A 57671-nucleotide genomic window follows, 5' to 3' on the forward strand; every position below is an offset into this window, starting at 1 on the left:
GTGTTTATCCTGGCACTGGCGGTAACGTATTTAATCCTCGCTGCGCAGTTTGAAAGCTGGGTGCATCCTTTTGTGATCATGCTCACGGTGCCACTGGCGCTGGTGGGGGCTTTTATTGGTTTGTATCTGAGCGGTATGACACTCAATATTTACAGCCAGATTGGACTGGTGATGCTCATTGGTCTTGCGGCGAAAAACGGGATTCTGATTGTCGAGTTTGCCAATCAACTGCGGGATGCCGGTGTGGAATTTGAAGAAGCGCTACGTCGCGCCGCCGCCCAGCGATTGCGGCCTATCGTGATGACTGGTTTCACCACGGTATTCAGCTCGCTGCCGCTGGTTCTTGCCAGTGGCCCGGGCTCTGAAAGTCGTATGGTCATTGGTATGGTGATTTTTGCTGGGGTAATCGTATCGGCATTCATGACGTTGTACATCGTACCAACGGCTTACGCCACCTTTGCTCGCAATACCGGCTCACCAGAAACCCGAGCCAAAAGACTGGCCGAAGAAGACGCCGCCATTCCCTACCGCAAAGGGGATTTGGAGTAGCTTAAGGCCGGTGCTGTGGAAGCCTTACGCATTTAAAATTCGGAACACGCTGCTGGTCAAATTTTATGAGATGTATGTGAGGCTGGCGCGAAAGCTGTGAGGAGTTTGGATTCAAAACCGTCTGCCGCAGGGAAGCAGCAGTCGAGGCCCCAGGGATGGGTTCACGCCGTGTTTTGAATCCGAACTCCGCAAGCTTCTAAGCGCCAGCCTTTAGCAGCCACACGTTTTCTTGGGCATCTGCTTTGCCTTTCAGATTGATTTCGCTGCCGTGTAGCAAGGTAATGCTGTAATGGTCGATGTAGTGTTGTTCCACTTCATTGGCAATTACTGCAAAGGGAGGGCCGTCCATTTTTTGCTGATCATAATCGAAAGTGATCAACAGCTGTGGGGCAGTGCCTGTGAGGTCGCGCAGGTGTTTGGCGTAGCGTACCCGCATTTCAAACGGCAGGGCTACCAGTGCTGCACGGTCATAAACTGCATCGATGTTGCCCAGCATGTCGGGAGTAATATGGAAAATATCGCCGCCGAACAATGTAAAACCCGGGCCGTCGTAGCGTGTGATGTCACCCATTTTTGTGCTGTCAGGAATAATATCCAGTTGCTGACACAATTGCGCAATGGCAATGGTACTGAGTTCGGCTGCCACCACGTAGTAGCCCTGTTTGATCAGCCACGGAATATCCAGCGTTTTACCACAAAGCGGCACAAAAATTCGGCTGCCTGGTGCCAGCGATAATCGATGAATATTTTTGGTCAGGTTAGGATTGGCTTCCTGTTCATGAAAACCGGTTTCATTGTTATGCCACTTCATTAACCAGAATTCTGGATCCATCTTCCATTCCTTTTCAGTTTAGATGTTGGCAGATTAGCTTAACCAGTCCGGCAGGTAAATCACTGTTAATGTAAGAATACCTGACCATGCGACTAAAACCGCTGCTGCCTGATAGCTGATTCCTCTAACAGACGTCAGTTTGTGGGCACTGTCGTTTGGTAAAATAAAACTCGATAACCATGCCACAACCAGCGTAACGACAAAGCCAATGAGGTTCCACCAGAACCAGAAAAGAGTGCTGTCGCTGAGCCATAAAAAGACATTGGTACCCACACCGGCTAATAGCCCAATATTCATCGCAACCGGAGATATCTTGCGGCTGTGAATGCCTGCAAGGAAGGTGGCTAAAACTGGGCCGTAAAACACCGAACCAATTTTGTTGATGGCTTCAATCACCGTAGGCGCAATGTTGCCTGCGTATAGCGAAAGCACCAGTGTGATTAACCCCCACACCGTACCTGCGATGCGTGCCTGTTTCAGGTAGCTTTCATCGTCAGGTTTTGCACCAGTGATGCGGCAGATGTCTTCCGTGGTCACCGCGGCGAGGCTATTAATAGCGGAACTCAGCGAAGACATTGCCGCCGCCAGAATCGCCACCACAAGAATGCCGACAATGCCCGCAGGCAAATAATTAACGATAAAGATCGGCATCATCCAGTCGGGCTCGTCAGCGGGGATCTGCGCTTGTAACTCCGGGGTAGTCAGCACCACTGCGCCAATCACTAACCCCGCAGCGCAATACAGCACGGTGATGGGGAAACGCAGGAAAGCGACAGTGAGCAGCATCTTTTTCAAATCGCTGATACTGTGACTGGACAGCGAACGTTGCGCCTCAGACTGGTCGCAGCCATAGTAGGAAGCGTAAAGCACCAGTCCGCCAAAAATCATCGGCAGCAAACCAAAGTCGCTGCCATCAAGGCCCGCGGTTTCTGTGTTCGCAGCCTGTAAACGTTCAGAAGGAATGATGTCCATGACTTGCTGCCAGCCACCGGCGGCGTCCAGACCAGCCCACAGACATAATCCTGCACCGGCAACAATCAACACCATCTGAATCGCATCGCCGTAAACCACCGCTTTCATGCCGCCCATGGCAGAATAAATCAGCGTAATAACTCCAATGATTAAAATGGCATGAAGTTGGTTCAGCCCCATGGTGCCTTGCAGAATAAGGCTAATGGCATAAATCATAATGGCGGTGGCAAAGGAGCGACTTATCTGGAACACGAAACTGATGAGCAGACGAGTGGAGCGGGAAAACCGCTGTTCGAGATAATCGTATACACTCACCACACCGGCATTGTGTAAGGTCGGGAGTAAGCGCCACAGCATAACGATAACGGCAAGGGGCAGGGCAAGCTCGTAACTTAACCAAATTAGCCCGCCACCTTCACGAAGGCCGACAAATGCCGGGGCTGAGATAAAACTGATGGCCGAAAGTTGGGTCGCCATTACTGAAAGCGTGAGTGTGGGCCAGGCCAGAGAACGTCCACCGAGAAAGTATTCCTGCCCGCTTTCCTGATGACGGAATCGTAACCCCAGCCAGAGCAAGCCAAGTAAATAGAGTCCTACAATGAGGTAGTCGAGCCAGGTCATCCTTTTCCCCTTTTTATTATCTACGGATAAGTTCGCAAAATACCGTTTACTGCTCAGGCACTTCACCACCTTAGCACAGCAAGTCGCTGAATTGTGGTTGGGATTTATACCGATGGAGATGGGGAATTGTTCAACAAAAGGGACGGAAACAAAAAAGGCAGCCTAAGCTGCCTCTTAAATGAAATAATAAGAACGTGTTGATTAAGCGGATAGCTTAGCAACGGCTTCTTTCAATTCTGCATTCACTGTGTCATCGGTTACTTTACCGGCTTCTACGTCGAATACATCGTAGAAGTTAGGCACAGATACGCTGGCTTTTACGTTACCGGCAAAGAATTCTGCAGAGGCCACTGCTGCGCCAAGCACTGATTTCGCGCCACCTGGGCCTGGTGATGTTGACAGGTAAACAGCTGGTTTGTGCGCGTATACTTCGCGATTTGTACGGCTGGCCCAATCGAATAAGCTCTTAAAAGCCGCTGGATAATGGCCGTTGTGTTCGGCAAAAGAAATAACCAGCGCATCGGCGGAGGCGATATCTGCAAGAAACTGTTTAGCCTGCTCAGGGCTGCCCAGTTCTTCTTCGCGGTCCTGTGTATAAAGCGGCAGCTCGTAATCGTTGATATCGAGTACCTTTACTTCTGCACCGTCGATTAGGCCGGCAACATAAGTCGCTAATGCTTTGTTAATAGAGGTTTTGTGAGTACTGGCACCAAAAGCTACAACTTTCATTTATTAAAATCCTTTCTGAGTTTCTGTTCACTATACAATACGGTTTTTCACGCTTTTGGGTAATTGCTAAATACCAGACAAAACGTTCGATTTTATGAAACGAACGCTCACCTTAAATATGATCATCCGTACTTTGTATGAACTCCGCGTTGCCAAAGAGTGATGAATGGCGTGTTGTATGCATCACAATATAGCGCCAGCCTATTTTACACCCCAGAGGAATGGCGAAGGCTGCCACATTTTCCCGGCGCTAAAACTAAACCCGTTCGGACGATCATCCGCTATTAACAGCGGGCCATCGAGGTCGACAAATTCTGCGCCCTCACATAGCAAATAAGCGGGAGCCATCGCCAGTGATGTGCCCACCATACAACCTACCATTACCGTAAAACCCAGTTCTCTGGCGCGTTGAAGTAGGTCAATGGCTTCGCTCAGGCCGCCAGTTTTATCCAGCTTAATGTTAACGCTCTGGTAACGCTTACGTAGTGTTTCGAGGTTATCTGCGGTATGACAGGATTCATCGGCACAAAGCGGTATTGGGCATTCATAGCCTTCCAGCGCCGCGTCTTCTGCAGCAGGCAATGGTTGCTCTATCAATACGACATTGCAGGCTTTCAGTTGGTCGGCAACGGCTTTAAGCACATCCACCGACCAGCCTTCGTTAGCGTCTACAATTAATTGACTGTTTGGTGTGACCTGGTGAATTGCGGCAACCTTTTCCACTACCGCTTCGGGGTCAAGTTTCACCTTTATTACCGGAGCGCCAGCCAGTTTACGTGCTGACGCCTGCATGTTCTCAACCGTATCTACGCTAATGGTTTGTGCGGTAACGCACATTTCAGGCAGCGTTAACTCAGTTAGTTCTGCCACCGACTTGCCACTCATTTTGGCGCGTAAATCCCAAAATGCACAGTCCAGGGCATTACGGGCAGAGCCTGCTTTAAGTAAATCGGGCAACAGTGCATGGTCTTCCACATAACGCAGCTTTCCCTTTACCGACTCAAGTTCAGCAGTCACCGATTCAATGGATTCGCCGTAGCGGCCATAGGGAACAGATTCGCCCTGACCAGTAAAATGACCGTCGCTAACGGTCACGCGAATCACTTCTGCGGCAGTTTTCTCACCGCGGGAAATGCGAAACACTTCCGCCAAGGTGAAGCTCTCGTGATAAACAGAAATGGTTAAGGCCATTAGAGCGCACCAACAATGTTGCTTACACCAAAGCGCACCGGATCAGTACACGGCAGGCCCAATTTTTGGCTGATATCTTCACAGTATTGTCGTGCCTCTTCCTCGCTTACACTTGACGTGTTTACGGCAATACCAACAACCTTCACATTGGGATTGGTCAGGCTGGCAGCCTTAGTGGTCATTTCAATTACATCCTCAAGGGTGGGTTGAGGGTAGTGGGGTAATCCGCGCATGTGTGAGCGGTTTAGTGCATGACAAATTACCAGTGCGTCAGGCTGGGAACCGTGCAACAAGCCCAGAGACACGCCAGCGAACGCAGGGTGAGATAATGAACCCTGGCCTTCGATAATATCCCAGTGATCATCGTCGTTATCCGGGCTTAAGGTTTCTACCGCACCGGAAATAAAGTCGGCTACCACGCAGTCGATAGCGACGCCTTCACCTGCCACCAAAATACCGCTTTGTCCGGTGGCTCTGAACGTGGCTTTCTTGCCCGCCTCATTAAGTGCTCTGGTAAGCGACAAAGAGGTATACATTTTTCCTACTGAACAGTCGGTGCCCACGGTAAGTAAGCGTTTTCCACTACGCTTGATACCTTTACCGGTTTTAAAGCGGGTGGTGGGATGGCGAATATCAATCAGTTGTCTATCAATACGGTTCGCGGCTTCAACCACGGCAGGAATGTTAGTGAGTTTGTCGTGCAGGCCGCTCACTACGTGCATACCTGCCTCAATTGCCTCAACAATGGTGGGAACCCAGGCTTCATCAATAAAGCCGCCGCTATTGGCAAAGCCGAGTACGAATGTGTTTGCGCCCTGAGACACCGCTTCATTGATAGTCATCGCAGGTAAGCCGGTAGATACCTCGCAGCCAGGAAGGGCATACTCGCCAATACAGGCATCCGGATTCCAATCAGCCACACTTTTGGCCATTTTGATACTCAGCGGGTCGGTCGCATCACCGATAAACAACAGGTACGGCGGGGTTAAGATCATCGTTACTCCACAAACCATTAATAGTAAGAGACCATTTAAAGGAAAGCGGGTGGGGAATACAAGCGGGAAACTGCTAGTGGAAAGTGATATGCGACAATCTTCATACAAAAAAGCCACCGAATCGGTGGCTTTTCAAGGGATTGACCTGAACGATTACTCGTCGAGGAAGCTGCGTAACTGCTCAGAGCGGCTTGGGTGACGCAGTTTGCGTAACGCCTTCGCTTCAATCTGACGGATACGCTCACGGGTAACGTCGAACTGTTTACCTACTTCTTCCAACGTATGGTCGGTGTTCATATCGATACCGAAACGCATACGCAGTACTTTTGCTTCACGGGCTGTCAGACCGGCCAGGACTTCCTGGGTTGCGTCTTTCAGGCTGCCGCCGGTAGCTGAATCGAGGGGCTGAATAATGGTGCTGTCCTCGATAAAGTCACCCAGATGCGAATCTTCATCATCACCGATAGGCGTTTCCATGGAGATAGGCTCTTTAGCAATCTTAAGCACTTTACGGATTTTATCTTCCGGCATTGCCATACGTTCTGACAATTCTTCCGGTGTTGGCTCACGACCCATTTCTTGAAGCATCTGGCGAGAGATACGGTTCAATTTGTTAATGGTTTCAATCATGTGAACCGGAATACGGATAGTCCGCGCCTGGTCAGCGATTGAACGTGTGATTGCCTGACGAATCCACCATGTCGCATAAGTTGAGAACTTATAACCACGACGGTATTCGAACTTATCTACCGCTTTCATCAGACCGATGTTACCTTCCTGAATCAGATCCAGGAATTGAAGACCGCGGTTGGTGTATTTTTTCGCGATTGAAATAACCAGACGTAAGTTCGCCTCAACCATTTCTTTCTTCGCACGACGGGCTTTCGCCTCACCGATAGACATACGACGGTTAATGTCTTTAATGTCAGCGATAACCAGACCCGTTTCCTGCTCTACGCTGTTCATCTTAGAGATTGAACGCTCGATGTCTTCTTTATAATTTTCCAGCTGGGTCGTATACGCCGCGCCTGAAGCCAGTGTTGCCTGTAACCAGTCGGTGGTGGTTTCGTTGCCCGCAAATGCCTTGATGAAGTCTTTCTTCGGCATTTTCGCGTTTACAACGCAGTACTTCATAACAAGACGTTCTTGAATGCGCACTTTGTCCATCATGTCACGCATGTTTTTAACCATGCGATCGAACTGCTTAGGCACCAGACGGAATTCTTTGAAAATCTCACTCAGAACGTTAATTTGTTCACGTGATTTTTTGTCAGAACGACCGTTAGTTTCGATAACTCCACGGGTTTTCAGATATTGCTCACGGAGCAGAGCGAATTTCTCGCGCGCTAATTCCGGATCAACACCGCTGTCATCGTCATCACTGTCGTCGTCATCGTCGTCGCTGTCGTCATCGTCTTCGTCGTCCAACTCTTCAGCTGGAAGCTCAGAACCGATATGCGTAGCCGTTGGCGCGAGATCCTGATCATCGTTAGGGTCAACGAAACCAGAGATAATATCGCCTAAGCGAATTTCTTCTGCTTCGTACAAGTCCCACTGTTCCAGCAAGTAAGTAATTGCTTCAGGGTACTCAGCAACAGAACACTGAACCTGGTTGATACCGTCTTCAATACGCTTAGCGATTTCAATTTCGCCTTCACGAGTAAGAAGTTCTACGGTACCCATCTCACGCATGTACATGCGAACTGGGTCAGTGGTGCGGCCGATTTCACTCTCAACGGTAGCCAGTGCCTGGGCAGCCGCTTCGGCAGCGTCTTCATCGGCAGTGGTTTCTTGCATCAGCAGTTCGTCTGAGTCTGGAGCAGATTCTGAAACCTGGATCCCCATATCGTTAATCATGCTGATGATGTCTTCGATTTGATCGGAATCGACGATATCTTGTGGCAGGTGGTCGTTAACCTCTGCAAAAGTTAAGTAACCTTGTTCTTTACCTTTTGCAATAAGGAGTTTAATCTGAGACTGCTTGCTTTGAGCCATATAACCTACACTTCTCACATTTAATTAATAAGCAAAAAAGCACGTTCAAGCGCCGGAATTTTCCGTCTTGTCCATGCTTGCTGTCGTTTGTTACCGCACCTGTCAGAACATCGGCTATTGTAATTTAGGCCTGTTTTATGCATAGTAATCAAAAGCTAATACCTTGATTGTCGCATCAGGGTCAGCCCGATGTTTGATTCAATTCTGTTTGTGGCGAATTAGCCAGTATAACAGGAAAACGTTAAATTTGACCAGACGTTCAGCGCGATTTTTCGCCAGAACGAAAGCATTTATAGCTTTTGACGTTCTTTCATCAGTAAGGTCAGTTCAGTCTTCTCGTCCTGTGACAAGGGTTGCATACGCGATCGGGAGATCAATGTTTCAATCCTGCTATCGAAATGCCAATCGAGCAACTTTGCAAAACTGTCGCAATATACCGCCTCTGCATCGTCATCCTTTATCAGGTGTTCCTGCAACAGTAACTTCGCGATGACAGGTGAATGGGGATGGTCGCGGAAGTTTTCAAGCACCTGAGCGGTAGTTGACTGTGGATTATTTACACAGAACTGATGAATATCCACAAGTACATTAATACCGGGTACGCCGCTGTGAGCCAAAACGGCTGGCGCGCATTCGGGGTGCCCAGCAGCCAGAGCAGGGTTATCCAGTAATAATCTAACCATGGTCCGCACCGGCGAAATCTGGGTTTTTTGCTGGGTATAGCTGGAAGGTTTAGGTTTGGCTGAAGCCTGATTCGCCTGTTGCATATCTTGCTGCAGACGAAAACGGTCGTACTCACCCACGTGTTTTGCTAATTCTTCCTGCAACATGGCTTTCTGACTATCACCAAGTACCTGATCAATCAAAGGCTGTGCCGCTGCCTTCAGTGCGACTTTACCTTCAGGTGTGCCCACTTCATGTTCTTTTAGTAGTGATTCAAAGAAGAATCGGGATAAGGGCAGTGCATCATCAAGCAAATTCATGAAGGCGTCTTTACCCACCTTACGCACCATAGTATCCGGATCTTCACCGTCGGGCAGAAACAGAAAGGTCAGTTTTACGCCGTCTTTTAATGCAGGCAGGGCATTTTCCAGTGCGCGCCAGGCTGCGTCGCGACCCGCACGGTCACCATCATAACAACACACAATATGGGATGTCGCGCGCATCAACATGCCGAGATGTTCGGGTGTGGTAGCGGTACCCAACGCGGCAGTGGCAATATTGATATCGAATTGGCTTAGTGCCACCACATCCATATAGCCTTCTACGATGATGACTTTATCCAGATGCCGCTGGCTTTGCTTGGCCTGATAAAAACCAAACAGTTCGTGCCCCTTGTGGAAGATGCGGGTTTCCGGCGAGTTGAGGTATTTCGGGCCATCGCCTTCCAGCACCCGGCCGCCAAAGCCAATGACACGTCCACGGCGATCCCGGATCGGAAACATGATCCGATCGCGGAAAAAATCATAGGTCTTGCCCCGATCATTCTGGTTTACCAACTTCAAATCGATTAATTGCTTAACGCGCTCGTGCTCTTTGCCGAAGGTTTTTAATACACCATCCCACTCCGACGGTGCATAACCAATTTCCCAATGTTTGACGATATCACCGGATAGACCGCGGCCTTTAAGATAATCAATGGCTTTCTGGCTGTTCGCGTGTTGGCGAAGCTGTTGCTGGAAATAGCGGGCGACGCTTTCCATCAAGGCGTAGTCATCTTGCTGTTGCTGACGCTTTTCTTCGCTCATGACCGGGCGGCTGCTTTGCTCCCGGGGCACTTCGAGGCCATGAATTCTGGCGAGTTCTTCAATGGCTTCAACAAACTCAAGGCGATCAAATTCCATGATGAAAGAAATCGCGTTGCCGTGGGCTCCACAACCAAAACAGTGATAAAACTGCTTATCCTGACTTACCGTAAAGGAAGGGGTTTTTTCGTTGTGAAAAGGGCAACAGGCTTGATAGTTTTTGCCGGCTTTTTTCAGCTTCACACGACTGTCTACAATGTCGACCACATCGCTACGGGCCAACAGATCATCAATAAAATCGCGTGGAATTCTTCCGGACATCAGAAACGGTAACCTACTGTTTTGAATTAAAGAGCATGAAAAATATAAGCGTCAAACCAAGGATGTTTGCAAAAATCTGTATCAGCAGAATGCCAGATACTTTAATCAGGGGATGTGCACGGTGCAACCAAATAATGTTTTCGTACCACAAATAAAACAGCGGCTGAAACATGCTGTTTCAGCCGCTGCTTAAGGCTTAAATCAGGAAAAATTACGCGTTAAGACGCGCTTTAATTTTTCCGCTCAGTGCACCCATGTCGGTACGGCCCTGAACCTTAGGTTTCAGTACACCCATCACTTTACCCATATCCTGCATGCCGGTTGCGCCGGTTTCAGTCATGGCTTCTTCGATAAGTGCAGCCACTTCATCGTCAGTCAGAGGTTGTGGCAAGAATGACTCAAGAACAACGATTTCAGCTCGTTCGGTGCTGGCCAGATCGTCGCGGTTAGCCTGATCGTACTGTGCAGCTGCATCTAGACGTTGCTTAACCATCTTGGTCAGAATTGCCAGGATAGTTGGATCGTCGTCTACAGTGATTTGCTCATCGATCTCTTTTTGCTTGATAGCGGCAAGTGCCATACGAATAGTACCAAGCTTGAGCTTTTCCTTGGCGCGCATTGCGTCTTTTTGCGCGTTCTTTAAGTCATCAATTAAAGCCATTATTTATTCTCTGTCTGATGGGCTTAGGAAGGGGGCGTTACTTTTTCAGTGGGCCTGAGACAGCAAAGGTGCCATAAGGCACCTTTGTCAAAGCCAACACTATCTTAGTAGAGTTTTACGCGACGTGCGTTTTCGCGAGCCAGCTTTTTCATGTGGCGCTTTTTAGCAGCCGCTTTCTTACGCTTGCGTTCCCAAGTAGGCTTTTCGAAGAACTCACGACGACGAACTTCTGACAATACACCTGCTTTTTCACAAGAGCGCTTAAAACGACGAAGAGCAACATCAAACGGCTCGTTTTCTCTAACTTTAACGATAGGCATTAAATTCTCACCTCAAAATTTAGTATGTAGCCGGGCGTGGTTAAGTGTGCGCTAAATCGACACCCGGGTTAAAAATGGTGCGAAATTCTATTCTTTTCTGAGAGAGATGTAAAGCCGGAATTGTTAAAAAATTGACCAGTGATCGTTCAAAAGTGACCGCGATCCTGCGTTTGGGCGTTTTCTCAACGGCTTATTAGGGGTAAACTTGCCGCCCTGCTTATCAGAATCGTCTTTTATACGACGGCTAAGCAACTTCATCTGCAACGAAATACGAGGAAAACTATGCGCATTCTGGGTATCGAGACATCCTGTGACGAAACCGGCATTGCTGTTTATGACGATGAACAAGGATTATTGTCCCATGAATTGTATAGCCAGGTAAAGCTGCACGCGGATTACGGTGGTGTGGTGCCTGAACTGGCTTCCCGCGATCATGTTCGTAAGATCATTCCGCTGATCCAGAAAGCACTGAAAGATGCTAACACCGAAGGCAGCGATCTCGATGGCATCGCTTTCACGCAAGGACCGGGTTTGGTGGGCGCACTGCTGGTGGGCTCCTCCGTTGGCCGTGCATTGTCTTATGCCTGGGATATTCCCGCTGTTGGCGTGCACCACATGGAAGGCCACTTACTCGCGCCCATGTTGGAAGCGCATGCGCCGGAGTTTCCGTTTGTGGCGCTGTTAGTCTCTGGCGGTCATTCCATGTTGGTAGACGTAAAAGGCATTGGTGAATATGAAGTGCTGGGCGAGTCTATTGATGATGCCGCCGGTGAAGCGTTTGATAAAACCGCCAAACTGCTCGGGCTGGATTATCCTGGTGGTCCGCTGCTGGCGAAGCTGGCAGAAAAAGGCGAGGGTGGTCATTATCAGTTTCCCCGCCCAATGACCGATCGTCCCGGCCTTGATTTCAGCTTCAGCGGCCTGAAAACCTTTGCAGCTTATACCATTCGTGATGCCGACGACTCTGAACAAACCAAAGCCAACATCGCTTTTGCCTTCCAGGAAGCGGTGGTGGATACCCTGATCATTAAATGTAAGCGCGCACTCAAGCAAACCGGTCGCAAACGTCTGGTCATCGCCGGTGGCGTAAGCGCCAACACCTATCTACGCGAATCCATGCAAACATTAATGACATCACTTCGCGGTGAAGTGTTCTATCCTAGTCTTGGCTTCTGTACTGACAACGGCGCCATGATTGCCTACGCCGGCATGCAGCGCCTGAAAGCCGGGCAAACCTGCGACCTGTCTGCCGCTGCCAGACCACGCTGGCCGCTGGATTCACTCTCGCCGGTTTAGTAACTGGACACTGAGCTTACTTTTTAGACAGGTTGGTCGTTTTTAAACAAACCTTTAGGGCTGTCCTTCGTAACAACCGTAAATTTTACGAAATACGGAGCTTACGATGGATATCTCAGATCTCACTTCTGATCCTCTAACCGATCGATGCCTTGGCGCGCTCATGGGTGCATTCATTGGTGATGCGCTCGCACTTGGTCCTCACTGGTATTACGATCTCAGCGAACAGCATAAAGATTACGGCACCTGGATCACCGATTACACCGCACCGAAAAAAGGTCGCTATCATGAGGGCCTAAACGCCGGCGACCAGTCCCAAGCTGGTTACATCCTTAGAATGCTCCTGCAGTCGCTTGCCGACAAGGGCGATTACAGCGAAGCAGATTTCTGTAAACGCCTTGATGAAGACTTATTTCCGCAACTCGACGGTACGCCCATGAATGGCCCCGGTGGCTACACCAGTCAGTCGATTCGAAAAGCCTGGCAGATTCGCGTTCAGCAAGGCAAAGGCTGGGATGAAACCGGTAACGATGCAGATACTACCGAAGCGATAGAGCGCACCCTGGCCCTTGCTGTCCGCTATGCCCTAAATCCGAAGAGGCTGGCTGATTCGGTGGTAAGCAATACCGTTCTAACGCAGAACGACGAATTAGTGGTATCGATGACCTTGGCATTTAACGCTGTTCTCGGCTATTTGGTTGAGGGCAATAGGCTGGATGAGAATATTTCTAGTGTGCTGATGTCCAGAGTGAAGTCAGGAGATTTGCCCTTTCATGCTGTTACCTCAGATGATCTTGGTCCTCCGGATAAAGAAAAAGCCGAGTCCACCGAAGCCGGCACTTTTGCTTCGCCGGATGCACTGTTATCGCCTTCTTATATGGCAACTGCTGCTGCCGATCCGACTATCCGAATTGAACCCGCCTGGAAGGTCTCTCAGGTTTATGGAATGCCTTGTGCCATTTATCACCAGCTGCCTGCTGCTTACTACCTGGCCGCGCGTTTCGATGACGATTTCGAAAACGCGGTGTTACATGCTGTAAACGGTGGCGGCCAGAATCAGGCCCGCGCGATTTTTGTCGGCGCATTGGTTGGAGCACAAGCTGGTTTGTCTGGGATTCCTGGGCGGTTTATTGATGGGCTAACGGAAAAAGTGACTTTATTACAACTTTGTGGGCAAGTGGCGGCGCAGGTAAAAGCCGAGTCACAGTAACCAACTGAGTCTTTGTGTCGTGCGGCACCTTACCTAATTGTAATGATCACGTAGGGCTTTTTCAGATAAGGATTTCGACAAAGTGTGGCTTAAGCAATCTACACCTTACGATGAGATGGTAGGACAGCCAGCGGATCAGGAAAAAAGTCTGGATGTTGAGGTGGCGTGGTAGATGGTATTTATGATTCGACCAGTTTCCCCATTGTGCGGCAAATGAAATGACGCTGTAACCTGCAAACTTTATACTGTCTTTTTTCCTATAATAAAAAAGACAGTATAACGCTATGTTGAAATTTAAAGGTCTGAAAACCAAAGGATTGTGGACGGCACTGTGCGTCATGTTTATCACAGGTGCAGTGCAGGCAGAAGAAACGGGCCCAAATCAAAAGCCCTATGTAGTGATGATTTCACTGGATGGCTTTCGACATGATTATGTGGAAAAGCATCAGGCGAAGCGCATCGGCGAAATCGCGAAAAACGGCGTACGTGCGGAAAAAATGATTCCGGCGTATCCGTCGAATACCTTCCCCAACCACATTTCTTTAATTACCGGTTTACTGCCTGTAAATCACGGCATTGTGAACAATGCGTTTTACGATAAATCCCGTCCTGCGGGTGACAGCTATGCCCGCTATTCCATGGGCAAAGGCTACGGCGATTCAACTTGGCTCTCGGGTATGCCGTTTTGGAATCTGGTGGAGTTTAACGGCATCAAAGCCGCAACTTATTTCTGGCCAGAATCGGATGCGCGTATCAACGGTAACCTGCCGTCTTATCACTTCCACTATTCTAAATATGCAGACTATCAGAACCGTGTAAACCAGATTGTAGAATGGCTATCACTGCCTGAAGTTTCCCGCCCTCACTTTATCGCTGGCTATTTTTCACTGACAGACACCATTGGTCATAAGTACGGACCAAATGCGAAGGAAACCTACAATGCGGTGCAGGAAATGGACGCGTTGATAGGTCAGCTTTACGATCGCCTGCAGAAACTCTCTGTGCCGGTTAATCTGGTGATAGTGTCTGACCACGGAATGGCTGAAATAAACGATGATGCCAAAATTGATGTCACAAAACTTGGCATTTCTGATGACTTTGTCGTGGAAATTCGCGGCGCGCAAACGTTGATTTACGGCAAGCCAGACACCACGAAGAAGCAAATTGAAGCACTGAAATCTCAGTTAGCGAACAAAGCAGATGGCCGCTATACGGTGATGAGTGACAGTCGTCGTGATGAAGTTTCTATGCCGGTAACTAGCCGAACCGGCGATATCATGCTTGAACTGTTACCGCCGGCTTACTTTGTTGGTGCGAAGGCCCACGATGGTCATGGCGCACATGGCTTTGATAACACCTTGGACGATATGGGCGCAACATTTATTGCCGCAGGGCCTGCGTTTAAGAAAGGTGTGACCCTTCCTCCGATGAAAAACCTTGAAGTTTTCCCTGGGCTGGCGAAGGTGATGAAGCTCGAATACGTACCTCAGACCGATAGCGGCAGCAAAACCTTTGAGCAAGGGCTGATTAAATAAGGTGTTGCCTACCGGTACTCGTGCTCGGCGCTTACCGGTTTCATCCTAGGTTTTCCCGGCGTTTGCGCTCGGCAATACCGGTCCAAACAGGCGTTATCAGCAACGTGATCAGGCAAGTAATGAGTGCCGTCCAGCCGAAATGCTGATATATAAAACTTGATAGCGTAATGCCCACCCATCCGCCAACATAGTAAAACAAGGTATACAGCGCATTTGCGCGGCCGTGTCCTGCGTCCAATTTACGATTCAGCGCACCCACTGCTGCTGCATGAATAGTGAAGAAGCCCGCACAGAAGAGCAGTAACCCCACAAAAATGGCCAGCGTAAACGGCAACAGCAACATCAGTAATGCGCTGAGTAATACCGCCGAGCCAACCAGCAAGGTGTTGCCGCTACCGAACCGATTACTGAGTTTGCCCGTTACCGGTCCAATCATCACGCCCACAAGGTACACCAGGTAAAGCAAGGTGGTGTCTTGTGTTGAAAAGCCGAACATTGGCTCGGCCAAGTGAAAGGGCAGAAAGTTAAACACCGAAGAAAAAATGCCGAATCCACACAGTGCACAAAGATAAAGGCGCAATAGTTTCCATTGAGCAACAAGTCGAAGGTAACTGGTTGCAGGCGCGGTGGTCTGTTGCTTATTTTGCTGATGCGCAGGCAACCCTTTCAACGCAGCGAGAATGGCTATTGCCGTCAGCAGACTGGTGGCAACAAACGCATATCGCCAGTGTTCAGGGGAAAATGCCCAGCCGCCCAGTAATCGTCCACCCAGTCCTCCGGCTACGGTTGCTGACACATACGAACCCATCACCACATTCAGGCTCGCTGGCGGAAGTGTTTTTGACAAGTAGGCCACAATGCAGGTTGTCAGTGCAGGAATGAAAATGCCCTGAACAAAACGCGCTGAAATCAACAAACTCAAACTGTCGGTGGCAGCGCAAATAAGTCCACAAACAATAATCGCCGTGCCGCCGGTTGCGATAATGGGTTTTATGGGAAAGCGATCTGAAATCAGCCCGAAGGGCAGATTAGCCAATGCGATACCCAATACCACAGCTGACACGGTGAGTGAAACCCGCACTAAATCGGTATCGAAGTCTTGTTGTAAAACCGGTAGAACAGGCTGAGTAATATAGATATTGGTGAACGCGGCGCAAACCAGCGCGAAGATAATGATCTGCAGACGATGCTGCGCTTGAACGGGCATAATTCCTTCCGGAGAAAAATTAATGATGAAGCCGGGGTGAGCGGGATTTCAGGAGTGATGACATTGTGACAGCCGGCATTTTTATTTTAAACGGACTTTATCCCATACCTTGCTTTCTTCGCCCTTGAGCAAACGCAGGATATTGTCTTTATGGCGAATAATGATGAGTACCGACAGCATAACCACAGGAACGGTATACATGGGCTTGATAAACCAGGTGAAAACCGGTGCCAAACTTACCGCGACAATGGCAGCCAACGAGGAATAACCAAAAATAAGCACGATGGCAAGCCAGGTGGCGATAAGCAATCCGGCCAATTCCAGGCCCAGGGGAAGCAACACGCCAAACGCCGTGGCGACGGCTTTGCCGCCTTTAAAACCAAAATAAAGTGGGAATATATGACCAAGGCAAGCTGACACACCGATAAAACCGAGTGCGATGGGGTCTATACCCATCCAGTAGCTACAATAAACCGGAACCGTGCCTTTGAATATGTCCATAAACAGCACCAGTGCTGCTGGCGTGCGACCGCCAAGACGAAAAACGTTGGTTGCGCCGGGATTATTGGAGCCGGCAGTGCGAGGGTCGGGAAGTCCATAGAGGCGACAAATAACAACAGCACTGGACAATGACCCTATCAGGTATGCCACGCCGATCATTAATATCGTCAAACCTGTCATTACTGCGTTGATCTCCTTATTTCCCTGCGTGCAGACTAACAGGAATCGCAGGTAAATTGCCAGTGAGTTTAGTGAACCTCAGGCCAGTTGTGGTAAAGTGGCGGCCATTACTCAAACGCTTCAATACGAGCGCGTCGTTTTATGCAACAGATTATTCTTTCTGGTCTTAAGGTCGACACCCTTATCGGTGTGTATGACTGGGAACGTACTCAGAAAACTACCCTTATTTTTGATATTACCGTTGATGCTGATCTCACGGCAGCCATGGCCAGTGACAATGTGAGCGATACCATTGACTATGCCATGCTTGCTCAGTCCATTCAGCAGGCTGCCGCCGACCAGACCTTTGAGTTACTTGAAGCGTTAGGCGCGCATGTAATGAAACAGGTGTTTATGGCGTTTCCGATCTCGCATATTCATCTTGGAATCACAAAACCAGGAATCTTGCCAGATGCCGATACCGTTACGGTGGTATTTAGTCAGGCGCGAGGCGAATGAGCCACCCTATTACCATCAGTTTGGGTACCAATATTCAGCGTACCCATTATGCGCGAAATGGCCTGGTGCACTTAAAAGCCCATTTCTCTGACATTCGTCTGTCGCGGATGTTTGAAAGTGAAGCCGTGGGCTTCAATGGCTCGCCCTTTTACAATTGCGTGATTGCAGCTGCTACCGACAAACCTTTGGAAGAGGTGGTTGCTACGCTAAAAGCGATTGAGCGGGAAAACGGCCGTACTCACAGTGAAAAAAAGTTTTGTGCTCGCACTCTCGATTTAGATCTATTAACCTACGACAACGTAGTGACAACTCACCCTGTTAGACTGCCCAGAGCAGAAATTCTGCAAAATGCATTTGTGCTGCAACCCCTTGCTGAACTTCTCCCTGATCATGTGCATCCCGAAGCAGGAAAAACCTACCGGCAGTTGTGGCAGGAATACGATCAAACTTCCCAACGGCTATGGCCAATCGATTTTACATGGAGTGATTCTAAGGGATGACGCTTTTCGAAATTATCATTCTTGCCCTGATCCAGGGAATTACCGAATTTTTACCTATCAGCAGTTCCGGACATTTATTGCTACCTGCAGAACTTTTTGGCTGGGACAGTCAAGGTTTGGCATTTGATGTTGCTGTGCATGTTGGTAGTTTGCTAGCCGTTATGTTGTATTTTCGTCATGAAATAACCCAAATGACCATCGCCTGGGTTACCCGCGGCTTCACTAAAAATCAGAATACCGACAGTAAACTGGCCTGGTATGTCATTTTGGCGACAATCCCGGCTGTAATCGTGGGCTTGCTGTTAGATGACTGGATTGAAATGAATGCCAGAACTGCGCTGGTCATCGCTGCTACTACCATAATATTTGGTTTGGCGCTGTGGTATGCCGATGCGAAAGCGCAGCACACCATGGAGCTTGAAAACATTACCATGAAGCAAGCTTTGATCATTGGCTTGGCACAGGTTATGGCGCTTATTCCGGGGACGTCTCGTTCAGGTATCACCATGACCGCAGGCCTGATGCTAGGGTTGAATCGCGAAAGTTGTGCGCGTTTTTCGTTTTTGCTGTCGATTCCAGTGATTTTGGGCGCGGGTACATTAAAGACCTTTGATTTGGTGCAGGCAACCACACCTGTAGACTGGAGTGCACTACTCTACGGTGCTGCATTCTCATTCATTAGCGCGTATCTGTGTATCTTCCTGTTCCTAAGCTGGATATCCCGCATTGGTATGTTGCCGTTCGTGATTTATCGCATGGTGTTAGGTGCGGTATTACTGTGGTTTGTATTTGGTTAATTTACCTAAGGGGGACTGATGTCAGAGACTATCTTTACCAAAATTATTAACCGGGAAATTCCCGCCGATATTATCTACGAAGATGACATCGCGCTGGCATTCAAAGATATTAATCCGCAAGCGCCGGTACATTTTTTGGTTATTCCGAAAAAGCCGATTGCAACCATTAACGACATTACTGAAGAAGATCGCGAAATTGTAGGGCACCTAAGTTACGTTGCCGCCAAAGTCGCCGCTGAGCAAGACTTTGCAGAACAAGGCTTTCGCACAGTAATGAACTGTAATGAGTTTGGCGGACAAACGGTGTATCACATTCACCTGCATGTTCTTGCTGGCAAGCCGCTGGGCTGGCCACCGTATACGGATAAAGTGAAGCAAGGCCTGGAATAAGCGCTTATTGTTCAGCGTGGTTTTTCGAAAGCCCCGTTCAATGCTGTACTCCCTTTGGAGCTTCATTGAACGGGGCTTTTTTGTTTTAAAACGCGTATTTGGTTCAGTATTGTGGCACTGCTTTTTTTATTACGATGGCTTTGTCGATTGGCTGGCTGTAAAGAGTGACAAAGTCAGAAAGTCTTCAAAAAGCTATTTATAGCATTTTATTCATCAAGGCAGAAAGCTGACTAACGTTCGTTTTTCTGCGAAATGTAAATATTCAACAAGGAGTGTTAAATGAAAGAACTGAGTATGACAGAGGTAAATCAAGTTAATGGTGGTGATGGTTGGGATATCGCCTCAGGCGGTTTAACCGGCGCGGGTGCCGGAGCGACTCTTGTTGGGTTAGCGGTAGGTTTTGGTATCACTGTAACAGCGCCAATCACTCTGGGCGTTATCGCTGTTGGTGCTGCTGGCGGCGCTCTTTACAACTGGATTGAGGATTAATTATGTGCTTACGAGAACTCTCAAATCAGGAAGTGTCGGTCGTTGCCGGTGGCGACATTGGTCAGGCTGCAGCTGAAGGTGGTGCAGAAGGTGCATTGGGTGGTGCTGGTGTTGGCGCTGTTATTGGTGCGTCTGTATCCGGCCCCGCTGCACCAGTCGGAGCAATTATCGGAGCCCTGATTGGTGCTGGTATCGGCGCAATCATTGGCACTGGTGATGCTGTAAGAGATTATACGGAAGAACAGTAAGTTTATAGCGCTGAGCACATTGAGCTCAGCGCTTTTTTTGGAAAGAGAACAATGGTGCGATTTCAATTGTATGGTGGCTTGCTTGTGTGTGCAGGTTTTATGTTTACATTATTACGTAATGGGCACTATCTCAGCAGTTTAATTGTAACAGCGATAATGCTTTTTATGGCCGCAAACGTGTTCCGGGGGAGCATCGTTGAAGACGATCAAGGTTACTGCCAGTCTTTCTGGCTAACAAATATACTTAGCAAGATCTTAAGAAACTCTGCGGTAAATACAAAGCAATCATCGCACAGCCTCAGGATTCTCATGGCAACCATTGGCTATTGCACAATGATGTTAATGCTGTTTGTTGTCTTTAATAGTAGTTTGCCTGCGATACTTCTATTGGTAGCTAGTGCAGGAATGGCAATATTGACAGGTTGGTTAAGTGGTGAAATGCTCTGTAAAAAATCAGCTAAAGAAGGCAGGTAACGGCGCTACCTGCCTTCAGTTTGATTACAGTCCCAGCACCGCTTTACCTTGTTTGAAGGTAATATCCACCGGAATGTTGGCAGCTTCCAGGCGGGCAAGGTCAGAAGCCAGGTCAGGCTTGATGATACCCTTTTCTTCTACCAGTTTAGCAACGCCTTCGTAATCGCCGTCACCTTGATAAATTAAGATAAGGCGGGATAGGGCTTCTACTGCGTTACCCATTTTTTCCATATTCACTTTATAGAAACCGTCTTCGCCTTTCTCGAAAGCACCTTGCTCCTCGAAGAAATTAAAGCGAATCATGTTAGCTTTACCATGAGCGCTAGACGCACCAAAGCGCACAGAGCGGAATATGCCAGCCATGAAGGTAACGTAATAATCTTCCAGTACACCTTCAGTAATTTCATCTTTCTCCAACAGACTCTGCACCATATACAGCCCAAGAATGTCGGCTTTGCCTTCTTCTAGCGCCGAGGCGTGTTCTTTTAAAGCAGCACGAACAGTACTGCTACCATCCAATGTGTTCTTAATACCAAGACCGTGCGCTACTTCATGGAACATCGTATTGGCAAAGAAGGCGTCAAATGTAATATGGTCGCGTTGCTCAGGGCTGATGAGTTCATCGGCAATCGGCAGCAGGATCTGGTCGAATTTGGCGCGCATGGCGTTTTTCAGCTGCAGACGTCGGGTGCCTTTGGCCAGTTGTACGCGTTCATCGTTAGGCAGGTTAATGGCAATAGTTTTACTGCCTGCATTGGAATGGCCCGCGTAGTAAATCACATCATAAGCATTCAGATCGGCATCAGAGCCGGGCATTTCAGCTTTATATTCAGCGGGAACCGGCAGACCTTTTTGTAATTCGGGAAGAAACTGAGCGAATTTGGCCAGTCGCTCACTCCAGGCCATGTCTTTTAGCAGTACATACGATTCAAACGCGGCGCGGTAACCGAATAGCTGATCTTCATAGGACTCAATGGGGCCGATAACCAGCTCAACCGGATTCGTCTTCATGTCCATCCAGGCCATATCCGACGCATAATAATCGTTACTTAACAGCGCATCGGCACGCAATGTAAGGTAGTTGGCAAACTCTTCGTTATCTGCCAGTTCGGCCGCCTGACGTAACAGCGCAGACGCTTGTGTTAACTCGGCTTTATAGGCTTCTGAATAGGGCACGGTATACAGGCTGCCGTCTTCATTGCGCTTTACGAGTGAATATAAGCCGTCTTTGTCTGCAAAATCTTGCTGCTGAAACTCTTCTTTGGTCATGTCGTGAGGGTAGAATTCCGCGCCTTCGGGCTTGCTGTCATAACCTTTTAAAAACGCCGCATCGCCATTTAAGCGATCCCAGGGACCATAATTGATGTCAGCAAACTTCGCGATGTCTGCATCGCTGTATTTTTCAAGAAATGCCGATTTTTCACCGGAAAAGGCTTGCTTCCAGAAGAGGTCGTCCATGATTTTTGATGCGTCGATCAATAAGCCCAGCATGGTTTTCTGGTTATCAGAAAGCGAAGACAAATCGCTGGTTAATGCTACGGGCTGATAAATCCCCAAACGCGCACGGTCTACCAGCAGCGGCGACGCTTGCGTGTCTGCGACTTCTTGTTCTGCTGCCGGCGTTGAATGGCTGGTTTCAGGGGCTTTGGAACAGGCTGAAAGGGTTAGGATGGATGCGGCAACGGCCATGGCGAGCCGGGTGCGAATAGCGCTCATTTTCATCGTTATACATTCCATTTTTAGGTATTCATGTCGTTATAACGATTGATACACAATTAAAGGCGCATGTGCAACGGTATCCGCGACAACCCGAGCGATGACTCAGCCTGACAGCGTTTTCTTCGATACCTATTTTGCTTCCCAATCAACAACATTCGTTTGCTGCTAAAAATCAGAATATCAATTTCAGGGGAAAAGAATGGGCTAAGCCGTAAAAGCCTAGCTGAATAAAAAAAAGCCAGAAAAGTAACAAAAAATATACAATAAAGTATTTAATGTTCTGATAGTGTAATAAGAAAACTGTTATTCAAAACAATAAGTTATACTAAAGTATAAGGTAATGAAGTGGAAGCGCTACTAAAAAATAACAAAGAGCAGTTTCTGGAACTATTTACGACCGTCTCACACTATCGAAACAATTTATTCAGTCTGAATACTTGGTGGGATAAGGTGGCGTTAGTCGGAAAAATAAACTCACTTAATGTACCCCAGAGCTTGCTTGGTAACATGCTAGAGACCAAGTCCGAATTCGCTGTTCTGCAGGATGACTTAATCGAAAACCTGTTGGCTGAAAATACGCAACAATGTGGCGTTAAAAATCAGACTATTGCACAAACACTCATTGATATTCCAATTCGGAATTTATTTGAGCGTACCGCTGATGTGGGGTTTCTCGCCACTGATACGGACATCATTCAGTTTCTGCATGATGCGCAATCAGGCTCGGAAAACAGCGAAAATATTGCTGTGCGATTAGAGCAATACGCGGCAAAGTATACGGTTTACGACGATATTATGTTGTTTGACTGTCGCGGTGAGCTGCGTGCGCAAATGGCGCAGGGCGCGCCGATCGCGGAAACTGACCCTGTGTTGTCGGAAATCTTAACTGGCTATCATGAATACCTGGAGATTTGCCGTTATTCACCCCTACGGCCTGCGCATTCGATTTCATCGTTATTTCTTGCGCCGGTTAGAGACCCTGAAACACAAGAGATCATTGGTATTTTGTGCATGAGCTTTCGGCTGGAAGGCGAGATGCGCAGTTTGTTTAATGATCTTGATGATGACTCCGGGAACATCTTGGCTTTGCTCGATGAGAAAGGAAATACGCTGGTTTCCAGCGACGATACTGTTTTACCGCTAGGGAAAACGGTAAATGTGGCAAAGGAAAATCAGATCCTCACCATTGATAGAAAAGAATATATTGTCACTGTCACAAAAACCCGGGGTTATCAAAATTATCAAGGGCTTGGATGGCATGGCTGTGTGCTATTGCCTCTGACTCACATGGGCTCGCAGCCTGCATCAAGTTATGATGCCATTGACGACATCAATCAGTGGCAGGGCTTTTCTTCTGTGTTGAGCAATATCCAATACCGGGCAAAGATTGTTACCGAAGATTTAGATTTAGTGGTGTTAAACGGGCGCATTGCCGCTGCCCGCCGCGACGCGGACGAGTTTATTCCTATTCTGGAAGAAATTCGTAAAATTGGCCGCCAGATGCAGTCCATTTTCACCGACTCGGTGAGTCAACTGATGAAAACGGCACTCACCACGCATTTCAATGGCATGACCTTTCAGGCCGCACTGGCTATCGACATCATGGACAGAAACTTGTACGAGCGGGCAAATGACTGTCGCTGGTGGGCACTCACCTCACATTTCCAGAATACACTTAGTAACAACAACGCTACAGCTGCAGATATCTCGGTAATGGGCGACATCCTTGAGTACATCAACAGTCTGTACACCGTGTACACGGGAATTTATCTGTACGACCGTAGCGGAAAAATTGTTGCCGTATCAGATAAAAGTTTATCTGACCAAATAGGCCAAGAAGCAGAAAAAAGTTCCGCGTGGGAATCGGCGATACGTATGCAGAATGCACAACATTTCCGCGTATCAGCTTTTGCGTCTAGCGACTATTACTACGGTAATCCTACCTACATTTACAATGCCGTTATTCGCAAAAATGATGCTGCGGTTGGTGGCATTGGGTTGGTATTCGATAGCGAGCCGGAATTTTCACAAATGCTGGCAGACGTGCTCTGGGCAAATGACAGTGAACGCTTCGGTTTGTATATCGACCGTCAAGGGAAGGTTATTAGCGTAAGCGGCACAGAGCGTTGGAAGGCCGGTGATCACATTGTGTTGCCAACTGCTGTGACGAATGGTGCGAATGGTACCAAAGGCGCAGGTATTTACCATTTGGGCGATGACGCTTTTCTCTTGGCTTTTGCGGTTTCAAAAGGGTACCGGGAATATAAAACCACTGATGGCTATGAGAACGATGTGATTGCAATTATCGGTGAGCCAAACGGGCGTGTGGCCGACTAGTACATTGCAGTAAAGTAGAAAAAAAGAAGGGAGCCAATCGGCTCCCTTCTTGTTGTATGGTGACATTAGAACGCGTAGTTCACACCAATGTTCGCTGCACGTCCACGTGAGCGGAATGCCGAGGCACCTTGATAGCTTTTATCGAAGGCATTTTCGATACGACCGAATACAGAAAAGTTTTCTGTAACATCGTAGCGGGCACTTAAATCAACCAGCGAGTAATCGTCCAGTGGCGCACTGATACCCACTGCATCAGCCACCACCCGAACGGTAGCTTCTGCCGTAATTGCCTCGTAGCGGTAAAGTACTGACAGGTTGGCCAGGTCGCGAGGACGGCGAACCCGCTGTGCGCCATTTACGTCGTCTGCATCGTTGTAGGTATAGTTGCCTTTAATGGTCCAGGCGTCGTTAATTGCCCACTGACCAATAAGCTCGATACCTTCAGAGGTCGCGGTGCCTAATTCTTGCAGATAGCCCGAATACGTTGCCATATCGAACACGATGGCGTCTTCGATTTTCTGATCGAAGTAGACGACCTCGACAAAAGTGCCTGCTGAAGGTGTGAATTGCAGACCAATTTCGTAACCTTTAGATTCTTCTTCTTTAAGCGCTACGTCAGAAGCCGGCGCATAGCCAAAATCGCGGTTATATTGCACTTCATACAAGCTTGGTGCGCGGAAGCCGGTACCGTATGCGCCACGAAGCTTCAGTTCGCCAGCTTGCAGTTCCCAGATATACGCCGAGCTCAGTCGGTAGCTCAGGTGTTCACCAAAATCTTCGTTGTCGTCGTAGCGAACCCCTGCTGTGGTAAACAGGTTTTCTACCCATTCACTTTGTAACTCACCATAATAACCCGTTTGTGTGCGGCTTTCGTTTGAAGAGGTAATCGCTTCTTCTTCCCAATCGATGCCGTAAACCACAGTATGTTGATCATTAATGGCCGTGTCGCCAATGTACTCAACGCGCTCAACAGTACCTTTGGTAAAGTAACTAGAGGCACCTTCTGTATAGTTTTCACGTTCAATTAAGGTTTTGGCGTAGGCCAACTGCTGATTACCCGATTCAAGGGCATAATTGGCACTCACGCGGAAGTTAGTTTGTTCAAACGTGCTATCACAATCGTTACTGATGCTGAAAGCTGCCGTGTAGCAGTTATCAAATTCACCTTCGCCATCGTTATGACGGGCGACGAAACCGAGCGTCAGGGCATCAGTGGCTTTCACGTTTACTTTGGCATGCACCGTCGTATTGTCGTAGCCGTCGTCATCTGCGGGGTCGGTGTCGTCAATGCGTGAGTTGAAACCGTCTGTGGAGTAGTCAGATACAGAGAGGTAAGCCTCAACCGTTTCGCTACCGCCACCGACTTCGGCGCTCAGGTTTTGCGTATTATATTCACCCGCTTCCGCACGCACACTGCCGTATACACCCTGTTCCAGTCGGCCGCTTTGAATATTGATAACACCACCGGCATCGGCACCGTAAACCAGACCCTGCGGGCCGCGCAGAATTTCTACTCGCGACACATTACTGCTTTGCAGCTGGCCAACATGGGGCATTATCTGCGTGCCGGTGGGGTCAGACACATCAACACCATCAATGCGGATAAGCGTGCGATAGCCTTCTTCACCACGAATACGAAGGGCTGATGTTGAGCCGATACCACCGCTGTCGGTGACATGCACAGAAGGTTCGATGCGCAGTACTTCTGCCAGGTTGGCATATCCGCGTAATTCGATTTCTTCTTCAGTCATAACTGATACGGATGTGGCGAGTTCTCTTACCGGTGTAATCACGCGGCTTGAAACAACAACGTGTTCAATGTCTGAACCGGGCGTGGCTTCTTCTGCAATTACAGAATTAACGGTGCAACCTAAAGCAATGGCAATGGCCAGTTTGCTGATGTGCATGTGTGTTCCTCGATCTAATGGGTGTGTGCTTGTGACTGAAGGAAGGGAAGTGGATCGGCGAATGCGTAATGGCTTTTGACAATCTCCGCACAGGCAATTGCTGTACCCGACGCTGAAATTGAAAAGGAGACACGAAAAATGCAATCCAATGAAGCCCTCCGCTTCATTTGTAATCAACTGTTTTCCAGGCCGGTGTCGGGCTTAGCGCCATAATGCGCTTTTACCGTTGCGGGGGCAGCGGTGGATTAATAAACAATGTTCATTCACCACACTTCCCGTTTACCTTGCCCAGATGCGCCTTAAGTGACGCATCGACAAGCACCTGAAACAGCGGGCGCAACCTTACAAATTGTTCATACTAAAGTCAATGGAAAGGCGGTGTGCATGGCTTATTCTTTCTAGCCTTAAGGCTGCGTCAGGTCACTATCTTGTGCATAGAACTGCCGTGCTTTATCAAGCTGTACGCACATCACTTCAACTTCATCCAACATGCGGGTCGTCATGCGATGTACCTTGTCAGCATCAGGATGAAGAATAAACCCATGATTAACCGCAGGTATGTCTGGCCACTGCTGCCAATTAATGGTTTCCGGCTGATTATCACCGTGGGTGGTGGGCTGAATAATCACCTGTGGACGTAAATCGAGCACATTCTCCAGACTCACCTGGGGGTAACCTTCCTCGATATCGGCATAGATGTTATCGCCGCCACACAGTGCGATTTGCTGCTGCAACCAGGAATTTCCGGCAACGGTGCGTAGCGGCCTGGCCCACAGTTCGTAGAAAACACTCACTCCCTCGGCTTTGCTGTAGCGCGCTTTCAGTGCGTGCAAGCGGTACAGGTAATCATTGGCGATGTTCTCAGCCTGCTTTTCACGCCCCGTCAATTTGCCCAGCATACGTAACTCCGACGCCACATCCTGAAGGTTATCGGCTTGGGTATACACGACATTTATCTTGTACTTTTCCAGCCGCTGCAGATCGTCCGCCGGGTTACCACTACGCCAAGCCACGACGGCATCTGGCCGAAGCGCGAGAATTTGCTCGATTTGAAGGCGCGCATAATTGCCCACTCGCGGAATGGAGGATGCCTGAGCGGGATAATCGGAATGGTCGGTAGTCGCAATGATCTGATTGCCCGCACCAATGGCAAACAGGCTTTCAACCAGGTGCGGCGCCAACACGACCAGACGACGTTGTGTTCGCGGGTCCACATCCGTTTGGGCCGCAGCCGACAGGCTGAGCAGTAGAGCAGATATAAAAACAGCCAGTCTCATTACCAGTCGATACCTTTACGTGCCATGATCCCTGCATCGAATGCGTGTTTTTGTGAGCGCACTTCACTTACCGTATCGGCTAGATCGGTAATGGCTCTGTGACAAGCGCGGCCCGTCACCACGACACTTTGTTCCTTCGGTCTATTTGCCAGGGCATCGATCACGTCATCAAGATCGATATACTTGTACGTTACCATGTAGGTGATCTCATCCAGCAAAACCACGTCGATGGTGTCATCTTTCAACCAGACTTTGGCTTGCTCCCACGCCTTTGTCGCGGCTGCAATATCGGTGTCTTTGTCTTGTGTTTCCCAAGTAAAACCAGTGCCCATAACATGAAAAGGCACGCCTACCTGTTGCAGTAAATCACGTTCACCACAAGGCCATGTTCCTTTCACAAATTGCACAACCGCAGCCTTCTGGCCATGTCCTACCGCGCGGGTAACTGTACCGAAGCCTGAGGTTGATTTTCCTTTTCCGTTACCGGTGATGACGATCAGAATGCCCCGTTCTTCTGTTGCCTGGGCAATGCGCTCGTCTACCTTGGCCTTTTGTGCTTCCATGCGCTTTTTATGTTTCTGCTTATCGTCTTGGTTACTCATGGTATTACCTGTAAGTCTGTTTACTGTTACTTAGGTGCGATGGGGCTTGTTCTGTCCCACCTCTGTTTATCTGAATAAAGGGTCTAACTTCCGCCAGTTAAGGTGATTGTTACACATCACCGCAAGCCGCTCTATTTCCCGCTATTGTTGCATTTCATAATTATCTACCAGGGTGGTCTCCAGCCCCGCCCAGCGAATAATTTGCTGCAGCGTCTCGGGAGAATCAAATACACCGTGCAGGTATGTGCCGGCCACTTGGTCATCCTCGCTAATACAGCCGTCAGTTGTGCCATCACTCAAGCAGGCGAACGTACGAACGCCGGGTTTTACTGTGCTTACGCCCACATGAATCTGATAACCGCTTAACGGCGCAGGTTCATCGATGCGTAACGTGAGCGTACCTGTATCACGGGTTAACTGTTTTTCCTGCTCCAGTCGGGTATTCACCGGCAATAATCCAAGACCTGTACTGATGCCTGGGCTATCTTCTACACCAAGGGGGTCGTCAACCTGTTCGCCCAGCATCTGATAGCCACCGCAAATGCCGAGTACTTTTCCGCCATACCGGCAATGGCGCAGAATGTCTTTGTCCCAGCCGCATTGGCGAAGTAAAGCCAGATCGCTACGCACGTTTTTACTGCCGGGCAAAATGATAAGGTCGGCAGCCGGTAAAGCCTGATTTTGAGCTACAAACTGCAAATTGACCTGAGGATGGGTGCGCAACATATCAAAATCGGTGTGATTACTGATACGACTGAAAACGGGCACCACCACATTAAGAATACGTTCTTCCGATGTGAGATTTTGTTCGGCCTGAATGGCGTCTTCGGCGGCCAGTTGAAGGTTATGCAAATAGGGAAGCACGCCAAGCACCGGTTTGCCGGTTTCTTTCTCCAACCAATCAAGGCCAGTTTGCAATAAACTGATATCGCCGCGAAAGCGGTTTATAACAAACCCTTTAATACGATTGCGTTCCGGCTCCGATAGTAACGCCAGGGTGCCAACAAACTGGGCAAAAACACCGCCCTTGTCGATGTCGGCGATAAGTATTACCGGGCAATCAACCGCCTCGGCAAAGCCCATGTTGGCAATATCTCGGTCGCGTAAGTTGATTTCGGCCGGACTGCCTGCGCCTTCCACCACAACAGCATCGAACTGCTCGCACAATCGCTGGTGAGAGCTTAAAACGGCATTCATCGCCACCGTTTTATAATCGTGATAAGGCGCCGCCTGCATATCACCAATCGCTTTACCATGAACAATCACCTGAGCACCGGTATCTGAGCTGGGTTTCAGTAAAATGGGATTCATATCCACATGAGGCGCAATGCCTGCCGCCTGTGCTTGTACGGCCTGTGCCCGCCCTATTTCGCCACCTTGGGCAGTAACGGCACTATTGAGCGCCATATTTTGCGGTTTAAAAGGGGCAACGCGAGTATGTCTTTGTTTTAAACAGCGGCACAGGGCTGCAACCAGCATACTTTTACCCGCATCAGAGCTCGTGCCCTGAACCATTAGTGTTTTACAGCGAGTCATCTAAGCAGCCCTTGTTCTGGCGGCAAACCAATAAACTGTATAACCGGTATGGCGCTGGGGTAATCTGCAAGCGTGATACGGGTAAGGCTGGCATGACCAACAGAAAGTTGCTGATACAACGCCGGTGAAGTCCAGTCGAGACCAAGCACTCTGGCAATAATTTGTCGTATTACGCCACCGTGGGTAACCAAAACCGTGTGATTGCCACCGGGGCGGGCAATAATCCGTTCCCAAAAGCCCACAACCCGGTTGTGAAAGTCGCGCAACGATTCAGCGCCTGGCAAGGTGTGGCTGGAAGGGCTTTGCCAAAATGCGTCAAGCAAGGGCCATTGTTCAGTGATGTCATCAAACGGGATACCGTCCAGTTCGCCAAAGTGACACTCTGCCAGTGTTGGCGCGGTACTGAGTTTGAGATCCAGTTCGCTTGCGAGTACTTTTGCACTATACAAGCAGCGCTGAAGGGGAGAAGAAATAATGCGTGATGCGCCTGCAAGTTGGAGGTGTTGCGACATCAATTGCTCGTGGCCCGCTTCACTGACTTTGATATCCGTTGAGCCATAGAGCGCAGGCTGGCCATTTACTTTTCCGTGTCGAAGTAAATCAAATACATATGCCATTAATCATTACCTTTTAAATGCATCGGCAGGCCTGCGGCCATAAAGGTTACCTTGTCGGCGTACTGGGCGGTTTTTTGGTTCAGCCAGCCGGCCAGATCGACAAAGCGGCGGCTGATATCGCCCATTGGGATAACCCCTAATCCCACTTCGTTGGCAACCACATACGTCACTCCCTGGCGCTGCTGCATGCTGCGAATAAGCGCATCGAATAAGGCTGAAAAGTCTTGCGCTGACGCTTCGTATAAATGGTTATTCAGCCATAATGTCAGGCAGTCAATCAGCACAATGTCATTGTCTGGAAGGTCGCAGAGTTGCTCAGCCAGTAAAAGTGGCGCTTCCCAGGTATGCCAGTGCGCCGGGCGATCATGTTGATGCTGCGCGATGCGTTCTCGCATTTCATGGTCGAACGGGGTGGCCGTAGCAATGTAGTGTACGGGGTTGGCCGTTACTGACTCTGCCTGCACAGCCTGTTGCTGTGCAAAACGGGATTTTCCTGAGCGGGCGCCGCCGATAATCAGATGCATCACGACACACCGCCTATCAACAGCATGAGGTAAATGGTCAGTTCCTGAATTTGTTGCGCTGCGCCAAGGGTATCGCCGGTAAAGCCTTCAACATGTTTTTGCATCTTGTATTTAAGGAAATGGCGCAAGAGTATGCAGGTCACTAGAATAAGCACTGCTGTGCCAAATGGAAGTAAAAGCAGCGCGAGGCCGCCAGTGATGAACAGAAATGCCATTGCGGAAACGGAATAGGGCGTGGCAAAGGGCATGCTTTTGGCAATTTTACCGCTGCTGCTTTCAGTGGCGTAAGGTAAATCCTGTACGTGACTCAGTGCAAAGGCGCGGGAAAGGGGGTAAGCCACAAATAATGACAACACAAGAGATTGCTGCTCAACCAGCGAAGTCAGCAGCACCCACTTACCAAACAAAGCTCCCACAAGTGCACATACACCGTAGGTGCCCAGTCGACTGTCTTTCATAATGACAAGTTTGTGATCTTTATGCTGACCGCCACCAAATGCATCAGCCGTGTCTGCCAGACCATCTTCATGAAAGGCGCCGGTCAGCAATACGCTGCTCAACACAACCAGGAAAATTAGCACGCTAGCCGGTAAAAAGGATGAAAGCAGCCAAATCCATACACTGAGAATGCCAGCCAAGACCCAGCCCACCAAAGCAAAGTACTTACCCGCATGGTGCATGGCATTATTACTGTAAGTAACGCGATGGCCCACCGGAATACGGGTAAAAAAGCTTAGCGCTAACAATAGGGCATGGACATGCTGGCGAACACCAGAGAGGACGTTTGTCATTACAAGGTTACACCAGCGCTGTCGAAAGTGGCCATGTCATTGTAAAAGGCGGCTGCGGCTTTAAGTAAAGGCATGGCAAGTGCGGCACCGGTGCCTTCCCCTAACCGTAGTCCCATATCTAGCAATGGCGTTGCTTCCAGGTATTCCAACACCCGGCGATGCCCTTTTTCGCCAGAACAATGACTGAATACCATGTAATCTCTGATTTCAGGTGCAATTTGCAATGCTAGAAGAGCGGCACTGGTCACGATAAAACCATCGACCAGAATGATTTTTTTTGCTTGCGCTGTGGCCAGCATGGCGCCTGCGATTTGGGCAATTTCAAAACCACCCGCTTCTTGCACGGCGAGTTCGGCGTTTATTGGGCTCTCACCAACGCTTTGCGTTACGCGACTGATGGTTTGCTGCAGTAAAGCGTGTTTTCTAATGTACTGATGTTCTGATATTCCGGTTCCCGCACCCACTAGTTCATCTAACGGTATTCCGGTAAGTAAACAGGACAACGCGGCAGCAGCACTGGTGTTGCCAATGCCCATCTCGCCAAAACCTAAAATATTCGCGCCTGCTTCAATGGCGGCTTTTGCCACTTCAGCCCCCTGTAACAGTGACAGCTCAGCTTCCGTTGCCGTCATTGCCGCCTGTTCAGACATGTCTTGCGTACCAGCGGCAATACGGCTGTTGATGAAATTATCATGACTGCCAGAAATAGCTTCGAGTATGCCGCAGTCGATCACCTGAAGCGTGAGTCCAGCGGATGCACAGAAACTATTTATCGCTGCGCCACCATTGATAAAGCTTAATACCATTTGGTGCGTCACCGCCTGGGGCGCAATGCTAATATTGTGGGTGGCAATGCCGTGATCAGCTGCAAATACCAGTATGGTGGGCTTGGTGAGGTATACCGGTCGTATCTCACCTTGCCACTGACAAAGCGCCAACTGTCTGGCCAGCGGTTCTAGCAAACCCAGTGAACCAGGTGGCTTAGCTTTGTTGTCGATTTCTGCCTGAACGAAAGGCAATGCTGTTTTATCTACAGCCTCAATCGACCAGAACTGATTGTTATAAATAGACATGTTTACTTACCTCACGCCTGGCGCTGGCGCATTACAAGTAGGAAGAAAAGACTGCCAATAGCAGATGTAATAATACCGACCGGGATTTCCCGGCCAGTCAGTGCGGTGCGTGCAAACACGTCCACCCACACCATGAAAAAACCACCCAGAAGAGCACAGCCGATGAATAAGGTACGGCTGGTGACACCGAGCCAACGGCGAACAATATGAGGAATCATAAGGCCAACAAATCCAATGCCGCCACAGTAAGAGACAATAGCGGCGGTGAGGCCGGCGCAAATTAGCAGAGATAACATACGCATGTGGGCAACATTGACGCCAAGAGTGCGGGCACTGTCGTCGCCGAGAAGCAGTGCGTCAATACGCGGCCCGAAAAGATAAAGTACGGCTGTACACCCAGCAACCACCGCAAAGAGAACCCAGGCATAGTGGCTTTCAACCCGGGCAAGACTGCCCATTAGCCAGAACACCACCTGGTTTGCCGCGAAAGGATCGCCGACAAACAATAAAAACTGACTCAGCGCACTTAGCATAAACGATACCGCCACGCCGGCCAGTAACATGTGCTCGATACGGCCACCAAAAGTAGAGCGCGCAAGTACCTGTACCAAGATGACCGCGAATATCGCCCCAATCAATGCCGACACGGGCAAGGCGATGCCAAAAGCCGCAGTGGGCAAGCCCCACTTGGCGGCTAAAGGACTATTCAACAACAGCGCTGCTACACTGGCGCCGAGTCCTGCACCGGCAACAACACCAAATAAGTAGGGGTCGGCCAGGCCATTGCGAGTGACATTCTGTAATGTGGCGCCGGCCACCGATAAACCCGCGCCAACCAGAAAGCCCACCATGACCCGGGGAAAGCGGATATCCCAGAAAATAGTATTGTCGATGGGGTCGGCGCAACTGCCTGATACACATTGAAAAATAGTATCGGCCGACAACGAGGCCGCGCCAAAGAATAACGACAATAAGGGCGCACTCATCGCTAATAGCAGCAACACAATCCATTTCGCTTTCATGTTAGCTATCATGTTTTACCTGCGTCGACGCTTTTTGAAATTCAGCAAAAGGCGGGTTGAATTCAATCCGCGCTGATTGTGTTGTCGAGTGATGCACCGTGCAAGGGACTCTGAAAATGTCGCTGAGTAAGGTGGATTCCAGCACTTCAGTTGAGGCCCCCGATGCGGCCACCAAGCCATCTTTCATCAGCACTAAATTATCGCAGTAGGCAGCTGCCAGATTGAGGTCGTGCAAACTCACCACCACGGTTTTGCCTTGTTGCTGGCAAAGTGAATGCAGCAGGTGCAGAATTTGATGCTGATAGTACACATCCAGGTGGTTCACCGGTTCATCGAGAACCAGTAGCGGCGCGCCCTGAACCAATGCCCGGGCGATCAAACAGCGCTGTTGTTCGCCGCCAGACAGGGCACTGAAGTGTTGTTTGGCTTTATCTGCCAGACCTACATCATCCAGCGCTTTCAACACTTGTGTCCGGTCGTTACGGGTGTAACGTGACAACAAATTTTTATGCGGCAGCAACCCCATGGTCACAACTTGTTTCGCTGTCAGACTGAACACGGAATCGTTTATTTGGTTCACAACCGCAACATGGCGGGCAAGTTCCTGAGGCGCATAATCCGATAACGGGCGGTCTTGCCAACAGACTTCTCCGGAAGCCTGAAGTTGCCCGGTGATGATTTTCAATAACGTGGTTTTACCCGCACCGTTCGGCCCAAGCACACCGTGGAAAAGGCCTGCACCGATGCCCAGCGAAATATCCGTAAGGATTCGCTTTTTGTTGATTGAATAGGTGACATCTTGAAGATGCAGTGCCGCTTGGGTAGACATGATGCCCGTCATACTAAAATTATACTAAGCGGGATAACCGGCAGCCATAGCCGTATGAAAGCAGTTACTCGTTCAGCAATGCCTGAAGTGTGGAGTAAAACTGTATTCGTGTTTTCCCGCACGAAATTAAGTCACTACATTATGGCTGGTATCTGACTTCGACCTGCTGGGTCATTACAGTTGCGGGTACAGTTTTGGAGTTACACCAAATTCCCATTTAATTTGCGCGACGCTAAAGAAAACGCGCAACACCACGTATGCAAACGCGGAGTGTATCAGGGATTTCTCATATTGACGAGGGCAATGGAAGAAGAACGCAGGGTAGGATGATCCAAAACAGAAATCCTGCGCTTTATGCTTAAAAAACCGCATCTGGCAATACACCTTAGACTATGATTGGTATTAGCAAAAACACCGCAGTATGCGCACATGCCAAGAAAATGCGCGATTGCGGGATGCAGAATCAGCATTCTGCTGATATATTTTTAATTATCTAGTAAAGAGTTGCCGTCTCGTTTGCTTGCAACGGATAGCCAATCATACTCATACCTCTCTGCCTGCACGCCCCACAGCGTCTGGCGCACGGAAACCAATATAAGGTAGGTATATGTCAACACAAAACGCGCTTCTGACTATTCTGGTCGAAAAGATCAACAACGATACGCTGGTTCTGCCTACGCTGCCTGCCATCGCACTTAAAGTGCGTAAAGCAGCAGATGATCCGAATGTGAACTTGAACGCCATGGGCGATGTTATTGGCAAAGACCCTTCGCTGAGCATGCGAATGATAAAAATTGCCAATAGTGCCTACCTGGGACGCACGGTAAAAGTGACGTCTATTGGCCAAGCCGTTACTCGCATTGGTTTGCGTCAAATAAAGAATATCTCAACGGCGTTGGCAATGGAGCAGTTATTTGTTTCTAAAAACGACGTGGTAGCCAAGCACCTGAAAAAGGAATGGGCTGCAACTGTTAAAGTGGTCGCGTATTCGATGGCGGCATTACAAACTTATGTCAACCGCACCCGCAACCGTGAGCTGAGCTTAGATACCATGACGCTCGCAGCGCTGGTTCATGATATTGGCGTGCTACCTATTCTTACCGAAGCCGAGCGCCATGAAGAAGTTTTCGCGAACCCGACATTCCTGAATGTGGCGATTGATAAGCTGTCTTGCCGAATTGGTGGCAGCATCATGCGAGCGTGGGAATTTGACGACGATTTTGTGATGGTTGCAGAACAGTGGAAAGACTTATCTGTGCTACCTGAAAAACTGTCTTATGTGGATTTCGTTCGTGTAGGCGCGGCGCTGGCCGGTAAAATGGACGACCAGAAAGACGCAGTGCTTAATCTGGCAATTCAGCGTGGTGTGATTGAAGACATCAAAGAATTCACCACCGATGAGTTTAAAGAAATGGCGGTCAACGCTAAACAGATCTTCTCTTCATAACGACTCCGGGCAGGTATCTGTGCACGCTGGCAGGTACCTGTTTTCCCGTCAACCCCGATGCTCCCGCGCAGGGGTTATGGGTAAAAAATCATGTCGATAAAGCGCGTTTTTCCGCTTAAATCCCGATAGCCATGTTCGCCATCTGCCGCTAATAAATACTGCTCACCGGTGTTGACAGGGTGCCACACATCTTGCTGTAAGATTTCAAGTTTCCCTTCTATTACATGAATATGTTCAAGCACGCCGGCTTGGTGTGGTGTTGATAATTGCTGGTGGTGACTTGTCAGGGTTATTTCAAACATTTCTGAACGGGTAATAGGCGAATAGGGGAAGAGCGTTTTCACCTTCATATTGTTGTCACCGGCAAATCCATCGTTTTCAGAAGGCATACTCGTGGCGGGATCGGCTGCACCGGGTATGAGGAAGGAGGAAAATGAGCATTGCAGACCAGTGGCAATTTTCCACAGTGTGGCAATGGTAGGGCTAGACTCCTGACGCTCTATTTGTCCAAGCATGGCCTTGGAGACCCCAGTTTGCTGTGCTGTTTTGTCCAAAGACCACCCGCGCTCTTTACGACGGGCTTTGAGTGTCTGGGATATTTGCACGTTAATTGCCTCGTTAGCATTCATCTGTGTTTTGCATCCTGATAAATATTGCACGCCGTCACGTTAAGCGTATTGTGCGTTATAACGCACAATGTTACACTCGCTCGCAAATGTGCGTTATAGCGCACAGGTCTATAGGCAAATGCTAACACTGGAGGCCCGCCTTGTCATCGAAATCTCTTCCACAGCTCAGTCATATTGCTGCGGGTTTAACCGCCGTGGTGGTGGGCTACAGTAGTGCGGTAGTACTGGTTATTGAAGCTGCCAAAGCGTCGGGTGCCACACCTTCGATGATTGTCAGCTGGTTGCTCGTACTAGGGCTAGGCATGGGCATTACCTGTATCGGCTTTTCCTGGTTGTATAAAGTACCTGTGGTGACCGCATGGTCTACACCTGGCGCGGCATTTCTGATTGGTGCAGTAGGCGGCTTTTCGCTAGCAGAAATTATCGGTGCGTTTGTCACTGCAGCCTTATTGGCATTCATTGCGGCGCGGAGTAAAGCACTCACTAGCCAGATAGAGCGCATTCCGCCTGCTGTTTCGTCCGCGATGTTGGCCGGAATTCTGTTGCCCATTTGTTTAGGCGTTTTTACCGATGCCGCCGCTCACCCAGTCATGGTAGTCAGTTTCATTGCACTGTATTTATTAGGTTCACTCTTTTTCCCTCGTTATCTTATGCTGGTACTGCTTGTTGTGGCTATGGCGGTGGGGTTAGGTAGCACCGGCACGAATCTGGATTTCGCATGGAGTTGGCCAGAGCTTGAATGGGTAACACCGACGTTCTCGGTTTCTGCCACCATTAGCCTGGCGATACCCTTGTTTATAATTACGTTGCTATCGCAGAACCTGCCTGGCATTGCCATTTTAAAAAGCTATGACTACCACCCCGACGTTAGACAAATCCTTACGGGTGTCAGTATCGTGAATTTGATTGCGGCTCCTTTCGGTGGCTTTGCTTTTAACTTGGCGGCAATTACCGCGGCTATCTGCATGGGCGAGAACGCAGGAGACGACAGAAACAAGCGCTATAAAGCGGCGATCATGGCCGGCGTCGGGTATTTAATTTTCGGTATTATTGCGTCGCTGGTGGTGTATCTGTTCAGCCAAATGCCACCAGTGGTAGTGCATCTTCTAGCAGGGTTAGCCCTGCTTGCAACGTTGCAGGCATCATTACTTCGCAGTATGGAAAATCATGATCATCGCAAAGCGGCACTACTGACGTTGTTGTGTTCTGCCTCGGGCATCACCGTGGCGCAGCTTGGTGCACCGGTATGGGGGCTATTCGCGGGGTTATGTGTTCTTGGGTTAGATAAGCTTTACCAGAAAAGGCATGGGAAAGCGTCGGCATAAAATACCTTGAAGATGCCAAAAGAAACGGGCCTGTTAGTCGTAACAGGCCCGTTTAATTTTGTCTTCCGTGCTAACGATTAATGTTAGTCGTCGTTCAGTTTCAGAGTGGTGCGCATGAAATCAAGGAACTGACAAAGTTCAGCCGACATCAGTGCAAACTCGGCGTCTAATCGTGCTTCAACCTGATCTTTCGGTACGTCTTCGGTTTCTTCTTTCAGGCGATCAGTAAATTTCACCCGTTTGAAAGAACCGTCTTCCGAAATAGTCGCAGTTAATACTTCCTGCCATGCAAAACCGACCTTTTGCACCAGCTTGCCGTTATCCAGGTGCATGGTAATTTCTTCGCTGTCCAGCGGCTGGTTTTTACAACGAATGACACTTTCTAGATCGTCGGTAGATTTCAGTTCTGCCTCTTCCAGCAGCTCAATGCCGTCTGGCGCGCCGTCGGTGAGCCAGTGCGTCAACTCAGATTGCAGGCTATGACGGGCCAGAGGTACTACCGGCAGCGAGCCAATTGCCTTACGCACACAAGCCAACCAAGCTTCCGCTTTGCCATCGGCAGAGGCGTCGATAACCACCATTTTTTCCGGAATGGAAATAAAACCGTGGGTAAAGGTGTTTCTTACAAATGCCTGTGGTAGCAGTTGAAAAATAATTTCTTGTTTCAGATCTTGTTGCTGCTTTTTGCCTACCGGTGAGCCGGTTTCGGCTTCGATGTGCGCAACCTTGTCTGCCAGCTCGGCATTGACCACTGAAGATGGCAGAATTTTTTCCTGTTTCTTCAGCGTTATCCAGTAACGTTCCTGTACTTTGTGGAACATCACGCCTTCTTTACCGGCTTGTGCGAACGGCGACGCAAAACCCATGGTGGCCGTGTCTTGTTTGCCACAGGGACGGAAAGCGTTATCCATCAGCATACGGCTGAGATCATCGTCGTCCAGAGAAAGCGGCTGGGTAAGCTGGTAAGCCTTAAGATTTTTGAACCACATAGAAAATATGTCCTGATCCAGATTATTGTTATAAAGGGCGGCAAGCGTACCAATGCGGGGCATCGGCTGCAACGATCATCTAAGTTAATAAAACGGATCAGTCCTGACGATCAGGGAAGCGAATAACGTAGCGCAGGCCTTTGTCGGGTTCACTGAACGCCTGAATTGTGCCGTCCAGGGTTTGAGTCACAAGGTTATAAACGATGTGCGTGCCTAAACCGCTGCCGCCTTGATTGCGGCGAGTAGTGAAAAAGGCGTCGAACAGATGTTCCAGCGACGCTTTATCCATGCCTTTACCGTCATCCTGATATTCCATCACGATATCGGTATCGTCGCGGCTGATGGTCAGGGAAATGTGTCCGGCGGGTTTATTTTCAAAACCATGCATTATTGAATTGATCATCATGTTGGTGGTGATTTGCGCAATGACACCCGGCGCGCAGGTGATATACAAATCACCAGGACACTGAATTCTCACTTCGTGCTGGGTATTTTTAAAGGTGGGTTTCAGCGACTGCAGGATTTCGTGTAAGTAACTGTTTAAGTTGAATGTGCGCTGCGCTTCACTGGTTTGGTCTACCGCTACCTGTTTAAAGCTTGCCACTAACTCAGACGCCCGGTTGAGGTTACCCATTAGCAAACTGGCTGATTGTTCTGCTTCATCCAAAAAGGTTGCCATGGTTTTGTTCGACAAGGTTTTGTCATTGTAGGCAAGGCGCAAGGCATCGATACGTTCACTGAGATAACTGGCGGCAGTGACGCCAACGCCCAGCGGCGTATTTACATCGTGGGCGATACCGGCAACCAGGCCACCTAACGAAGCCATACGCTCCGATTCAACCAACTGATCCTTGATGAGGTTCAGCATTTCGTTGTTTTTGGCCAATTCGGCATTACGCTTGCGCAACTCATCTTCGATATACTGCCGGTTTTCGTTTTCTTGTCTTAATTCCCGCTGATTGGCGATGAGTTCGTCTTTCTGCTGCTCGAGGTCGAGCATGATTTGTGACAGTGACGCCGTTTTCTTCGCCACTTCCTGTTCAAGAATGAGGTTTTGGTCGTCGAGTTTGCGGTTGGCCTGGGTCAGTGCTTCACGAGCGCTCGTGAGCTTTGCCTGCGACACAATGAAATCATCAATGACCTGATTAAACGAGTGCTGCAACATACGTAACTCGTTGTCATCATTATCAATAACCGTAATTTTAGCTTCTTCAGGGTGCTCGGGGTCGAAAGACGTCATCTGGCTGCTAAGTTCAGACAATGGCTCAGAAAGCATGTGTTTGAAGGCGGTCATGAACAGAAACACCAGGAACGCGGTTTTGATGAAGGCGTTTCCGAGTAAGAAGAAAATTCCCACTTCAATTCGACTGAGAATAATGTCGAAACTGGAGTACAGGGTAACATCGCCGACATAAGACTGACGGCCAGAAAATTCAAATATAAGAGGGAAACTGTAACTGAAAACACCACCCGGATGGTCGCGCATTATCCCTGCCTGAACCGTTTGACCGTCACTGGGGATGGTGCGGCCTTCGTCGGCAATGAGATCGCCATTTTCATCGCGAACCTGCACGCCCTCAACGATGGGCAGCTTAGTCAGCCCTTCAGAAATAATCCGCGCCTGTACTTTGTTGAGCTCCCAGTTGGCCCGGGTCAGGCTTTCGGCAAAGGTGTTCTTCAGCGTGCGAAGCTCGCTTTCGATGTGGTCCTTGGTGCTCAGATATTCGGTAAATATCTGGCCTATTGTGACGATGATCGTCAGGATGAAATAAACCGACAATACACGTGTGAGCAGCTTACGTGACAATCCTGTCTTAACCTTGGACATCCAACTCCAACCTTAATGTTTATTCCCGGTACACAGAATAGGCGGAAAAGCCTGAATTAACAAGCGACCCGGCATTACACTTAAGCATAATTCGTCGTAATATCCTTGACACATAAATGTAATCGTTTTAATAAAACTGTCACAGACCACATCAATAATAGCGGCGTTTTGTAATGAGCAGGAAAATATCAATGTCTCGAACTGTTTTGATAGTAGAAGACGAAGCGCCGATCCGCGAAATGCTTAAGTTTGTGCTTGAGCAATCTGGCTATGAAACGATTGAAGCCGAAGATTTCGACGTCGCACAGCAAAAAATCTGTGAGCCGTATCCGGATTTGATATTGCTTGACTGGATGTTGCCGGGTGGTTCTGGTGTTCAGTTAGCGAAAGGATTAAAGCAACACGAATTTACCCGTGACATTCCGGTGATCATGCTAACCGCCCGTGGAGAGGAAGAAGATAAAATCCGTGGGTTGGACGCCGGGGCCGATGACTATGTCACTAAGCCGTTTTCACCGAAAGAGCTAATCGCCCGTATCAAAGCGGTGATGCGTCGGGTAACGCCTACCTCTAACGAAGAGCCCATCGAGTTCAATGGTCTTAAGCTAGAACCGATTTCGCATCGGGTAATGGCCAACAACGACCCGCTGGATATGGGGCCAACAGAGTTTAAGCTTCTGCATTTCTTTATGACCCACCCTGAACGTGTTTATAGTCGTGAACTGTTGCTGGATAACGTGTGGGGCACGAATGTTTATGTTGAAGATCGTACGGTTGATGTTCACATTCGTCGTCTGCGAAAAGCGATTTCTCGTCATGGCCACGACGCGATGATTCAAACTGTTCGTGGCGCAGGCTATCGTTTCTCTACCAAATTATAATGTTTGTCGACGCGCATTGCGCGCGTCGTCTATCATTGTCACAATAGCCTTTTCCACTCAAATCAAGGCCTTCTGATTCATGTACTATCCCTTTTCATGGCTACGAAGTGCAATTCGCCTGATTGCGTATTTGCTCGTCTTCGCGCTGGTGGGGTTGTATGTCGACGACATGCTATTTGCGATTGCATTAGGGGCGGTGGGCCTGTTGATTGTCAATTACTGGCAGCTGTTCAAGCTGAATCGCTGGCTCTGGCACAGTCGTAAAATGTCACCGCCTACCGTGAGTGGCGTGTGGGAACATATTTACGAAGGCATTTATTACCTGCAGCGGCGAAACCGCAACAAACGCAAAGAACTGGGTGAGTTGGTAAAGCGCTTCCGGGAAGGCTCTGAAGCATTACCCGATGCTGCCGTCGTAGTGGATTCCAAAGCCAGTATTATTTGGTGTAACCGGCTGGCCCGACTGGAACTGGGTTTAAAATGGCCCGGTGATGCAGGCACCCGCATCGATAATCTCATTCGTCATCCTGACTTCATCAGCTACTTTCATGAAGGCGATTTTAGTCATCCTATTGAAGTACCTGCGCCTACCAACCCCAACAAAACCTTCGAATACCGGATCATGCCTTATGGCGAGGAGCACTTGCTGCTTATTGCCCGAGATGTAACCCGGGTATCTCAGTTGGAGGAAATGCGTAAGGACTTTGTGGCGAATGTGTCTCATGAGCTACGTACGCCGCTTACCGTGTTATCGGGCTATCTGGAAATTCTGCCAGAAGATGAAGATAACCCGATGGTGCAGAAGGCGATGAAAGAGATGTCTGCGCAAGCCCAGCGAATGCAGAGCTTGATTGAAGATCTGTTGGTGCTGTCGCGCATTGAGGCGAGTTCTGAACGGATTTATGAAAATAAAGTGAATATGCCCGCCATGTTAGCGCAGCTCGAAAAAGAAGCCGCCACATTAAATGCAGACAAAGGGCATCAGATTACTTTCCATATTGATCCCGTGCTCTGGGTATTTGGGGTGGAAACAGAACTGCGCAGTGCCTGTTCGAATCTGGTATTCAACGCTGTGCACTATACGCCGCCTGGCGGCGAAATAAATGTTCACTGGCGACGTGAAGGCCACGATGCGTTATTTGCCGTGATTGATAACGGTGACGGCATTGAACAGAACCACCTGGCGCGGCTTACTGAACGCTTTTACCGGGTGGACAAAGCCCGTTCAAGAAAAACCGGCGGTTCCGGTCTGGGCTTGTCTATTGTGAAACATGTGCTCAGCCATCATAATTCTCAACTGGATATTACCAGTACCGTGGGAGAGGGCAGTCAGTTTTCGTTCCTGCTGGATGAAGAGTTGATTACGGAGAAGTCATGAGCCGTTGGTGTCAGGTGTTAGTCAGTGCTTTGCTGTGTATGAATACTCTGCAGGTCTGTGCAGAGGAATCTGTGCCTGAATACACCCGAAGCCCCGGCGTTGCCGGTAAAATCACCTCTGTTGGCTCAGACACCCTGGCAAACCTGATGGCCATGTGGTCGCAGGAATTCATGGAGATGTATCCTCAGGTCAAATTTCAGATCCAGGCTTCAGGCTCCTCTACGGCACCACCCGCACTTACCGAAGGCACCGCAACCATCGGCCCCATGAGTCGGGAGTTGAAGCCCTCTGAAATTCGCGATTTTGTTCGTGAGCATGGTTATCCGCCCACGGTGGTCAGGGTTGCCATGGATGCCATCGCGATTTTCGTCGAACGCAAGAATCCCATTGAGGGTCTTACCCTGGAGCAAGTCGACGGTATTTTCTCAACCACCCGATTCTGCGGTGCACAGGAAGCCATTACCGACTGGTCACAGCTTTTATCAAATCAGAACGCCACCGTGTCGCCAATACGTATTTTTGGTCGGAACTCGGTTTCCGGTACCTATGGGTTGTTTAAAGTGATGGCGCTTTGCGACGGTGATTTTCGCGCCACGGTGAACGAGCAGCCCGGTTCTGCTTCGGTGGTGTTGTCTGTTGCGTCGAGCAACGATGGTATTGGATACGCCGCCTACGGTTACAAAACCGCTGGCGTTAAAGCTCTGGCTATCGGAGACACTGCGCAGTCGCTAGTACCGTTAACCACGCAAACTGTGCGCAATGAAACCTATCCCTATGCCCGTTTTCTGTATCTGGTCGTGAACAAAGCACCGGGTAAACCATTGCCTACCCTGGAAAGAGAATTTTTGCGTTATGTCCTTTCCCAGCAGGGGCAAGAGCAAGTGAGCAAGGACGGCTATTTTCCGGTTCGTGAAGATTTATTGCTTCGCCAACGCCGATATTTAGAAGATTCAGCCGCTAAACTGTAGTCACAACCTGTCATTAAAGCTTCATACTTTAGTTTAATGTTGGGCCTGTCAAACCAGGCAGTTTCCCAGTATTCACGGGTTGTATAGCCGCGTTTCACTTATACATGATTAGAGCATATTTAGAAATCTTGTTATTTTTCATGCACTAATTATTTAAATGTGCTGAACCACGCCATTTAGATACTAAAAGTTCATTTTTTCCTGTGAAAGTTTTGTTACAACGCCAGAGTGTAACAAATGTGTCATTTACCTTCGGTAAAGTTCCTGCGTTTTCTAAATCCATAATCATATTCGCACTTGGAGATACGAATGGAACTTAAGCACTTATTTCAAGCTTCCGCGATTGCAACTGCACTCGTGTTAGCTGGCTGTGGCGGCGATATCAACATTTCAGAAGGGAACATCGATAACAGCGTAGAAAATAACTACGGTAACGGTGATAGTGATTCAGGTTCTGGCGATTCTGGTGATACAGATACCGCGCCTGGTGAAGTAAGTTCAGGCCTGAGCTCTCAGGTTTCTACCGCGTTCGGTAGCGATGTAACGGTTCGTGTTCTTTCTGGTCGCTTAACTGCGGATATGGCTGACGACAGCGGTAACATCACGCTGACTAACGACACCGTATGGGCACTGGACGGTGCCGTATTCTTTGGTAACGACAACGCAGACAGCGTTAACCTGGTTATCGAAGAAGGTACAACAATTTTCGGTCGTAGCGGTAACGACTACATGGTGGTTAGCCGTGGTTCAACTATCGAAGCAAACGGTACTGCAGCAGCACCTATCATTCTGACTTCTATCGAAGACGTGGTTGGCGGTGACGCACAGCCTGGTCAGTGGGGTGGTCTGGTAATGCTGGGTAACGCTTCTTCTAACCAATGTCCTGATACGGGTGCATGTTCTCTGCAAATCGAAGGCGCTGAAGAAGGTGCGGTATTCGGTGGTACAGATGATACCGAGAGCTCTGGTTCTATCAGCTACATGGTAATCAAATACTCAGGTTTCGAAATTGCACCAGATAACGAGCTGCAAGGTCTGACTATGGGGGGCGTAGGTTCTGGTACTTCTATCGACCACATCCAGGTACACGCGTCTTCTGATGACGGTATCGAATTCTTCGGCGGTAGCCCGCAACTGAAATATGTACTGGTTACTGGTGCACAAGATGACTCTTTAGACTGGGATAACGGTTTTACTGGTAAAATCCAATACGCTTTCCTTGAGCATGCGACTGACGACACTGACGCAAACCGTGGTATCGAAGCTGATAACGACGGTTCAGATCCGGCTAACGAGCCACAGTCCAACCCAATGATTTCTAACCTGACCATCATCGGTAACAACTTCGACGGCGACGACGATTCTGAAGGTGTTTACCTGCGTGAAGGTACCGGTGCACAGATTTACAACATGGTTGTAACGGGTCCTGCAGGCATGGGCGAGTGTTTTGAAGTTGAAAACGTGACTGAGTCTCAGGCGAACCTGGCCGACGGCACTATCACTATTCAAAACTCTGTTATGGCTTGCCGTAACGGTGAAAACTTCAAGAACGATGACGGCGCCGTTGACCTGGAAGACTGGTTCTTAAACACCATGACTGGCAACACTGTTTCTGAAGCGATTGCACTGAATGCAGACGGTTCACCAACTTCTGGTAGCCCACTGTTAGGTGCAGGTGCTGACGCATCTCAAATCGACGGTTTCTTTGATGCGACTGACTACATCGGTGCGCTGGATGGCGTAACTGACTGGCGTGATGGCTGGGCATTCGGTTTCGGCGGCGGTGAAGTTACTGGCGTTGTTGAATCGGTTGACGGTTGTCCTGCAAGCACCACTGAAATTGATTCTGTAGACGGCACCACCACTACCTGTCAGTTAACTGGCCGCATCACTTCTGATGTAACCCTGACTGAAGGCAACATGTATGCCCTGTCTGGCGCAGTATTCATCGGTGGCGATAACACTGACAGCGCAACACTGACTATTGAAGAAGGTGTCACTCTGTACGGTGCAAGCGGTAACGATTACCTGGTAATCAGCCGTGGTTCACAAATTGATGCGCAAGGTACTGCTGCTAACCCAATCACCTTTACTTCACAAGCTGACGTAGCGTCTGATGCCGGTGAGCCGGGTCAATGGGGTGGTCTGGTAATGCTGGGTAACGCGCCATCTAACCAGTGTCCTGAAACTGGCGCATGTTCACTGCAAATCGAAGGTGCAGAAGAAGGTGCGGTATTCGGCGGTACTGACACAGCTGATAACTCAGGCACTATCCGCTACGTTCGCATCATGCACTCAGGTTTCGAGATTGCACCTGATAACGAACTGCAAGGTCTGACAATGGGTGGCGTAGGTTCTGGTACTGATATCAGCTACGTACAAATCCACAAGTCTTCAGACGATGGTGTTGAATTCTTTGGCGGTAACGTTGACATGAAGTACGTAGTACTGACTGACAACCAAGATGACAGCATCGACTGGGATAATGGTTTCCAGGGTCGCATGCAGTACGTACTGGTTCGCCACGCGGTAGATGGTTCAGATGCTAACCGTGGTATCGAAGCCGACAACGACGGTTCTGACCCAGCGAACGAGCCACAGTCTAACCCAACACTGTCTAACGTAACTATCATTGGTAATACCTTTGACGGTGACGACGATTCAGAAGGTGTTTACCTGCGTGAAGGTACTGGCGCTCAACTGTCTAACTTCATCGTAACTGGCCCTGCTGGCATGGGTGAGTGTTTCGAAATCGAAAACGTTGTTGAGTCTCAGGCTAACCTGACTGACGGCACCACCACTTTCACAAACTCTGTGATTGCCTGTGAAAACGACGAGAACTTCAAGTTCGACGATGGTGCGACTGACCTGGAAGACTGGTTCCTGAACACTATGACTGGCAACGCAGTAGTCGCTACTCAGGCAGAAGTCGTAAGCGGCATCTACAGCATCACTGATGCGGTAGCGCCTAAAGACTGGACAGGTGATACTTTCTTCGACAACGTGGACTTTGTTGGTGCCGTGTCTGAAGACGACGACTGGACTGCTGGCTGGACCGTTGGTCTGGAGTAATCACTCCTAATCCCTCCATCAAGGCAGGCACGTTGCAGCAAAAGTAGCGTGCTTGCTTTTTAAGTATTAAAAGCAACGTTTTTAAACGTTGATGTGTAAGAACGCTTTTCCACGAGGTTTACAATGAAAAAGCCTGCAATCAGATTTCCTGTCAAGCCACTGAGTCTGGCGATACTGGCAACATTCGCAGCGGCTACCGTGCCTGCAGTTGCTCAGGAAGCTGACGATGAGGAAGTCATCGAAGAAGTGGTTGCCACTGGTACCCGTCTGAAAGGTACGGCAACAGCAGTAATGGAAGAACGGAAAAACCAGGCATTCGTTGCTGACATCATGGGTGCGGAACAAATCTCCCGTACCGGTGACTCCGATGCGGCTTCAGCACTGCGTCGTGTAACGGGTTTGACACTGGTTGACGGTAAATTCATTTATGTACGTGGCCTGGGTGAACGTTATTCATCTACCCAGCTGAACGGCCTGGCTGTGCCTAGTCCAGACCCAACCCGTAACGTTATTCCGCTGGATTTATTCCCATCTACGATTATCGAAAGCTTGTCGGTACAAAAAGCCTACTCGCCTTCTATGCCAGCGTCTTTCGGTGGTGGTAACGTTGATATTCGTCTGAAAACCATTCCTTCAGATTACGTATTCAGTGTTCAGGGCCAGTTAGGTTCAAACACCAATAACTTTGACGACGCTTACCAGTACAATGGTGGCGGTGATGATTGGTTTGGTGAAGATGACGGCACCCGTGCGGCGCCAGCAGCCATTGTTGATCAGTGGGAGAGCAAACAGTTCCTTGATGGCATTAGTCAGGAAGAGTCTGTTGCCTTGTTCAAAGGTTTGAATCGTGACTACGATCCACGTTTGGAAAGCGTAGACCCGGATTACAAAGCCAACCTGTCAATTGGTAACAGCTTTGATTATGACGACGACTGGCGTTTCGGTTTCTTGCTTGCCAGTGGTTACGACCGTTCTACCGATGTAAGCGAAGAGTATGTGGGCGAACAGCCACTGCGTAACGGTGAAGAAATCCGTATGATTCGCTTTTATGACGAAGTAAACACCACTGAGAAATCGGTGAAGTGGTCGACCCTGTTTAACGTAGGTGTCGATTACAATCGTCAGCATCGTGTGGACTATAGCGTTATCGTGTTGAGCGATACCCGCGACCAGATCCGCGACATGATTGGTAACACTGCCAACATCACGTTATCGGATAACCAGCGTGTTCGTAAGTACGAAGTGCAATACGAAGAACGTAAAATGTTCACCAACCAGTTACGTGGTACACACACGTTCCCTGAGTTAGGTTTCCTTGGTTTTGACTGGAAATATTCTGAAGGCCGTTCTTCCCGTGATGCCCCTGGTAACATGGAAGCCCGCTTCCTCCTGGAAGACGACAACTTAGATGGCATTTACGATCGCGAAACAGAAAGCAGCCTGAGTAACTCAACTACGGCTGGCCGTTATTCATTCCAAACGTTGCATGACCGCGTAGAAAACTTCGCCTACAACGTAAACTACCCGTTGATGATTGATAACTGGGAAATGGAATTTAAAGCAGGTGGTAACTTCCTGAGCAAGACACGTGTTGCAGACAACCGTCGTCTGGACATCAGTACTCGTGCGTTTACCGATACGTCTATTCTGGAAGGCTACAACTTTAACGACATCCTTACCGATGAAGTTCTCGATAGCGCCAGCTATAGCACACAAAACCTGCTGCGTGATACCACAGTTGCTGGTGACGATTATGCCGCTGGTCAGAAAGTGGATGCTTACTACTTTGAAGCTGACCTGTTCTGGAACAACCTGTGGCGTTTCAGTGGTGGTGTGCGTTACGAAGACTTCCGCCAGGCGGTTGTCCCGTTCGATCCACGTACCAACCAGTTCGACTTAACTGACGAAGCAGACCGTTCACAGTTGGCTTTCCAGGAAGACGCGTTCTATCCGTCACTGGCGGTAACCTACTTCCTGCAGGAAGACATGCAGCTGCGTTTCAGCTACGGTAAAACGGTAGTGCGTCCTGATCTGCGTGAAGTCTCGTCATCAACGTACATCGACCCGCTGACCGAAAACCCAGTAGGCGGTACACCAGGCCTGCGTACCACGTCTATCAATAACTTTGATGTTCGCTGGGAATGGTACCGTGAAGCCGGTAACAACCTATCACTGGGTCTGTTCTACAAAGACATGGATTCACCCATTGAATCCGTTCAGTCGCCTGCACAGGATGGTCCGCCGCTTATTCGTATCGCTAATGCTGAAACCGGTAAGATGTACGGTATGGAAGTAGAGTTCCTGCAAGGTCTTGAAGTGATTGGCGACGGTATCTGGGACAACCTGTTTGTGTCCGGTAACCTGACTTTGAGTGACTCAGAGATTGAGCTGGACCCGGCCAACATTGAAGAGCAAACCGGTGTTTCGACCTCTATCACCAACCCGACACGGGCGATGACCGGTCACTCGAAATGGGTAGTGAATACGCAATTCGGTTATGACTCAGATAACGGTGAACACTCTGCATCTTTAGTCTATAACGTGTTTGGTCCGCGTATCCTGATCCCGGGTATCGATGGCTTCGATGATAGCTTCGAACAACCGTTCCATTCTCTCGATGTGGTGTACAAGTGGTACCCAGATTTTAATACCACTGTCACATTGAAAGTTCAGAATATGCTTGATCAGGAAAAGAAAATTGAGTTTGAAGACACGTTACTGCGGTCTGAAACCCGCGGCACGTCATTTAGTTTAGCGTATCGCTACGACTTCTAATCAACTCATCAAGAGCCGCATCAGCGGCTCTTTTTTTATCACGTCATTGTTCAATTGTGACAATAGAAATATGACAGTCATGTAATAAAACTGTCATAGAAAGTTCCTATCCTACGCCCAGAAATTTAAGCTCGGCGAAAGCCGTATCCTTTAACTGTAAGGTTTGAATGTATGAAGCTTTTCAACTCTTTGCTACTGGCGAGCGCCATGACGGCCACCTTCGCCATGGCACAAGACGATAGCGTCTTGAAACCCGCTGTAGATGAAGCCGCTAAGATCAACGAAAGTGCCGCTAAGTCTCAGGACAAAATCAACAACATCGCTGATCAAATCGATAGCAAACTTCAAGCGTTCAAAACGCTGAACAAAGAAATTGAAGGGCTAAACGTTTATAACAATCAGCTGAGCAAGCAGATCGCCAACCAAGAACAGGAAATGGCGGATCTGAACGCGTCTATTGACGAAGTTTCCGTTATCGAGCGTCAAATCACGCCGCTGATGATTCGCATGATTGACGGTCTTGAGCAGTTCGTTGCTCTGGACGTGCCTTTCCTGGAAGAAGAGCGTGCTAAGCGTATTGCTGACTTAAAAGACATGATGGACCGTGCTGACGTTTCTGCTTCTGAGAAATTCCGCCGTGTAATGGAAGCCTATCAGGTAGAAATGGATTACGGCCGTACTATGGAAGCGTACAGCGGTATTCATTCAATCGACGGCACTGAGCGCGATGTAGAGTTCCTGCGCCTTGGCCGTACCGCACTGATTTATCAAACCCGTGACGCCAGCAAGCAAGGCGTATGGAACAAACAAACCCGTCAGTGGGAAGAACTGGACAGCAGCTACCGCACACAGATCACCAAAGGTCTGCGTATGGCGAAGAAACAGCTGGCACCAGATTTGTTAATGCTGCCTGTTGCAATCACGGACTAAGAGGTACTGACCATGTTAAAGCAGATTAAATTCGTCGCAGCTGGTCTTGCCGCTGCCACATTAAGCTTCGGTGCAATGGCGGAAAACGAACGCGCACTGGACTTAGACGCACTGTTAAAGCAACTGGAACAAGGCCAGTTTGCACAGTCTCAACAAAACAAACAGCGCGAGCAGGATTTCGTTGCACAGCGTGCACAGCAGGACCAAATCCTGGCTGATACCCGCAAGCAACGCGATAACGCACTGAAAACGTCTGAAAACCTGGAAACCCAGTTCGAAGAAAACGAATTCAAACTGGCAGACCTGAATCAGGCGCTGGATACCCGTTTAGGTTCGTTAAAAGAACTGTTTGGTGTGCTGCAACAAGTTGCTGGCGACACTAAGAGCAAATTCCAGAACTCTGTCGTTTCTGCACAAATCCCAGGCCGTGCTGAGTTCCTCGACAACATGGCGCAGGCCATGGGTAAGAGCTCTAAGCTGGCTTCTATCGAAGAAATCGAGCGCGTATGGTTTGAAATGCAGCGCGAGATGACTGAATCTGGCAAAGTTACCAAGTTCGAAACCTCTGTGGTTGAAGCGGGTGGCGAGAAAGTAAATAAAGAAATCGTTCGGGTAGGTCCGTTCGCCCTGGTTGCCGACGGTAAATACCTCGACTTCAACGGTATCACTGGCACCGTAGCTGAACTGGTACGTCAACCTGCTGACCGGTACGGCGACTCTGCACAAGCACTGCAAAACTCAAACGGTGAACTGGTTGAGTTTGGTATCGACCCAACCGGCGGTTCTATTCTTGGCCTGCTGGTTCAAGCACCTGATCTGAAAGAACGTGTAGAGCAGGGCGGTGAAGTTGGTTACATCATCCTTATCGTAGGTGCGATTGGTCTGCTGCTGGCGCTTGAGCGTCTGATTAGCCTGACACTCATCAACGGTAAAGTGCAGAAGCAGCTGAAACGCAAAGAAATCAAAACAGACAACCCGCTGGGCCGCGTACTGAAAGTACGTGAAGATCACCCTGATGCAGACGTTGAGGCGCTGGAACTGCACCTGACAGAAGCGATTCTGGGTGAAGTACCTAAGCTGGGTCGCAACCTGACCATCATTAAGATTATCTCTGTTGTTGCACCGCTGATGGGTCTTCTGGGTACGGTAACCGGTATGATCAACACCTTCCAGGCAATCACTCTGTTCGGTACCGGTGACCCGAAACTGATGGCAGGTGGTATTTCTACCGCACTGGTAACTACGGTACTGGGTCTGGTCGTGGCCATTCCTATGACACTGCTATACGCCATGCTGAATACCCGTAGCAAGAACATCGTTTACGTACTACAGGAACAGGCGTCAGGTGTAATCGCTGAGCGCGCAGAGCGAGGCTAAGCCGATGATCGCATTCCTCGAAGCAATACGCGATTTTACAGAGACTGGAGGCCAGGTTCTGCTGGTTATCGGTCTGCTGATATTCATCATGTGGTTGCTGATCCTCGAGCGTGCGATGTACCTGCTGATTTGGCACAAAAACTACAAGAATCAAGCGGTAGCTGACTGGAAAGCCCGTCAGGACCGCTCCTCCTGGTTCGCTGAACAAGTCCGTGCAAAAACGGTTTCAGCGTTAACCATTCAGTTACGGGGCAGTATCCCGATTATTCAGTCGCTGGTAGCACTCTGTCCGCTACTGGGTCTGATGGGAACCGTAACCGGTATGATTGAAGTTTTTGACGTAATGGCCATTTCCGGCTCGGGTAACGCCCGCTCTATGGCATCAGGTGTCTCCAAAGCTACTATCCCGACAATGGCGGGTATGGTAGGCGCACTGTCAGGCGTATTCGCCTCGACCTGGTTGAACCGTATGGTGAAAACCGAGCGCATGAAACTGGAAGATGCACTAATTATTGACCGCAAAGGCTAGGCCTTAGGCCAGGAACAAAATTATGAAGCAGCATTTTCAAAATCTGATTGACGAAGAAGAAGCCACAATTGATATGACGCCCATGCTGGACGTTGTTTTCATCATGCTTATCTTCTTCATTGTAACCGCGTCTTTCGTAAAAGAAGCCGGTATCGATGTTAACCGTCCTGAAGCGGCGACTGCGGTAAAACAGGATCGCGCCAATATTCTTATCGCGATTTCTGATACTGGTGAAATCTGGATCAATAAGCGTCGTGTAGATGTCCGTGCCGTACAGGCCAACATCGAGCGTCTGCATGCCGAGAACCCGCAGGGTACGGTAGTGATTCAGGCAGATCAGAAAGCCACTACGGATACCCTGATCAAGGTGATGGATGCCTCCCGTGCGGCAGGCGTTTACGAAGTTTCAATCGCAGCACAAGAGCCTTAAGCCATGCCACGATTTATCATCGCATTTGTCATTTCGCTGGCGATCACGCTCGGCCTGTTCTTCCTGATGCAATCACTCATCAAGATGGGCGGCAGTGCGCTGACAGAGCCACCAAAAGGCAGTGTGCTTGACTTTGTGCGGGTGAAGAAAGAGGAAACGGTTGAACAAAAAGACCGTAAACCTCGGAAGCCACCACCGCCAAAAGAGCCACCGCCGCAAATGAGTTCACCACAAATGGACTCACCGTCTCCTGACGCCAATGGTACTTCAATGGACTTTGGCGGCGACATGGCGGCTGACGTTGCCCTTGATGGTGGTCTGGCGCTGGAATCCGGTGACGGTGAATACCTGCCAATCGTTAAGGTTGCGCCTGTGTATCCGCGCCGTGCACTGCAACGTGGTATCGAAGGTTTTGTTATCGTGGAATTTACGGTAACCAAACAGGGTACGGTGCGCGATCCGATTGTGGTTGAAGCCAATCCATCCGGCATTTTTGAACAGGCTGCTATGGACGCTGCCATGAAGTTCAAATATAAGCCGCGGGTAGTTAACGGTGAAGCCACGGAAGTCTCTGGCGTGCAAAACCGTATTACCTTCCAGATTGACGGGTAAGTATTATGAGTAAGCATTTATCCAAACGATTTGCGTGTGTACTGTCGCTGGCCATTATAGCGGTGACAGTGGTACCGGCTGCATTGGTCAGCGGCCAGGCACAAGCACAGGAAACCAAAGCCAGCGACAAGAAAACCCGTAGGGTGCCTACGCTGCGTGGCAAGGTGTACGAGCAGCTTGCCCGAGCACAGGCAGCAGGTGACGCAGGTAATATCGACGAAGCTATTGCTATCCTTGATGAAGTTAAGAGCAAAGATAGCTCAATGAACAGCTACGAACAGGCCATGATGTATAACTTCTATGGCTTTATTTACTACAACAACGAAGATTACGACAAAGCGTTGGAAAACTTCGCCCAGGTAGTAGAGCAACAACCCATCCCGGAGAAATTCGAGATGACCACGCTGTTCAGTTTGTCACAGCTGAATCTGATGCAGGGTAATTACCAGGCCAGTATCGATTATCTTGAGCGCTGGGAAGCGTTGAACGAGGGACCGGTGCCGGTAAAAAACCTGGTACTGAAAGCCCAGGCTTATTATCAGGCGAAGGAATACGCCAAAGCGGAACCGTTTATTGCGCAAGCGATAAAAGACCACGAAGCAGAAGGCATGATCCCTGATGAGAACTGGTTAATCCTGCAGCGCGCGATTTATTACGAGCTCAAGCAACCTGAAAAAGTAAAGAACGTGCTGATCAAACTGGTAAAACTGTTTGATGAGCCAAAATACTGGATTCAGCTTGCCGGTATGTATGGTGAACTGGGCGAAGAGCGCAAGCAACTCGCAATCATGGAATCTGCCTACCAAATGGGCTACGTGGAATCGGCGGCCGATGTCTTCAATCTGGCGCAACTGTATTACTATCACAAGGTACCTTACAAAGGTGCACTGCTGATGGAGCAGGCCATGAAAGACGGCACGCTGGAAAGAAACCTGCGTAATATGCGTTTCCTGGGCCAAAGCTGGACCTTAGCAAAAGAACAAGATAAAGCCATTCCGGTAATGCAGTCGGCGGCAGAAATGTCGGAAGACGGTGAGCTGGATGCGCAGCTTGCGCAAATTCTGCTTAACGCAGAGCGCTGGGACGATGCCATTGTGTCGGCTGACCACGCCATCGAAAAAGGACAGCTGCGTAATCCTGGTCTGGTTTACCTGATTAAAGGCATGGCGCTGTACAACAAGAAGCAGTATGCCGCAGCGTTAAATCAGTTGGCTGAAGCCGAGAAGCATCAGCGCAGCAAAGCCATGGCGCAACAGTGGAAACGGTTTGTCGAGTCTGAAAAGACTCAGCAGGAAGCCATCTCTGCCGAGCTCGCCATCTAGATTTAAAAATACGTTAGGAGGCCGGTTTTACACCGGCCTTTTTTATCACTTTCATTTACAGTGTCATATTCACCGTCTATCCTCACTAGCCTAACGACAACGCTTTACTGTTAACGCACGAGCTAACGTTTCTTGAAATTCATTCCTATGTATAGCTTTGGTAGCCATAGTTTTTCTCAGAGTCATGTATAGTTTTGTAAAGCGTATTATTTATGCCTGATATAATAATAAAACCAGGCCCGCTGAAAGTGGCGTATAAAGCTTTCAGCGACATAAAAGGGGGCATGCCTATGTCTGACAACAGTATCATTAACGAGAACAGCTACAATCTGACACCGATGCTATATGACATCCGTGGCTTTTTTATTCTCACCTTTGCCTATCGCAACACGCTCTCCTCACAGGTTAAATTTTTCGCCGAAAATCTCAAAGGCAAGCATTTGGAGTGTGCCATTGGCACCGGTACCTTCACGCAAATTTGCATGAAACACGCCCGTAAAAAATTGAAAGAACAGGATTTCTCGCTGGTGGGTGTGGACTATTCCAAAGCCCTGATGGGCGGCGCTAAGAAAAAGCTTAAGGGCGCGGAGCTGGCCATTGAAGACTTACGCAACATGACTTTCGACGATGAAACCTTCGATACCGCTAACCTGCCTAACGGCTATCACACCATCGGTGGCATAGATGAAGCCATGCACGAAATCGTGCGGGTACTCAAAACCGGCGGAACCCTGTACATGAATGTGTTGCTTTATCCCGGCGACGGTTTCATGAACAGCCTGAGTACGAAAGTGAATGACTACGGACAAAGTATCGGCATTCTGAATCGCCCGTATACCCGGGAAGAAGTGCTGGAAAGCCTGCCGAAATTTGGGTTACGTCTTGATGAGGAAAAAACGGTTCAGAACTGTATTTTTCTGAAAACCACCAAGGTCTAGAAATACAATAATTTGTATTTCGATTTTGAACGCTACGTTATTCATACAAAAATGTAGTGTTCCGTCAGGTCCAGATGAAGTTGTTATATAGGTAAGTTAACCACTTGCAAAAAAATACAAGTTGTGTAAATTATTCTCGGATAGAAGTAAAGGAATGCAAGTTTTTACCACACTTATCTTATAAAGGACTATAATGAAAATTTTTTATTTTTTATTTTTTATTTTACTTACGATTTTAACAGCTTCAGATACTTTTGCTGCAAATTTTAAAGTAGAGGCCACATCATGTGATGGATGCACAAGTAGTCAAATGAAAAGTGCTGCTGAGTCGGGGTGGTTTAGTAGCTCCTATAGCTATAAGTATGTCCATATCTTTGATGAGGTGAATGCCGTTTACCGTAAGTACAAAGTTTACAAGAATTCTGGGGGCTTAGGGCCGGGAGAACCTGGACTAGAGTTTTTGGTTGCGCAAGAAGTTACGAAAGAAAGCGATATTAACAATGCTTTCATAGCCTTAGTTAATCAAAAAAGAGAGTTCGTAAATGCAGTTGATAACAGTTCGGTATATTTAGATTATAATGGCAATATCATTGATTTCGATTATGCCAATAATGCTTCAAATTCCAAATTGGCAGAATCTGAAATGTACAAAATTAGTTCAGATGCGCCGGTTACTTGCGTGGCAAACGATGTTCCCGAAACAGCTTTATCTGTACAAGACTTTGTGATGAGGTCTGCTGCACGACGAGCAGCTTTTGTAGTTATTAACAGAGACCTAGAGGCAACTTCGACTGGCAGAGTTCAACTGGTACTTGCAAGATTGACAGAATTTGTTTCCGAATTACAAGGAAGCACTAATCAAGTTGTCTCTACCGTCGGTTTAGGGCTTGAAATTGTCAATTTTAACAATTTTAAAATAGTTACTCCAGATGGTGGGCAAATCACGGGGGGGTTGGATTTTGGTGGTCAGACGTTCAATCCTAAGAAGGCATTTGATGGAGATTGTAATGACGTCCCACTTACTGAAAGTGAAACTAGAGATACACACGAGCATTCTACCGCTGGTGGAGCTGAAAACATGAGTCAACTTTACGAGTTTTATGGAATTCCAACATCTAATCGATATCAAACGTGCAACAGATATGTAACTGCTTGTACCGGCCCAGCAGGTCAGGTAACTAACTGCGTCCGCATGTGTGTTGAATCTCGATAGGTCATATCCTAGATTTTTTATATTGCACTAGTTACTTAATTAATGTTATTAAAGAAAGGGTCTATTGATGAACAGAATAAAGTTGACATTATTAGAAACAATTTTGCTTATAATATCAATAGGCTTGTTTCTTTTAACGCTGTTTCAAATTTTAGCGTATGTTAGTTTAGGTGACGTGAAAAAGCCTTTAATGAACGAAGCATACTGGATGATGCCGAGCCAGACAATTATAAAAGAAATCGTTGTTTTTTCTTGTTTGACTTTTGTTTTTGTCGCTTTGTTTAGATTTTTTTATAAGAAAAATCGAAATTAAGTATGATTTTTGATTTCTGTGCTCATATACTGAATGTCGCATCCTAATAGTTGGCGACTCAGTCTTATCAAGATGTGCTAGATAAAGCACATCTTGATAATTTAGTACCTAGTTTAAATCAGTAGTAAATTCAAATTGAGAATTTTTATATTGTGCAGTTTTAAAACTCAAAAATTTATAATAAATATTTAACAACGCTGCCAAATCTTTCTAATATGGTTTTAG

The 57671-nt window shown here is 48.7% G+C and carries 51 protein-coding genes, 2 pseudogenes and 2 riboswitches (1 of these 55 cut by a window edge); of the genes and pseudogenes, 28 read left to right on the forward strand and 25 right to left on the reverse strand.

Annotated features, from left to right (window positions below):
- A protein-coding gene (locus ACXAFQ_RS13140; protein WP_474822968.1) for an efflux RND transporter permease subunit crosses the window boundary here: on the forward strand, positions 1 to 549 show its final stretch. It extends 2559 nt beyond the left edge of the window; 549 of the gene's 3108 nt are visible here — the last part of the coding sequence; its start codon lies beyond the left edge, outside the window; the stop codon is at positions 547 to 549.
- 196 nt (positions 550 to 745) lie between these two features.
- On the opposite strand, the gene tmpT is transcribed toward ACXAFQ_RS13140, so the two are convergent.
- From tmpT to rpsU, 9 genes are all read right to left on the reverse strand, one after another.
- Complete coding sequence (tmpT, locus tag ACXAFQ_RS13145; RefSeq protein WP_474822970.1) at positions 746 to 1381, reverse strand: thiopurine S-methyltransferase; 636 nt, start codon at positions 1379 to 1381, stop codon at positions 746 to 748.
- Positions 1382 to 1414: 33 nt separating this feature from the next.
- Complete coding sequence (locus ACXAFQ_RS13150) at positions 1415 to 2974, reverse strand: sodium:solute symporter family transporter (protein ID WP_474822974.1); 1560 nt, start codon at positions 2972 to 2974, stop codon at positions 1415 to 1417.
- Positions 2975 to 3175: 201 nt separating this feature from the next.
- Entirely contained in the window at positions 3176 to 3703 is a 528-nt protein-coding gene (locus tag ACXAFQ_RS13155) for an NADPH-dependent FMN reductase (protein ID WP_474822976.1), read from the reverse strand.
- Between the two features lie 201 nt (positions 3704 to 3904).
- Complete coding sequence (dgcA, locus tag ACXAFQ_RS13160) at positions 3905 to 4894, reverse strand: N-acetyl-D-Glu racemase DgcA (RefSeq protein WP_474822981.1); 990 nt, start codon at positions 4892 to 4894, stop codon at positions 3905 to 3907.
- Complete coding sequence (gene dgcN, locus ACXAFQ_RS13165; RefSeq protein WP_474822982.1) at positions 4894 to 5889, reverse strand: N-acetyltransferase DgcN; 996 nt, start codon at positions 5887 to 5889, stop codon at positions 4894 to 4896. The genes dgcA and dgcN overlap by 1 nt, the downstream gene beginning before the upstream one ends.
- 153 nt (positions 5890 to 6042) lie before the next feature.
- Positions 6043 to 7884 (reverse strand): RNA polymerase sigma factor RpoD, encoded by a 1842-nt coding sequence (rpoD, locus tag ACXAFQ_RS13170; protein ID WP_474822985.1) that lies wholly within the window; start codon positions 7882 to 7884, stop codon positions 6043 to 6045.
- 290 nt (positions 7885 to 8174) lie between these two features.
- A complete protein-coding gene (dnaG, locus tag ACXAFQ_RS13175) occupies positions 8175 to 9950 on the reverse strand; it encodes a DNA primase (protein ID WP_474822988.1) in 1776 nt (591 codons plus the stop codon).
- A 211-nt stretch (positions 9951 to 10161) separates the two neighbouring features.
- Positions 10162 to 10611, reverse strand: a complete 450-nt coding sequence (locus ACXAFQ_RS13180; RefSeq protein ID WP_474822993.1) for a GatB/YqeY domain-containing protein — start codon at positions 10609 to 10611, stop codon at positions 10162 to 10164.
- A gap of 104 nt (positions 10612 to 10715) precedes the next feature.
- Positions 10716 to 10931 carry a 30S ribosomal protein S21 gene (gene rpsU, locus ACXAFQ_RS13185; RefSeq protein ID WP_070123829.1) on the reverse strand — a complete coding sequence of 72 codons (216 nt, stop codon included), beginning with the start codon at positions 10929 to 10931 and terminating at the stop codon, positions 10716 to 10718.
- Between the two features lie 282 nt (positions 10932 to 11213).
- Between rpsU and tsaD the strand changes: the two genes are divergently transcribed.
- From tsaD to ACXAFQ_RS13205, 4 genes and pseudogenes are all read left to right on the forward strand, one after another.
- Positions 11214 to 12227, forward strand: coding sequence for a tRNA (adenosine(37)-N6)-threonylcarbamoyltransferase complex transferase subunit TsaD (tsaD, locus tag ACXAFQ_RS13190; protein ID WP_474822999.1), 1014 nt, complete (start codon positions 11214 to 11216; stop codon positions 12225 to 12227).
- 106 nt (positions 12228 to 12333) lie between these two features.
- Complete coding sequence (locus tag ACXAFQ_RS13195; RefSeq protein ID WP_474823003.1) at positions 12334 to 13437, forward strand: ADP-ribosylglycohydrolase family protein; 1104 nt, start codon at positions 12334 to 12336, stop codon at positions 13435 to 13437.
- A gap of 61 nt (positions 13438 to 13498) precedes the next feature.
- A pseudogene (locus tag ACXAFQ_RS13200) lies at positions 13499 to 13609 on the forward strand (DUF6482 family protein); the annotation flags it as partial.
- A gap of 112 nt (positions 13610 to 13721) precedes the next feature.
- Positions 13722 to 14972 carry an alkaline phosphatase family protein gene (locus ACXAFQ_RS13205; RefSeq protein ID WP_474823007.1) on the forward strand — a complete coding sequence of 417 codons (1251 nt, stop codon included), beginning with the start codon at positions 13722 to 13724 and terminating at the stop codon, positions 14970 to 14972.
- A gap of 40 nt (positions 14973 to 15012) precedes the next feature.
- On the opposite strand, the gene ACXAFQ_RS13210 is transcribed toward ACXAFQ_RS13205, so the two are convergent.
- Entirely contained in the window at positions 15013 to 16179 is a 1167-nt protein-coding gene (locus ACXAFQ_RS13210; protein ID WP_474823011.1) for an MFS transporter, read from the reverse strand.
- An 81-nt stretch (positions 16180 to 16260) separates the two neighbouring features.
- Complete coding sequence (gene plsY, locus ACXAFQ_RS13215) at positions 16261 to 16860, reverse strand: glycerol-3-phosphate 1-O-acyltransferase PlsY (protein ID WP_070123832.1); 600 nt, start codon at positions 16858 to 16860, stop codon at positions 16261 to 16263.
- A 141-nt stretch (positions 16861 to 17001) separates the two neighbouring features.
- On the opposite strand from plsY, the gene folB reads away from it, so the two are divergent.
- The 7 genes from folB (at position 17002) to ACXAFQ_RS13250 (ending at position 20256) form a co-directional block, all read left to right on the forward strand.
- Complete coding sequence (folB, locus tag ACXAFQ_RS13220; protein ID WP_474823017.1) at positions 17002 to 17358, forward strand: dihydroneopterin aldolase; 357 nt, start codon at positions 17002 to 17004, stop codon at positions 17356 to 17358.
- Positions 17355 to 17858, forward strand: coding sequence for a 2-amino-4-hydroxy-6-hydroxymethyldihydropteridine diphosphokinase (gene folK, locus ACXAFQ_RS13225; protein ID WP_474823021.1), 504 nt, complete (start codon positions 17355 to 17357; stop codon positions 17856 to 17858). The genes folB and folK overlap by 4 nt, the downstream gene beginning before the upstream one ends.
- Positions 17855 to 18655 carry an undecaprenyl-diphosphate phosphatase gene (locus tag ACXAFQ_RS13230; RefSeq protein ID WP_474823024.1) on the forward strand — a complete coding sequence of 267 codons (801 nt, stop codon included), beginning with the start codon at positions 17855 to 17857 and terminating at the stop codon, positions 18653 to 18655. Before folK ends, ACXAFQ_RS13230 begins: the two co-directional genes overlap by 4 nt.
- Before the next feature lie 18 nt (positions 18656 to 18673).
- Positions 18674 to 19045 carry a histidine triad nucleotide-binding protein gene (locus ACXAFQ_RS13235; protein ID WP_070123836.1) on the forward strand — a complete coding sequence of 124 codons (372 nt, stop codon included), beginning with the start codon at positions 18674 to 18676 and terminating at the stop codon, positions 19043 to 19045.
- A 279-nt stretch (positions 19046 to 19324) separates the two neighbouring features.
- Positions 19325 to 19534 carry a hypothetical protein gene (locus tag ACXAFQ_RS13240; protein WP_474823031.1) on the forward strand — a complete coding sequence of 70 codons (210 nt, stop codon included), beginning with the start codon at positions 19325 to 19327 and terminating at the stop codon, positions 19532 to 19534.
- A 2-nt stretch (positions 19535 to 19536) separates the two neighbouring features.
- Positions 19537 to 19782: a hypothetical protein gene (locus ACXAFQ_RS13245; RefSeq protein ID WP_474823035.1), complete on the forward strand. Its 246-nt coding sequence runs from the start codon at positions 19537 to 19539 to the stop codon at positions 19780 to 19782.
- Between the two features lie 51 nt (positions 19783 to 19833).
- Entirely contained in the window at positions 19834 to 20256 is a 423-nt protein-coding gene (locus ACXAFQ_RS13250) for a hypothetical protein (RefSeq protein ID WP_474823039.1), read from the forward strand.
- Positions 20257 to 20280: 24 nt separating this feature from the next.
- On the opposite strand, the gene ACXAFQ_RS13255 is transcribed toward ACXAFQ_RS13250, so the two are convergent.
- Entirely contained in the window at positions 20281 to 21978 is a 1698-nt protein-coding gene (locus ACXAFQ_RS13255; protein WP_474823043.1) for a dipeptidyl-peptidase 3 family protein, read from the reverse strand.
- 342 nt (positions 21979 to 22320) lie between these two features.
- Between ACXAFQ_RS13255 and ACXAFQ_RS13260 the strand changes: the two genes are divergently transcribed.
- Positions 22321 to 24312 carry a hypothetical protein gene (locus tag ACXAFQ_RS13260; RefSeq protein ID WP_474823047.1) on the forward strand — a complete coding sequence of 664 codons (1992 nt, stop codon included), beginning with the start codon at positions 22321 to 22323 and terminating at the stop codon, positions 24310 to 24312.
- A gap of 65 nt (positions 24313 to 24377) precedes the next feature.
- Here the strand turns inward: ACXAFQ_RS13260 and ACXAFQ_RS13265 are convergent, their stop codons facing one another.
- The 10 genes and pseudogenes from ACXAFQ_RS13265 to ACXAFQ_RS13310 form a co-directional block, all read right to left on the reverse strand.
- Positions 24378 to 26219 carry a TonB-dependent receptor plug domain-containing protein gene (locus tag ACXAFQ_RS13265; protein WP_474823052.1) on the reverse strand — a complete coding sequence of 614 codons (1842 nt, stop codon included), beginning with the start codon at positions 26217 to 26219 and terminating at the stop codon, positions 24378 to 24380.
- A 170-nt stretch (positions 26220 to 26389) separates the two neighbouring features.
- Positions 26390 to 26560: riboswitch (cobalamin riboswitch) on the reverse strand.
- 63 nt (positions 26561 to 26623) lie between these two features.
- Positions 26624 to 27496 (reverse strand): cobalamin-binding protein, encoded by an 873-nt coding sequence (locus ACXAFQ_RS13270; RefSeq protein ID WP_474823056.1) that lies wholly within the window; start codon positions 27494 to 27496, stop codon positions 26624 to 26626.
- Positions 27496 to 28098 carry a cob(I)yrinic acid a,c-diamide adenosyltransferase gene (cobO, locus tag ACXAFQ_RS13275; protein WP_474823060.1) on the reverse strand — a complete coding sequence of 201 codons (603 nt, stop codon included), beginning with the start codon at positions 28096 to 28098 and terminating at the stop codon, positions 27496 to 27498. The genes ACXAFQ_RS13270 and cobO overlap by 1 nt, the downstream gene beginning before the upstream one ends.
- A 144-nt stretch (positions 28099 to 28242) precedes the next feature.
- Positions 28243 to 29634: pseudogene (locus ACXAFQ_RS13280) on the reverse strand (cobyric acid synthase); the annotation flags it as partial.
- Entirely contained in the window at positions 29631 to 30251 is a 621-nt protein-coding gene (locus tag ACXAFQ_RS13285) for a histidine phosphatase family protein (RefSeq protein ID WP_474823064.1), read from the reverse strand. The pseudogene ACXAFQ_RS13280 and the gene ACXAFQ_RS13285, both read right to left, overlap by 4 nt.
- Positions 30251 to 30775, reverse strand: coding sequence for a bifunctional adenosylcobinamide kinase/adenosylcobinamide-phosphate guanylyltransferase (cobU, locus tag ACXAFQ_RS13290; protein WP_474823067.1), 525 nt, complete (start codon positions 30773 to 30775; stop codon positions 30251 to 30253). The genes ACXAFQ_RS13285 and cobU overlap by 1 nt, the downstream gene beginning before the upstream one ends.
- Positions 30775 to 31566: an adenosylcobinamide-GDP ribazoletransferase gene (locus ACXAFQ_RS13295; protein WP_474823072.1), complete on the reverse strand. Its 792-nt coding sequence runs from the start codon at positions 31564 to 31566 to the stop codon at positions 30775 to 30777. The genes cobU and ACXAFQ_RS13295 overlap by 1 nt, the downstream gene beginning before the upstream one ends.
- On the reverse strand, positions 31566 to 32639 hold the full coding sequence (gene cobT, locus ACXAFQ_RS13300; protein ID WP_474823076.1) for a nicotinate-nucleotide--dimethylbenzimidazole phosphoribosyltransferase: 1074 nt from the start codon (positions 32637 to 32639) through the stop codon (positions 31566 to 31568). Before cobT ends, ACXAFQ_RS13295 begins: the two co-directional genes overlap by 1 nt.
- An 11-nt stretch (positions 32640 to 32650) precedes the next feature.
- Positions 32651 to 33661 carry a FecCD family ABC transporter permease gene (locus ACXAFQ_RS13305; protein ID WP_474823646.1) on the reverse strand — a complete coding sequence of 337 codons (1011 nt, stop codon included), beginning with the start codon at positions 33659 to 33661 and terminating at the stop codon, positions 32651 to 32653.
- A gap of 1 nt (position 33662) precedes the next feature.
- Complete coding sequence (locus ACXAFQ_RS13310) at positions 33663 to 34490, reverse strand: ABC transporter ATP-binding protein (protein ID WP_474823080.1); 828 nt, start codon at positions 34488 to 34490, stop codon at positions 33663 to 33665.
- Between the two features lie 126 nt (positions 34491 to 34616).
- Positions 34617 to 34762, reverse strand: a riboswitch (cobalamin riboswitch).
- A gap of 335 nt (positions 34763 to 35097) precedes the next feature.
- Here ACXAFQ_RS13310 and ACXAFQ_RS13315 point away from each other — a divergent pair.
- On the forward strand, positions 35098 to 35937 hold the full coding sequence (locus ACXAFQ_RS13315; protein WP_474823082.1) for an HDOD domain-containing protein: 840 nt from the start codon (positions 35098 to 35100) through the stop codon (positions 35935 to 35937).
- Between the two features lie 74 nt (positions 35938 to 36011).
- Here ACXAFQ_RS13315 and ACXAFQ_RS13320 read toward each other — a convergent pair whose 3' ends face one another.
- Complete coding sequence (locus ACXAFQ_RS13320) at positions 36012 to 36566, reverse strand: helix-turn-helix domain-containing protein (RefSeq protein ID WP_474823085.1); 555 nt, start codon at positions 36564 to 36566, stop codon at positions 36012 to 36014.
- Positions 36567 to 36706: 140 nt separating this feature from the next.
- On the opposite strand from ACXAFQ_RS13320, the gene ACXAFQ_RS13325 reads away from it, so the two are divergent.
- Complete coding sequence (locus tag ACXAFQ_RS13325) at positions 36707 to 37891, forward strand: benzoate/H(+) symporter BenE family transporter (protein ID WP_474823090.1); 1185 nt, start codon at positions 36707 to 36709, stop codon at positions 37889 to 37891.
- Positions 37892 to 37974: 83 nt separating this feature from the next.
- Here the strand turns inward: ACXAFQ_RS13325 and rdgC are convergent, their stop codons facing one another.
- Both rdgC and ACXAFQ_RS13335 read right to left on the reverse strand, forming a co-directional pair.
- Positions 37975 to 38880, reverse strand: a complete 906-nt coding sequence (gene rdgC / locus ACXAFQ_RS13330; RefSeq protein WP_070123946.1) for a recombination-associated protein RdgC — start codon at positions 38878 to 38880, stop codon at positions 37975 to 37977.
- A 97-nt stretch (positions 38881 to 38977) separates the two neighbouring features.
- A complete protein-coding gene (locus tag ACXAFQ_RS13335) occupies positions 38978 to 40708 on the reverse strand; it encodes a sensor histidine kinase (protein ID WP_474823095.1) in 1731 nt (576 codons plus the stop codon).
- A 191-nt stretch (positions 40709 to 40899) separates the two neighbouring features.
- Here ACXAFQ_RS13335 and phoB point away from each other — a divergent pair, with 191 nt between their 5' ends.
- The 13 genes from phoB (at position 40900) to ACXAFQ_RS13400 (ending at position 57133) form a co-directional block, all read left to right on the forward strand.
- A complete protein-coding gene (gene phoB, locus ACXAFQ_RS13340; protein ID WP_070123851.1) occupies positions 40900 to 41589 on the forward strand; it encodes a phosphate regulon transcriptional regulator PhoB in 690 nt (229 codons plus the stop codon).
- Positions 41590 to 41668: 79 nt separating this feature from the next.
- Positions 41669 to 42967 carry a phosphate regulon sensor histidine kinase PhoR gene (gene phoR, locus ACXAFQ_RS13345; RefSeq protein WP_474823101.1) on the forward strand — a complete coding sequence of 433 codons (1299 nt, stop codon included), beginning with the start codon at positions 41669 to 41671 and terminating at the stop codon, positions 42965 to 42967.
- Positions 42964 to 43935, forward strand: a complete 972-nt coding sequence (locus tag ACXAFQ_RS13350) for a PstS family phosphate ABC transporter substrate-binding protein (RefSeq protein WP_474823103.1) — start codon at positions 42964 to 42966, stop codon at positions 43933 to 43935. Before phoR ends, ACXAFQ_RS13350 begins: the two co-directional genes overlap by 4 nt.
- A 309-nt stretch (positions 43936 to 44244) precedes the next feature.
- A complete protein-coding gene (locus ACXAFQ_RS13355; RefSeq protein WP_474823107.1) occupies positions 44245 to 47007 on the forward strand; it encodes a hypothetical protein in 2763 nt (920 codons plus the stop codon).
- Positions 47008 to 47130: 123 nt separating this feature from the next.
- Positions 47131 to 49782, forward strand: a complete 2652-nt coding sequence (locus tag ACXAFQ_RS13360; protein ID WP_474823111.1) for a TonB-dependent receptor domain-containing protein — start codon at positions 47131 to 47133, stop codon at positions 49780 to 49782.
- 171 nt (positions 49783 to 49953) lie between these two features.
- On the forward strand, positions 49954 to 50712 hold the full coding sequence (locus ACXAFQ_RS13365) for a DUF3450 domain-containing protein (RefSeq protein ID WP_070123856.1): 759 nt from the start codon (positions 49954 to 49956) through the stop codon (positions 50710 to 50712).
- Between the two features lie 12 nt (positions 50713 to 50724).
- Positions 50725 to 52089 (forward strand): MotA/TolQ/ExbB proton channel family protein, encoded by a 1365-nt coding sequence (locus ACXAFQ_RS13370; protein WP_474823119.1) that lies wholly within the window; start codon positions 50725 to 50727, stop codon positions 52087 to 52089.
- Positions 52090 to 52093: 4 nt separating this feature from the next.
- Positions 52094 to 52618, forward strand: coding sequence for a MotA/TolQ/ExbB proton channel family protein (locus ACXAFQ_RS13375; protein ID WP_070123858.1), 525 nt, complete (start codon positions 52094 to 52096; stop codon positions 52616 to 52618).
- 22 nt (positions 52619 to 52640) lie between these two features.
- Positions 52641 to 53048 (forward strand): ExbD/TolR family protein, encoded by a 408-nt coding sequence (locus ACXAFQ_RS13380; protein WP_070123859.1) that lies wholly within the window; start codon positions 52641 to 52643, stop codon positions 53046 to 53048.
- Positions 53049 to 53051: 3 nt separating this feature from the next.
- On the forward strand, positions 53052 to 53660 hold the full coding sequence (locus ACXAFQ_RS13385) for an energy transducer TonB (protein WP_474823127.1): 609 nt from the start codon (positions 53052 to 53054) through the stop codon (positions 53658 to 53660).
- 5 nt (positions 53661 to 53665) lie between these two features.
- Entirely contained in the window at positions 53666 to 54982 is a 1317-nt protein-coding gene (locus tag ACXAFQ_RS13390) for a tetratricopeptide repeat protein (RefSeq protein ID WP_474823131.1), read from the forward strand.
- 212 nt (positions 54983 to 55194) lie between these two features.
- Entirely contained in the window at positions 55195 to 55920 is a 726-nt protein-coding gene (locus ACXAFQ_RS13395) for a class I SAM-dependent methyltransferase (protein ID WP_474823135.1), read from the forward strand.
- A 193-nt stretch (positions 55921 to 56113) separates the two neighbouring features.
- Positions 56114 to 57133: a hypothetical protein gene (locus ACXAFQ_RS13400; protein ID WP_474823139.1), complete on the forward strand. Its 1020-nt coding sequence runs from the start codon at positions 56114 to 56116 to the stop codon at positions 57131 to 57133.
- Positions 57134 to 57671: the final 538 nt, after the last annotated feature.

The sequence above is a fragment of the Alteromonas sp. ABH2_165 genome (assembly GCF_056159945.1).

Coding starts and splice junctions, on each gene's coding strand:
- tmpT (WP_474822970.1), bottom strand. CDS start 1,381: ATGGATCCAGAATTCTGGTTAATGAAGTGGCATAACAATGAAACCGGT.
- ACXAFQ_RS13150 (WP_474822974.1), bottom strand. CDS start 2,974: ATGACCTGGCTCGACTACCTCATTGTAGGACTCTATTTACTTGGCTTG.
- ACXAFQ_RS13155 (WP_474822976.1), bottom strand. CDS start 3,703: ATGAAAGTTGTAGCTTTTGGTGCCAGTACTCACAAAACCTCTATTAAC.
- dgcA (WP_474822981.1), bottom strand. CDS start 4,894: ATGGCCTTAACCATTTCTGTTTATCACGAGAGCTTCACCTTGGCGGAA.
- dgcN (WP_474822982.1), bottom strand. CDS start 5,889: ATGATCTTAACCCCGCCGTACCTGTTGTTTATCGGTGATGCGACCGAC.
- rpoD (WP_474822985.1), bottom strand. CDS start 7,884: ATGGCTCAAAGCAAGCAGTCTCAGATTAAACTCCTTATTGCAAAAGGT.
- dnaG (WP_474822988.1), bottom strand. CDS start 9,950: ATGTCCGGAAGAATTCCACGCGATTTTATTGATGATCTGTTGGCCCGT.
- ACXAFQ_RS13180 (WP_474822993.1), bottom strand. CDS start 10,611: ATGGCTTTAATTGATGACTTAAAGAACGCGCAAAAAGACGCAATGCGC.
- rpsU (WP_070123829.1), bottom strand. CDS start 10,931: ATGCCTATCGTTAAAGTTAGAGAAAACGAGCCGTTTGATGTTGCTCTT.
- tsaD (WP_474822999.1), top strand. CDS start 11,214: ATGCGCATTCTGGGTATCGAGACATCCTGTGACGAAACCGGCATTGCT.
- ACXAFQ_RS13195 (WP_474823003.1), top strand. CDS start 12,334: ATGGATATCTCAGATCTCACTTCTGATCCTCTAACCGATCGATGCCTT.
- ACXAFQ_RS13205 (WP_474823007.1), top strand. CDS start 13,722: ATGTTGAAATTTAAAGGTCTGAAAACCAAAGGATTGTGGACGGCACTG.
- ACXAFQ_RS13210 (WP_474823011.1), bottom strand. CDS start 16,179: ATGCCCGTTCAAGCGCAGCATCGTCTGCAGATCATTATCTTCGCGCTG.
- plsY (WP_070123832.1), bottom strand. CDS start 16,860: ATGACAGGTTTGACGATATTAATGATCGGCGTGGCATACCTGATAGGG.
- folB (WP_474823017.1), top strand. CDS start 17,002: ATGCAACAGATTATTCTTTCTGGTCTTAAGGTCGACACCCTTATCGGT.
- folK (WP_474823021.1), top strand. CDS start 17,355: ATGAGCCACCCTATTACCATCAGTTTGGGTACCAATATTCAGCGTACC.
- ACXAFQ_RS13230 (WP_474823024.1), top strand. CDS start 17,855: ATGACGCTTTTCGAAATTATCATTCTTGCCCTGATCCAGGGAATTACC.
- ACXAFQ_RS13235 (WP_070123836.1), top strand. CDS start 18,674: ATGTCAGAGACTATCTTTACCAAAATTATTAACCGGGAAATTCCCGCC.
- ACXAFQ_RS13240 (WP_474823031.1), top strand. CDS start 19,325: ATGAAAGAACTGAGTATGACAGAGGTAAATCAAGTTAATGGTGGTGAT.
- ACXAFQ_RS13245 (WP_474823035.1), top strand. CDS start 19,537: ATGTGCTTACGAGAACTCTCAAATCAGGAAGTGTCGGTCGTTGCCGGT.
- ACXAFQ_RS13250 (WP_474823039.1), top strand. CDS start 19,834: ATGGTGCGATTTCAATTGTATGGTGGCTTGCTTGTGTGTGCAGGTTTT.
- ACXAFQ_RS13255 (WP_474823043.1), bottom strand. CDS start 21,978: ATGAAAATGAGCGCTATTCGCACCCGGCTCGCCATGGCCGTTGCCGCA.
- ACXAFQ_RS13265 (WP_474823052.1), bottom strand. CDS start 26,219: ATGCACATCAGCAAACTGGCCATTGCCATTGCTTTAGGTTGCACCGTT.
- ACXAFQ_RS13270 (WP_474823056.1), bottom strand. CDS start 27,496: ATGAGACTGGCTGTTTTTATATCTGCTCTACTGCTCAGCCTGTCGGCT.
- cobO (WP_474823060.1), bottom strand. CDS start 28,098: ATGAGTAACCAAGACGATAAGCAGAAACATAAAAAGCGCATGGAAGCA.
- ACXAFQ_RS13285 (WP_474823064.1), bottom strand. CDS start 30,251: ATGGCATATGTATTTGATTTACTTCGACACGGAAAAGTAAATGGCCAG.
- cobU (WP_474823067.1), bottom strand. CDS start 30,775: ATGCATCTGATTATCGGCGGCGCCCGCTCAGGAAAATCCCGTTTTGCA.
- ACXAFQ_RS13295 (WP_474823072.1), bottom strand. CDS start 31,566: ATGACAAACGTCCTCTCTGGTGTTCGCCAGCATGTCCATGCCCTATTG.
- cobT (WP_474823076.1), bottom strand. CDS start 32,639: ATGTCTATTTATAACAATCAGTTCTGGTCGATTGAGGCTGTAGATAAA.
- ACXAFQ_RS13305 (WP_474823646.1), bottom strand. CDS start 33,661: ATGAAAGCGAAATGGATTGTGTTGCTGCTATTAGCGATGAGTGCGCCC.
- ACXAFQ_RS13310 (WP_474823080.1), bottom strand. CDS start 34,490: ATGTCTACCCAAGCGGCACTGCATCTTCAAGATGTCACCTATTCAATC.
- ACXAFQ_RS13315 (WP_474823082.1), top strand. CDS start 35,098: ATGTCAACACAAAACGCGCTTCTGACTATTCTGGTCGAAAAGATCAAC.
- ACXAFQ_RS13320 (WP_474823085.1), bottom strand. CDS start 36,566: ATGAATGCTAACGAGGCAATTAACGTGCAAATATCCCAGACACTCAAA.
- rdgC (WP_070123946.1), bottom strand. CDS start 38,880: ATGTGGTTCAAAAATCTTAAGGCTTACCAGCTTACCCAGCCGCTTTCT.
- ACXAFQ_RS13335 (WP_474823095.1), bottom strand. CDS start 40,708: ATGTCCAAGGTTAAGACAGGATTGTCACGTAAGCTGCTCACACGTGTA.
- phoB (WP_070123851.1), top strand. CDS start 40,900: ATGTCTCGAACTGTTTTGATAGTAGAAGACGAAGCGCCGATCCGCGAA.
- phoR (WP_474823101.1), top strand. CDS start 41,669: ATGTACTATCCCTTTTCATGGCTACGAAGTGCAATTCGCCTGATTGCG.
- ACXAFQ_RS13350 (WP_474823103.1), top strand. CDS start 42,964: ATGAGCCGTTGGTGTCAGGTGTTAGTCAGTGCTTTGCTGTGTATGAAT.
- ACXAFQ_RS13355 (WP_474823107.1), top strand. CDS start 44,245: ATGGAACTTAAGCACTTATTTCAAGCTTCCGCGATTGCAACTGCACTC.
- ACXAFQ_RS13360 (WP_474823111.1), top strand. CDS start 47,131: ATGAAAAAGCCTGCAATCAGATTTCCTGTCAAGCCACTGAGTCTGGCG.
- ACXAFQ_RS13365 (WP_070123856.1), top strand. CDS start 49,954: ATGAAGCTTTTCAACTCTTTGCTACTGGCGAGCGCCATGACGGCCACC.
- ACXAFQ_RS13370 (WP_474823119.1), top strand. CDS start 50,725: ATGTTAAAGCAGATTAAATTCGTCGCAGCTGGTCTTGCCGCTGCCACA.
- ACXAFQ_RS13375 (WP_070123858.1), top strand. CDS start 52,094: ATGATCGCATTCCTCGAAGCAATACGCGATTTTACAGAGACTGGAGGC.
- ACXAFQ_RS13380 (WP_070123859.1), top strand. CDS start 52,641: ATGAAGCAGCATTTTCAAAATCTGATTGACGAAGAAGAAGCCACAATT.
- ACXAFQ_RS13385 (WP_474823127.1), top strand. CDS start 53,052: ATGCCACGATTTATCATCGCATTTGTCATTTCGCTGGCGATCACGCTC.
- ACXAFQ_RS13390 (WP_474823131.1), top strand. CDS start 53,666: ATGAGTAAGCATTTATCCAAACGATTTGCGTGTGTACTGTCGCTGGCC.
- ACXAFQ_RS13395 (WP_474823135.1), top strand. CDS start 55,195: ATGCCTGATATAATAATAAAACCAGGCCCGCTGAAAGTGGCGTATAAA.
- ACXAFQ_RS13400 (WP_474823139.1), top strand. CDS start 56,114: ATGAAAATTTTTTATTTTTTATTTTTTATTTTACTTACGATTTTAACA.